At 63.7% G+C, this 56,121-nt stretch carries 45 protein-coding genes and 4 pseudogenes; 27 read left to right on the top strand and 22 right to left on the bottom strand.

The features are described 5' to 3' along the window. Positions 1-97: 97 nt before the first annotated feature. Together YU9_RS0128020 and YU9_RS0128015 are read right to left on the bottom strand one after the other, a co-directional pair. Positions 98-553 (bottom strand): cupin domain-containing protein, encoded by a 456-nt coding sequence (locus YU9_RS0128020; protein WP_027575776.1) that lies wholly within the window; start codon positions 551-553, stop codon positions 98-100. 27 nt (positions 554-580) lie between these two features. After that, complete coding sequence (locus YU9_RS0128015) at positions 581-1,756, bottom strand: ABC transporter substrate-binding protein (RefSeq protein ID WP_027575775.1); 1,176 nt, start codon at positions 1,754-1,756, stop codon at positions 581-583. 250 nt (positions 1,757-2,006) lie between these two features. Here YU9_RS0128015 and YU9_RS0128010 point away from each other — a divergent pair, with 250 nt between their 5' ends. From YU9_RS0128010 to YU9_RS0128000, 3 genes are all read left to right on the top strand, one after another. Next, complete coding sequence (locus YU9_RS0128010; protein ID WP_025037595.1) at positions 2,007-2,525, top strand: MarR family winged helix-turn-helix transcriptional regulator; 519 nt, start codon at positions 2,007-2,009, stop codon at positions 2,523-2,525. Between the two features lie 147 nt (positions 2,526-2,672). Further along, a complete protein-coding gene (locus YU9_RS0128005) occupies positions 2,673-4,364 on the top strand; it encodes a benzoate-CoA ligase family protein (RefSeq protein ID WP_027575774.1) in 1,692 nt (563 codons plus the stop codon). Positions 4,365-4,379: 15 nt separating this feature from the next. Next, entirely contained in the window at positions 4,380-4,844 is a 465-nt protein-coding gene (locus tag YU9_RS0128000) for a RidA family protein (RefSeq protein ID WP_027575773.1), read from the top strand. A gap of 45 nt (positions 4,845-4,889) precedes the next feature. On the opposite strand, the gene YU9_RS0127995 is transcribed toward YU9_RS0128000, so the two are convergent. Genes YU9_RS0127995 through YU9_RS0127985 form a run of 3 tightly spaced genes read right to left on the bottom strand, consistent with a single transcriptional unit; the run spans position 4,890 to position 8,418 of the window. Next, positions 4,890-5,861, bottom strand: a complete 972-nt coding sequence (locus tag YU9_RS0127995) for a CHAD domain-containing protein (protein WP_027575772.1) — start codon at positions 5,859-5,861, stop codon at positions 4,890-4,892. A gap of 11 nt (positions 5,862-5,872) precedes the next feature. Then, entirely contained in the window at positions 5,873-7,423 is a 1,551-nt protein-coding gene (locus YU9_RS0127990) for a bifunctional aminoglycoside phosphotransferase/ATP-binding protein (protein ID WP_245266551.1), read from the bottom strand. Between the two features lie 11 nt (positions 7,424-7,434). Further along, a complete protein-coding gene (locus YU9_RS0127985) occupies positions 7,435-8,418 on the bottom strand; it encodes a zinc-dependent alcohol dehydrogenase family protein (RefSeq protein ID WP_027575770.1) in 984 nt (327 codons plus the stop codon). A 229-nt stretch (positions 8,419-8,647) separates the two neighbouring features. Between YU9_RS0127985 and YU9_RS50230 the strand changes: the two are divergent. The 3 genes and pseudogenes from YU9_RS50230 to YU9_RS0127975 form a co-directional block, all read left to right on the top strand. Continuing rightward, positions 8,648-8,788, top strand: a pseudogene (locus YU9_RS50230) (universal stress protein); the annotation flags it as partial. 69 nt (positions 8,789-8,857) lie between these two features. After that, positions 8,858-11,551, top strand: coding sequence for a bifunctional acetate--CoA ligase family protein/GNAT family N-acetyltransferase (locus tag YU9_RS0127980; protein WP_027575769.1), 2,694 nt, complete (start codon positions 8,858-8,860; stop codon positions 11,549-11,551). A gap of 341 nt (positions 11,552-11,892) precedes the next feature. Next, a complete protein-coding gene (locus YU9_RS0127975) occupies positions 11,893-12,621 on the top strand; it encodes a Crp/Fnr family transcriptional regulator (RefSeq protein ID WP_027575768.1) in 729 nt (242 codons plus the stop codon). Between the two features lie 230 nt (positions 12,622-12,851). Here the strand turns inward: YU9_RS0127975 and YU9_RS0127970 are convergent, their stop codons facing one another. After that, positions 12,852-13,628, bottom strand: a complete 777-nt coding sequence (locus YU9_RS0127970) for a cyclase family protein (protein ID WP_027575767.1) — start codon at positions 13,626-13,628, stop codon at positions 12,852-12,854. A gap of 304 nt (positions 13,629-13,932) precedes the next feature. On the opposite strand from YU9_RS0127970, the gene YU9_RS0127965 reads away from it, so the two are divergent. The 4 genes from YU9_RS0127965 (at position 13,933) to YU9_RS0127950 (ending at position 17,634) form a co-directional block, all read left to right on the top strand. Then, positions 13,933-14,904, top strand: a complete 972-nt coding sequence (locus YU9_RS0127965; RefSeq protein ID WP_027575766.1) for a TRAP transporter substrate-binding protein — start codon at positions 13,933-13,935, stop codon at positions 14,902-14,904. Positions 14,905-14,970: 66 nt separating this feature from the next. Further along, a complete protein-coding gene (locus tag YU9_RS0127960) occupies positions 14,971-15,522 on the top strand; it encodes a TRAP transporter small permease (RefSeq protein ID WP_027575765.1) in 552 nt (183 codons plus the stop codon). Continuing rightward, positions 15,513-16,805 (top strand): TRAP transporter large permease, encoded by a 1,293-nt coding sequence (locus YU9_RS0127955; RefSeq protein WP_027575764.1) that lies wholly within the window; start codon positions 15,513-15,515, stop codon positions 16,803-16,805. Before YU9_RS0127960 ends, YU9_RS0127955 begins: the two co-directional genes overlap by 10 nt. Before the next feature lie 22 nt (positions 16,806-16,827). Next, complete coding sequence (locus YU9_RS0127950) at positions 16,828-17,634, top strand: SDR family NAD(P)-dependent oxidoreductase (RefSeq protein ID WP_027575763.1); 807 nt, start codon at positions 16,828-16,830, stop codon at positions 17,632-17,634. 253 nt (positions 17,635-17,887) lie between these two features. Here YU9_RS0127950 and YU9_RS0127945 read toward each other — a convergent pair whose 3' ends face one another. The 4 genes and pseudogenes from YU9_RS0127945 to YU9_RS42725 form a co-directional block, all read right to left on the bottom strand. Further along, positions 17,888-18,586 (bottom strand): substrate-binding domain-containing protein, encoded by a 699-nt coding sequence (locus YU9_RS0127945; protein WP_027575762.1) that lies wholly within the window; start codon positions 18,584-18,586, stop codon positions 17,888-17,890. After that, entirely contained in the window at positions 18,583-20,709 is a 2,127-nt protein-coding gene (locus YU9_RS0127940; protein WP_027575761.1) for a molybdopterin cofactor-binding domain-containing protein, read from the bottom strand. Before YU9_RS0127940 ends, YU9_RS0127945 begins: the two co-directional genes overlap by 4 nt. Next, entirely contained in the window at positions 20,706-21,176 is a 471-nt protein-coding gene (locus YU9_RS0127935; protein WP_027575760.1) for a (2Fe-2S)-binding protein, read from the bottom strand. The genes YU9_RS0127940 and YU9_RS0127935 overlap by 4 nt, the downstream gene beginning before the upstream one ends. A gap of 13 nt (positions 21,177-21,189) precedes the next feature. Next, positions 21,190-22,163: pseudogene (locus tag YU9_RS42725) on the bottom strand (tripartite tricarboxylate transporter substrate binding protein). A gap of 233 nt (positions 22,164-22,396) precedes the next feature. Here YU9_RS42725 and YU9_RS0127925 point away from each other — a divergent pair. Then, positions 22,397-24,481 (top strand): molybdopterin oxidoreductase family protein, encoded by a 2,085-nt coding sequence (locus YU9_RS0127925; RefSeq protein ID WP_027575759.1) that lies wholly within the window; start codon positions 22,397-22,399, stop codon positions 24,479-24,481. A gap of 130 nt (positions 24,482-24,611) precedes the next feature. Continuing rightward, positions 24,612-25,394, top strand: coding sequence for an enoyl-CoA hydratase/isomerase family protein (locus YU9_RS0127920; RefSeq protein ID WP_027575758.1), 783 nt, complete (start codon positions 24,612-24,614; stop codon positions 25,392-25,394). Positions 25,395-25,803: 409 nt separating this feature from the next. On the opposite strand, the gene YU9_RS46270 is transcribed toward YU9_RS0127920, so the two are convergent. Beyond that, complete coding sequence (locus YU9_RS46270) at positions 25,804-26,376, bottom strand: transposase domain-containing protein (RefSeq protein ID WP_084299090.1); 573 nt, start codon at positions 26,374-26,376, stop codon at positions 25,804-25,806. After that, positions 26,376-26,576 (bottom strand): annotated as a pseudogene (locus tag YU9_RS48205) (hypothetical protein); the annotation flags it as partial. The pseudogene YU9_RS48205 and the gene YU9_RS46270, both read right to left, overlap by 1 nt. A 403-nt stretch (positions 26,577-26,979) precedes the next feature. On the opposite strand from YU9_RS48205, the gene YU9_RS0127910 reads away from it, so the two are divergent. The 7 genes from YU9_RS0127910 (at position 26,980) to YU9_RS0127880 (ending at position 32,301) form a co-directional block, all read left to right on the top strand. After that, positions 26,980-27,630 (top strand): hypothetical protein, encoded by a 651-nt coding sequence (locus YU9_RS0127910; RefSeq protein WP_027575756.1) that lies wholly within the window; start codon positions 26,980-26,982, stop codon positions 27,628-27,630. Positions 27,631-27,715: 85 nt separating this feature from the next. Next, positions 27,716-28,150, top strand: coding sequence for a hypothetical protein (locus YU9_RS0127905; RefSeq protein ID WP_027575755.1), 435 nt, complete (start codon positions 27,716-27,718; stop codon positions 28,148-28,150). 176 nt (positions 28,151-28,326) lie between these two features. Continuing rightward, entirely contained in the window at positions 28,327-29,406 is a 1,080-nt protein-coding gene (locus tag YU9_RS0127900; protein ID WP_156952164.1) for a hypothetical protein, read from the top strand. A gap of 118 nt (positions 29,407-29,524) precedes the next feature. Next, entirely contained in the window at positions 29,525-30,337 is an 813-nt protein-coding gene (locus tag YU9_RS0127895; protein ID WP_027575753.1) for a hypothetical protein, read from the top strand. A 52-nt stretch (positions 30,338-30,389) separates the two neighbouring features. Further along, positions 30,390-30,596: a hypothetical protein gene (locus tag YU9_RS42720; RefSeq protein WP_036018325.1), complete on the top strand. Its 207-nt coding sequence runs from the start codon at positions 30,390-30,392 to the stop codon at positions 30,594-30,596. Between the two features lie 35 nt (positions 30,597-30,631). After that, positions 30,632-31,006: a hypothetical protein gene (locus YU9_RS0127885; RefSeq protein WP_210163514.1), complete on the top strand. Its 375-nt coding sequence runs from the start codon at positions 30,632-30,634 to the stop codon at positions 31,004-31,006. Next, a complete protein-coding gene (locus tag YU9_RS0127880) occupies positions 31,006-32,301 on the top strand; it encodes a relaxase/mobilization nuclease domain-containing protein (protein ID WP_027575751.1) in 1,296 nt (431 codons plus the stop codon). Before YU9_RS0127885 ends, YU9_RS0127880 begins: the two co-directional genes overlap by 1 nt. A 139-nt stretch (positions 32,302-32,440) precedes the next feature. Here YU9_RS0127880 and YU9_RS50225 read toward each other — a convergent pair whose 3' ends face one another. The 5 genes from YU9_RS50225 to YU9_RS0127855 form a co-directional block, all read right to left on the bottom strand. Beyond that, positions 32,441-33,997: an AAA family ATPase gene (locus YU9_RS50225; RefSeq protein WP_245266550.1), complete on the bottom strand. Its 1,557-nt coding sequence runs from the start codon at positions 33,995-33,997 to the stop codon at positions 32,441-32,443. Between the two features lie 172 nt (positions 33,998-34,169). Next, a complete protein-coding gene (locus YU9_RS0127870) occupies positions 34,170-35,132 on the bottom strand; it encodes a hypothetical protein (protein WP_027575749.1) in 963 nt (320 codons plus the stop codon). A gap of 801 nt (positions 35,133-35,933) precedes the next feature. Further along, positions 35,934-36,362 carry a heme-binding protein gene (locus YU9_RS0127865; protein ID WP_027575748.1) on the bottom strand — a complete coding sequence of 143 codons (429 nt, stop codon included), beginning with the start codon at positions 36,360-36,362 and terminating at the stop codon, positions 35,934-35,936. Then, complete coding sequence (locus YU9_RS0127860) at positions 36,355-39,330, bottom strand: FAD-binding and (Fe-S)-binding domain-containing protein (protein WP_027575747.1); 2,976 nt, start codon at positions 39,328-39,330, stop codon at positions 36,355-36,357. Before YU9_RS0127860 ends, YU9_RS0127865 begins: the two co-directional genes overlap by 8 nt. Positions 39,331-39,431: 101 nt before the next feature. Beyond that, the gene (locus tag YU9_RS0127855) at positions 39,432-40,169 is read right to left on the bottom strand and encodes a GntR family transcriptional regulator (protein ID WP_027575746.1); all 738 of its coding nucleotides are present in this window, start codon (positions 40,167-40,169) and stop codon (positions 39,432-39,434) included. A 130-nt stretch (positions 40,170-40,299) separates the two neighbouring features. Between YU9_RS0127855 and YU9_RS0127850 the strand changes: the two genes are divergently transcribed. The 3 genes from YU9_RS0127850 (at position 40,300) to YU9_RS0127840 (ending at position 43,694) form a co-directional block, all read left to right on the top strand. Next, entirely contained in the window at positions 40,300-41,502 is a 1,203-nt protein-coding gene (locus YU9_RS0127850) for an alanine--glyoxylate aminotransferase family protein (RefSeq protein WP_027575745.1), read from the top strand. Between the two features lie 146 nt (positions 41,503-41,648). Then, complete coding sequence (locus YU9_RS0127845) at positions 41,649-42,848, top strand: alanine--glyoxylate aminotransferase family protein (protein WP_027575744.1); 1,200 nt, start codon at positions 41,649-41,651, stop codon at positions 42,846-42,848. Positions 42,849-42,896: 48 nt separating this feature from the next. After that, positions 42,897-43,694, top strand: coding sequence for an enoyl-CoA hydratase/isomerase family protein (locus YU9_RS0127840; RefSeq protein WP_027575743.1), 798 nt, complete (start codon positions 42,897-42,899; stop codon positions 43,692-43,694). 412 nt (positions 43,695-44,106) lie between these two features. Here the strand turns inward: YU9_RS0127840 and YU9_RS48200 are convergent, their stop codons facing one another. Both YU9_RS48200 and YU9_RS0127830 read right to left on the bottom strand, forming a co-directional pair. After that, the gene (locus tag YU9_RS48200) at positions 44,107-44,520 is read right to left on the bottom strand and encodes a hypothetical protein (RefSeq protein WP_156952163.1); all 414 of its coding nucleotides are present in this window, start codon (positions 44,518-44,520) and stop codon (positions 44,107-44,109) included. A gap of 317 nt (positions 44,521-44,837) precedes the next feature. Beyond that, positions 44,838-45,191: a hypothetical protein gene (locus YU9_RS0127830; RefSeq protein WP_027575742.1), complete on the bottom strand. Its 354-nt coding sequence runs from the start codon at positions 45,189-45,191 to the stop codon at positions 44,838-44,840. Between the two features lie 287 nt (positions 45,192-45,478). On the opposite strand from YU9_RS0127830, the gene YU9_RS0127825 reads away from it, so the two are divergent. The 4 genes from YU9_RS0127825 (at position 45,479) to YU9_RS0127810 (ending at position 49,718) form a co-directional block, all read left to right on the top strand. After that, on the top strand, positions 45,479-46,453 hold the full coding sequence (locus YU9_RS0127825) for a tripartite tricarboxylate transporter substrate binding protein (protein WP_027575741.1): 975 nt from the start codon (positions 45,479-45,481) through the stop codon (positions 46,451-46,453). 165 nt (positions 46,454-46,618) lie between these two features. Then, positions 46,619-47,161: a tripartite tricarboxylate transporter TctB family protein gene (locus tag YU9_RS0127820; protein WP_027575740.1), complete on the top strand. Its 543-nt coding sequence runs from the start codon at positions 46,619-46,621 to the stop codon at positions 47,159-47,161. Positions 47,162-47,175: 14 nt separating this feature from the next. Beyond that, positions 47,176-48,693 (top strand): tripartite tricarboxylate transporter permease, encoded by a 1,518-nt coding sequence (locus YU9_RS0127815; RefSeq protein ID WP_027575739.1) that lies wholly within the window; start codon positions 47,176-47,178, stop codon positions 48,691-48,693. Between the two features lie 158 nt (positions 48,694-48,851). Beyond that, the gene (locus YU9_RS0127810) at positions 48,852-49,718 is read left to right on the top strand and encodes an outer membrane protein (RefSeq protein ID WP_027575738.1); all 867 of its coding nucleotides are present in this window, start codon (positions 48,852-48,854) and stop codon (positions 49,716-49,718) included. Positions 49,719-51,389: 1,671 nt separating this feature from the next. On the opposite strand, the gene YU9_RS0127800 is transcribed toward YU9_RS0127810, so the two are convergent. From YU9_RS0127800 to YU9_RS0127790, 3 genes are all read right to left on the bottom strand, one after another. Continuing rightward, a complete protein-coding gene (locus YU9_RS0127800; protein WP_027575737.1) occupies positions 51,390-51,833 on the bottom strand; it encodes a hypothetical protein in 444 nt (147 codons plus the stop codon). A gap of 980 nt (positions 51,834-52,813) precedes the next feature. Next, a complete protein-coding gene (locus tag YU9_RS0127795) occupies positions 52,814-54,007 on the bottom strand; it encodes a CaiB/BaiF CoA-transferase family protein (protein WP_027575736.1) in 1,194 nt (397 codons plus the stop codon). A gap of 171 nt (positions 54,008-54,178) precedes the next feature. Beyond that, positions 54,179-54,391: a hypothetical protein gene (locus tag YU9_RS0127790; RefSeq protein WP_371259207.1), complete on the bottom strand. Its 213-nt coding sequence runs from the start codon at positions 54,389-54,391 to the stop codon at positions 54,179-54,181. Between the two features lie 430 nt (positions 54,392-54,821). Here YU9_RS0127790 and YU9_RS0127785 point away from each other — a divergent pair. Then, positions 54,822-55,823, top strand: a pseudogene (locus tag YU9_RS0127785) (IS256 family transposase); the annotation flags it as partial. Between the last annotated feature and the right edge of the window lie 298 nt (positions 55,824-56,121).

Here is a 56,121-nt window from a genome sequence, read left to right as displayed (position 1 = left end):
CGGGTCATGCGATGCTGGCCTCCAATCCAGTCAGCATCTTGAATCACAATCCGCCAAAAACCGGAATCCCTCCGATTCAATCAAGCGAGGAAATGCTCTAGCCGGAGCCGGGCGGCGGCAGGAAGTGGACGTTGAACTCGGCGGCCATCGCCACCACGTCCTCGGGCTTCTGCTCCTTCATGTTGTGAAGGCCCCAGAACAGGTCGAACAGCTTGCGGCTCGGGGAGACCCAGAACAGCACCTTTGCGGTCTGCTCCGACTTGTTGAAGATGCCGTGCGGCACGCCCATACCGAGCCGGATCAGATCGCCTGCGGTTGCCTGCGCCTCCGAATTGCCGAGCACGAAATCGAGCTTGCCCTCCAGCATGTAGAGATATTCGTCCTGGTCGGGATGGATATGCGGCGGCACGAAGGTGCCCGGCGGCAGCGTCGCATGCCAGGAGAAGCTGTTCTCGGCGCAGCTCTTCGGCACATAGGTCTGGCCGAGGATGTTCCAGGAAATGCCCTGGATGCCCTCATTGGCCCGGGTGATGCCGGTGATTTCACTCTTCATTGCAGTCCTCCCGTAACACGCTTCGGCTCAGTTCGCCGCCTTGCAATCCTTGGCATAGCGGTCGCCGTAGTTCTCAAAGACCTTCTGCACGATCTCGGTCTGGAACTTGCCGTCCGGGCGCTTGGCGACCTTTGTCAGATAGAAATCCTGGATGGGGTAGCCGTTGATGTTGAACTTGAAAGTGCCGCGCACCGATGTGAAGTCCGCCTTCTTCAGCGCGGCCTTCACGGCGTCCTTGTTGGAGAGATCGCCCTTGACCGCCTTGACCGCGCTGTCGATCAGCATGGCGGCGTCATACGCTTGAGCGGCGTAGGTCCCCGGAACGCTGTTGTAGGCAGCCTCATAAGCTGCGACAAATTTCTTGCTCTGGGGATTGTCGAGATTGGGTGCCCAATTGGCACCACCGAACATGCCGACGGCCGCGTCCTGCTGCGCCGGCAGGGTCGATTCATCCACCGTGAAAGCCGAGAGCACCGGAATGGTATCGGCGAGCCCGGCCTGCCGGTACTGCTTGACGAGATTGACGCCGAGGCCGCCCGGCATGAACGTGAACAGTGCATCGGGCTTCTGCGACGCGATCTTGGACAGTTCCGGCTGGAAATCCAGCGTGTTCAGCGGCATGTAGGATTCTTCGACGATCTCGCCCTTGTAGTCCAGCTTGAAGCCCGCCACCGAATCCTTGCCGGCCTGATAGTTCGGCACCATCAGGTACATGCGCTTGTAGCCGCGATCCTGCGCGACCTTGCCGAGAATCTCGTGCACCTGATCGTTCTGATACGACGTCACAAAGAAGAACGGGTTGCAGTCCTTGCCGGCGAACGTCGATGGGCCGGCATTGGGGCTGATCAGGAAGGTCTTCGATTCCGTGATGGGCCGGTGGATCGCCTGGAGGATATTGGAGAAGATCGGGCCGACCACGAAGTCGACCTTCTCACGCTCAAGAAGGCCCTTGACCTTGGTCACTGCTGCATCCGGCTTGAGCTCATCGTCGACGACGACGACCTCGACGTCGCGGCCGCCGATCTTGCTGCCGAGATCCTTTACAGCGAGCGTGAATCCGTCGCGAACCTGTTGGCCAAGCGCGGCGGCAGGTCCCGACAGGGTCACGATCACACCCAGCTTGATTTTTTCCTGGGCGAGGACAGGCGTCACCACGGTGCCGAGCAGCACGGCGGCTGCGGCCAAGGTCATTTGCGTCTTCATGATCTGTCCCTCGTGACGATTGGCTCGCGCTGCAAGCCACGTACTCCAATTCAAGCTTATGCCGATGATGGCCGCCCCGGCAAGCCGAGCTCAAGGCACCACATCCCGCGGGCAGCTATGCATGCAAGCGGCGCGCCAATTATTTGAAGCCTAAAGAAATTGACGTGCGGTCGATTGTTGCAGCTTTGGACTTGCAGCCGGCTTCAATTTATTTGAAGCTCAAAACGTTGGGGAATCCGTGCCGGCGCCAATGCCGGCCGTGAGTGACTGCATCAACATGCTCGATTCCGAGACCAAGGCTGTCGAAACGCCGGAGGACCACGCCGAAGAGCTTCGGCTGTGGCTGCGGCTCTTGACCTGCACGACGCTGATCGAGGGCGAGGTGCGCGGCCGGCTGCGGCAGCGGTTCGATGTCACGCTGCCGCGTTTCGACCTGATGGCGCAGCTCGACAAGGCGCCTGATGGTATGACGCTGTCCGACGTCTCCAAGCGCATGATGGTCTCCAACGGGAATGTCACGGGTCTGGTCGAGCGCCTGGTGGAATCCGGTCATCTCGACCGGCGGACCTCGGAGACCGACCGCCGCGTCCAGGTGATCCGCCTCACGAAGCTCGGCCGGGCCGAGTTTCGCAGGATGGCCGCCGAGCATGAGACCTGGATCGCCGATCTCTTCGCCGACCTCTCTCCAAAGGACGTGCGCGAATTGATGCGCCTCCTCGCCAAGACCAAGGCCTCGGCGCAGAAATCGGCCGCGCGGCGCCGGCCCTAGCGCCACGGTCGGCCGGTCCGCCAATCCACTTTGCCGCAGCAAAATGCACGGGATGCCCAAAATCCGCTATTGCGCCGAATTGTTTTAAGCCTAAAATGTTTCCCAGATAGTGCTGCCGGGTGCTTTCCATGCGCAAAGGAGCGTGCGATGGCCAACGCCGCCAAGGTTCAAGCGTCGGGCTCGTATGACGGCAATGCCGCGACGGCCCATGTCGATACGTTCGCGCGGGACCATCTGCCGCCGCGCGAGCTCTGGCCCGAATTCATTTTCACGCGGCCGGAGCTACGCTATCCCCCGCGACTGAACTGCGTCAGCTATTTCCTCGATCGCTGGGTCGAGCAGGGCCGGGGCGATGCCCCCTGCGTCATCAGCCCCGCCGTCAGCTACACCTATCGCGAGCTGCAGGCGCTCGTGAACCGCATCGCCAACGTTCTGGTCGGCAAGCTTGGTCTCGTGCCCGGCGGCCGCGTGCTTTTGCGCTCTGCCAACAACCCCATGATGGTTGCGACCTATCTCGCGGTGATCAAGGCCGGCGGCATCGTCGTGGCGACGATGCCGCTGCTCCGCGCCAAGGAGCTGTCCTATCCGATTCAGAAAGCGGCGATCACGCTGGCACTGTGCGACGGAAAACTCTCCGAGGAAATGGAGAAGGCGAAGCTAGCTGCGCCCGGTCTCGAGCGCGTCGTTTATTGGGGCAACGGCGCCTCCGATTCGCTCGAAGCGTTGATCGCGGATGCGAGCCCGGAGTTCAGGGCTCTCGATACCGCCGCCGATGACATCTGCCTGATCGCTTTCACGTCGGGCACGACAGGCGATCCCAAGGGCACCATGCATTTCCATCGCGACATGCTCGCGGTCTGCGACGGTTATGCACGCAACATCTTGCAGGCCGAGCAGAAGGATCGCTTCATCGGCTCGGCCCCGCTCGCCTTCACCTTCGGCTTCGGCGGCGTGTTGTTTCCGATGCATATCGGCGCCTCCTTCGTGGTGCTGGAGAAGACGACGCCGGACGACATTCTGAATGCGATCGAGCAGTACAAGACCACGGTCTGCTTCACGGCGCCGACCGCATACCGGGCCATGCTCGGCAAGCTCGCAGGCCGCAACATCGCTTCGCTCCGCAAATGCGTCTCCGCCGGCGAGACGCTGCCCAAGCCGACATTCGAAGCCTGGCTGAAGGCCACCGGGATCAAGCTGATGGACGGCATCGGCTCGACCGAACTGCTGCATATCTTCATCAGTGCGACCGAGGCCGAGATCCGTCCCGGCGCCACCGGAAAGCCGGTGCCGGGCTATGAAGCCAAGATCGTCGACGACGACGGCCGTGACGTGCCGCCGGGCACGATGGGGAAGCTTGCCGTGCGCGGGCCGACCGGCTGCCGCTATCTGGCCGACGAGCGGCAGCGGAAATACGTCGAGAACGGCTGGAACATCACCGGCGACACCTATCTGATGGATAGCGACGGCTATTTCTGGTACCAGTCGCGCTCCGACGACATGATCGTGTCGGCCGGCTACAACATCGCAGGGACCGATGTCGAGGCAGCGCTGCTCACGCATCCGGCGGTCGCCGAATGCGGTGTGGTCGGCGCCCCGGACGAGGCGCGCGGCATGATCGTGAAGGCCTATGTCGTCCCCGCGCCCGGCGTGACGCCTGACGCTCAGCTCGTGGCCGAGTTGCAGGAGCATGTCAAACGCGAGATCGCGCCGTACAAATATCCGCGCGCCATCGAATTCGTGGCGCAATTGCCGAAGACCGAGACCGGCAAGTTGAAACGCTTTGCCCTGCGGCAGTTGGCGCAGGCCGCAGTGAAGTCCTCAGGCGTCGCTGCGGAATGAGAGAAGGATAGAGAATTGTCCGTAACGACGCCGAAAGGCCCGCAACTCGCGGTGCTGCCGACAGCAGCCGAGGACGGAACGCGCATCAGGGCGCAGATCCTCCAGCCATCGGGCTGGCCGGTGCCGAAGGGCTATGCCAACGGCATGGCTGCCGAGGGGCGCATCGTCGTCACCGGCGGGGTGATCGGCTGGGACGCCGAAGAGCGTCTCGCCGACGGCTTCGTCGCACAGGTGCGTCAGACCTTGAGCAACATCGCCGCGATCCTGGCCGAGGCCGGTGCCCGGCCCGAGCACCTCGTGCGTCTGACCTGGTACGTCGTCGATATGGACGAGTATCTGGCCAATCTGAAGGAGCTGGGCAGGGTCTACCGCGACGTCTTCGGAGCGCACTATCCTGCAATGGCGCTGGTTCAGGTGGTCCGCCTCGTGGAGAAGGCGGCGCGCGTCGAGATCGAAGCCACCGCCGTCATTCCTCGCTGAGCTCTGCCGCGATCAGCTCGTCTCGATCAGCTCGCCTTGGCGAGCTCATCGTCCCTCCGAGCTCGGCGCGAGATCCGAGGAGCGGAAGGGCTTGGCCTTGTCCAATTTCCGGTAGGCCACTGACGCCGTTCGCAACAGCTTCTTTTCCCGCTTGCGGTTGAGGAAGCGATGGCCTGCATCGAGGCTGGCGCCATTCAACGATGCTGCCAGCGCTTGTCCTCGTGCATCGTCGTTCAATTGTCCGAGCGACCGCTGCGCCTTGCGCAATTGCTTGAGGATGGACTTCTGCTTCGTCGCCGCTCCATCGGCGAACAGATCCGCAAGCGACTCGATCGAATAGGTCATCCGCTTGTTGAGGAGCCGCAGCTTGTGACGTTCCTCGACATCGAGCCTCTTCAGCTTCCGGGCCTTCTTGAGCAGCGTTGTCTCCCACTCCGTCAGCCGTTCCATCGCGTGATCGGCGAGCGTGCGGCGGCGCAATCGAATGGCTTCCTTGCCGCGCCGGGTCGACCAGGCGCCGCTATCGATCCACGTTGAGATCTGCTCGACCAGGCGGCGGTAGCGCGTGGATCGCAGCGCGCGCGCCAGCAGCCGGTGGCTCTCGGCCCGTTTCTCGTCCCAGTGCTGAAGCTCGGCGACTACGGCAAGCTCGTCACCACTCTCGGCGACGACCCGCTCGATTGCCACGTCGAGATCCCGCACCACGCCGAGCTGGCCGTTCAGCCATTTCAGTTCGGTCCAGACATTCGGCCGCAGGGCATCATCGACCATCGGCGAGAAGAAGCGGATGGCAGTTCGCAGATGCGTCAGTGCGATGCGGATCTGGTGCAGTGCGTCGGGATCGCCGCGGCAGGTGCCGTCGTGTTGAGCGAGCACGGCGTCGAGGTGACGGCGGGCGATGATCCGGAAAGCCGTATCGCAGGCCATGCCGGGGCTGAGGCGGGCGGGCAGGGTGTTGCGCCGCGTCGCCGGCCTGGCATGCGTGGTCGCCGTCGAGCTTGTGATGGGTCGCGACATCCTTGCTCGCATCAATCAGATTGCCCTATTTCCCCCACAGCGATCGCGTCCCGGCAGTTCTGGAGCGTCTGCTCCTGTGTCCCGGATGCATCGATGGTCGCCCAACCGACATGGCCGATATTATAGTGCTCTTGCAGCGCGGCAACCTCTTGCGTGGCATCCGATGCGTCTCCCCGGCGGCTTCCGATCCGCATCTGCCGGGTCGCGAGGTCTGCGACCAGGAACAGACCGTTCAGCGACACATTGCGCTCGCGCGCGAGCGCGGTGACCGCGTCGCGTTCGTCCTCGCGAGCGAATACACCGTCGATGATCGCCGAATGCCCCTGCGCCAGCACCCGCCGGGCGTGCTGAGCCAGCGTGTCGTAAACGCGGGCCGTGACCTCCGGCGTATAGGCGGATGGCGGCAGGCGGTGCGTGTCCTCGACCCCGAATATTTGCTTGCGGGCGAGATCGCTGCGCAGCACGACGGCCCCCGGCTGCGGCGCGATGAGCGGGGCGAGTGCGTGCGCCAAGACAGTCTTTCCGGTGCCGGACAATCCGCCGACCGCAATCAGACGCGGAGCAGGAGGGCGGATCAGCATCTGGGCGAGTTCAAAATAGCGCTGTGCCTGGTCAACAATACCGGGAGCATCGGAACGCGGCCGCTTTAGCCGTGCCAAGGCAACTTGGGCGCGGATCGCCGCCCGGATCGACATGAACAGCGGCAGGGCCGAGAGCGCGTCGAGATTGTCGGTCGGCGTCGTGGCGAGATAGCGGTTCAGGACCATGTTCGCCGCGCTTGGCTGGTGGTGTTGCAACAGGTCCATCAGCGTGAATGCGAGATCGTAGAGCACGTCGACCGTTGCCATCTGCGCATCGAACTCGATCGCATCGAACAGCACGGGCTGATTATCGATCAGAACGATATTTGCGAGATGCAGATCGCCATGACAGCGCCGCACGAAGCCCCGGTGGCCGCGCTCTGCGAGCAGGGGACCAATGCGCAGGAATGCCGCGTGCGAGGCCTCGCCGAGCTTTTCGATGTCTTCCGCGCTGAAATGTCCTCCGGCCCGCAGACCGTTGCTGTTGCCGACGATCAGGGCAGGGATGGAGGAGACCCATGCATTTCCGTTGGCGCGCATCGCCGCCGCGTGTGACGCCGCGATCGCGTCGGCAGCCGCCGAGGCGAGCTTCGTGTCCAGCGGGCCGGCCTTGGCCAGATGATCCAGCGTCCTGCTTTCGTCGAAGCGCGACATGTCGACCGCATACTCGATCGGTCGGCCGGCGCCGTCGACCTTCACCGATCCATCCGGCTCTTCCGTGATCGCCACGACGCGGTGATAGATCTGCGGCGCCAGCGGCCGGTTGATCCTGATCTCCTCCTCGCAGGCTGCCTTGCGCTTCTCAAGTGTCGAATAATCGAGGAACGGAAACCGGACGGCGCGCTTGATCTTCAGCGCGCGCTTTGCGTCCAGGAACACCGAGGCTGCATGCGTGTCGATCCGCGTCACGCCGGGATGGTCGGTCAGCATCCGGAAGATGCGCTCCTGGGTCGTCGTTTCATCTTTCAGCGAAGCGGGCATTGGAAGCACCATCAGGGCGTCAGCACGGCCGCGCCGAGGATCTGGCCGTTCCGCAGCATGCTCAGAGCCTCGTTGGCCTGATCGAGCGGAAACGCCGTCGTCTCGGTGCGCACGCCGGCTTGCCGAGCGATCTTTAGAAAATCGAGGCCATCCTGCCGGGTCAGATTGGCGACCGAGACCAGCTGCCGTTCCTGCCAGAGCAAGTCATACGGAAAACTTGGAATGTCGGTCATGTGGATGCCGGCGCATACGACGCGACCGCCTTTGCGGACGGCGCGCAACGCGGCCGGGACAAGCTCGCCGGCCGGTGCGTAAATGATGGCGGCATCGAGCGGCTCGTCCGGCATTTGGTCCGATGACCCGGCCCAGACCGCGCCGAGGCGACGCGCAAGGTCTTGTGCAGTTGCGTCGCCGCGTCGCGTGAATGCATGGACGGATCGTCCCTGCCAAACCGCGACTTGCGCGATGATGTGGCCGGCCGCGCCAAAGCCATAGAGGCCGAGCCTGTCGGCGTGGCCGGCCAGGACCAGCGAGCGCCAGCCGATCAGCCCTGCGCACAGCAGAGGCGCAATCTCCACGTCGCTGCCGGCCTCACCGAGCGGAAAGGCGTAGCGTGCGTCGGCGATTGTGTGGGTTGCGTAGCCGCCGTCGCGCGTGAAGCCGGTGAACAGCGGGGCGTCACACAGATTTTCCATGCCCTCCCGGCAGAAGCGACACTTTCCGCAGGTGAAGCCGAGCCAGGGAATGCCGACCCGGTCGCCAGACGCATGTGTTGCCACATTCGGGCCTACGAGATCGACCCGGCCGACGATCTCGTGGCCAGGCACGATCGGATAGCGAATATCGGGCAGTTCGGCATCGACGAGATGAAGATCGGTCCGGCATACGCCGCAGGCGCTGATCTTCACCCGGATCTGACCCTCGCCCGGCATCGGGTCAGGCCGCTCCTCCATCTGGAGCCGTGCTCGTGGGGCCGACAACACCATCGCACGCATGAGTCTCTCCGGGCGAACCGCTCCGATTGAGTTATTCATAGAATGACCCAGCGGCCAGTCCACGTCGGTCAATGCCTGTTCCCGGGCGACCGGACGGAGTTTCCTCTGCCTTGACGGGGATCAAGCGTCTCGACGTGAGCCGGCCTATTGTGGTGATTGAGGAGAATTCCGATGCCCATCAAGGACGTCTTTCTGCCCCTTGTCGGCCAGCCGCGCGGGCCAACCCTGGTTGCGATCGAGGGCGAATTCCCATGGCATCGATGCGATCGTGATGGGCGCCTATCATCATTCGCGCCTGAACGAGATCGTATGGGGCGGTGTGACAAAGACCGTCATTGGCCAGCCACCCTGCTGGGTTATGATCTCACATTGGGCTCCTTCTTCTTCCGGCCTGATCGTCAACCATCGGAACCGCCGCCGACCAAGCGCATTTGCTTCCATGTCAATCTATCGTCTGAACATCCTGCTGTCGCCGCGCTCAGTTGCGCTGGTCGGGGCGAGCGCCCGTCCGGCGTCGGTGGGACGTGCCGTCCTGGAGAACATTCGCAAGGCCGAATTCAAGGGGCAGTTTGGCCTCGTTAATCCGCGCCATGCCGAGATCGGCGGCGTTGCGGCGGTGAGGAGCCTGGACAGATTGGACTTCGTGCCCGAGCTCGTGGTCATCACCGCGCCCGCGAGCGAGGTTCCAGACATTGTCGACCAAGCCGGGCATCGCGGGTCTGCGGGCGCGCTGATCGTCTCGGCCGGGCTCGGTCAGGGACCGGGATCGCTGCATGAGGCTACAAGCGCGGCTGCCCGCAAACACGGCATGCGGCTGATCGGGCCGAACTGCCTCGGCATCATGATGCCAGGCGTCAGTCTGAACGCCAGTTTCGCCGCGCACATGCCGGGAGCGGGCAACCTCGCGCTGATCTCGCAATCCGGCGCGATTGCCGCCGGCATGGTGGACTGGGCCGCGCAGCGCGGCGTCGGCTTCTCCGGCATCGTCTCGATCGGTGACCAGATCGACGTCGACATTGCCGACCTGCTCGACCATTTCGCGATGGACCACAAGACCCGCGCGATCCTGCTCTACATCGAGGCCATCAAGGACGCGCGCAAGTTCATGTCGGCCGCGCGCGCTGCCGCGCGCGTGAAGCCTGTCGTCGTGGTGAAGTCCGGCCGCATGGCGCAGGGTGCGAAGGCCGCTGCCACGCATACCGGCGCGCTTGCCGGCGCCGACGCCGTGTACGATGCGGCGTTCCGCCGCGCGGGTGTGCTGCGGGTGTCCGATCTGCGTGAGCTGTTCGATTGTGCCGAGACACTGGGCCGTGTCGAATCGCCGACTGGAAAGCGTCTCGCCATCCTGACCAACGGTGGCGGCATCGGCGTCCTCGCCGTCGATCGATTGGTCGAGCTCGGCGGAGTTTCGGCGACCATCTCGGCCGAGGCGCGCAAGAAGCTCGATGCGGCGCTGCCGCCGACCTGGTCCGGTGCAAATCCCGTCGACATCGTCGGCGACGCCGACGCCTCGCGCTACGCGGCGGCACTGGAGGAACTGCTGGCCGATCGCGACAATGACGCTGTCCTCGTCCTCAACGTGCAAACGGCGATCGCCTCTGCCGCCGAGATCGCGACGACCGTGACGGAGCTCGTCGGCAAATACCGCGAGCAGCACCGCCGATGGGCGAAGCCCGTATTGGCGGCCTGGGTTGGGGCCGATCAGCACATCATTCAGGCACTCTCCGGCGCCGGTGTGCCGAACTATCCCACCGAGGACGATGCCGTGCGCGGCTTCATGCATCTGGTCCGGCACCGCGAAGTGGTGGAGGAGCTGAGCCAGGTGCCTCCCGCGATGCCCGATACGTTCGTTCCGGACGCCCAGGGGGCGAGAGAGATCGTCGCCGCCGCGATCGCGGACGGTCGTGAATGGCTCGAGCCTGTCGAGATCAAGCACCTGCTCGAAGCCTATGACATCGCGATGGTGCCGACCTATGCGGCAACCGATGTCGAGCAGGCGGTGGCCTATGCGAAGGATATCTTCGCACAGGGCGGCACCGTCGTGTTGAAGATCATGTCGCGCGACATCATCCACAAATCCGATGTCGGCGGCGTCATGCTCAACCTGACCACGCCTGAAGCCGTGCGAGAGGCCGCCACGGGCATTCTTGCGCGGGCGAAGAAGCTGCGTCCGGAAGCCCGCATCGGCGGCGTCATCGTCCAGGCGATGGTCGTCAAGGCAAAGGCCCGCGAGCTGATCCTGGGTCTCGCCGACGATCCGACCTTCGGCACGGTGGTCGTTTTCGGCCGGGGCGGAACGGCGGTGGAGATCATCAACGACAAGGCGCTTGCGCTGCCGCCGCTCGATCTGCAACTGGCCCGCGACCTGATCGACCGCACGCGCGTGTCGCGGCTGCTAAAGGCCTACCGTGATGTGCCGGCGGTCAAGCAAGACGCCGTCGCCATGGTGCTGGTCAAGCTCGCGCAGATGGCGGCCGACATTCCCGAGATCCACGAATTCGACATCAATCCGCTGCTGGCGGACGAAGCCGGCGTGACCGCGGTGGATGCCCGCGTCGCGGTCGGGCCGCCGCGGCGGAAGTTCGCCGGCTCCGGCCCGGCCAATTTCGCCGTTCGCGCCTATCCGTCGCAATGGGAGCGGCGCCTCAAGCTCAAGGACGACTGGCGCATCTTCGTGCGGCCCATGCGCCCCGAGGACGAGCCGACCATCCACGAATTCCTGCGTCACGTCACGCCGCACGACCTTCGCCTGCGCTTCTTCGCACCGATGAAGGAGTTCACCCACGAGTTCATCGCACGCCTGACCCAGCTCGACTATGCACGCGCGATGGCCTTCATCGCATTCGACGAGGCCACCGGCGAAATGGTCGGCGTCGTCCGGCTCCATTCGGACTCGATCTACGAGAGCGGCGAATACGCGATCCTGCTGCGGTCCGATCTCAAGGGCAGGGGGCTCGGCTGGACTCTCATGCAGCTGATCATCGACTACGCGCGGTCGGAAGGGTTGAAGACCATATCGGGCGACGTGCTCCAGGAGAACACGGTGATGCTCGACATGTGCCGGCAGCTCGGCTTCGAGGTCAAGCCGGACCCGGCCGAGCCTGATATTTGCGACGTCAGGCTAAAGCTCTAAGCGCGTCAGCTAGGAGCGCGCCTCGGCCGACGAGAAGGTTGCGACCTTTCTGCTCGGCTGGCGTGAGCGGATGGTCGCCCTCAACGAGCTGTCCGACGGCCGATGTTCGCCGAAGCGGGCGCTGGCGTTCGGCAGCGTCTCAACGCAATCTCGGCTTGCGCTGCCTGCAACTTTGCATCGACCGAGACGCATCGGCGCATCCTTCGGATGCAAACTTCCGACTTTACCGCGGCCTTTTCGTGGCATTTGCCTCAAATCGTGCGCGTGCTTTCCGGTTGAAAAGCCTGTTATCGTTGACTACGCAGGAACCCACTGCCTCGTAGTCTTAGGAGCCCCGCGGCGTGCCTCAGGACAAGACCGGCGACCCCCGACAGTCGGCGGGCAACAAACTATCGGTCCTGCGCAAGCACCCGATCTTCGCGGATCTGGAGCCGGAGGCGCTCGATCAACTCTGCCGCTACGCCAAGCACACCTCGGTCAAGCGCGGCGCAACGATCGCCGCCAAGGGCGATCCCGGCAACAGTCTGTTCGCGGTGATCGCGGGGACAGTAAAGATTTCCTCTTCGTCGCCCGATGGACGGAACGCCATCCTCAATCTGATTGGTCCGGGAGAAATTTTCGGCGAGATCGCGGTGCTCGACGGCGCCCCCAGGTCAGCGGATGCGACCGCCAACACCAATTGCGAGCTCTACGTCATCGATCGCCGGGACTTCCTGCCCTTCGTGAAGAGCCAGCCGGCGCTGGCGATGAAATTCATCGAGCTGCTGTGCGCGCGTCTGCGCTGGACCAGTCAGCAGGTCGAGCAGGTGATCCTCCAAAATCTGCCGGGCCGGCTTGCGAGTGCGCTGCTGGGTCTCACCGAAGAGCGCAAGCTCGATTCCGGCAGCGGCACGCTCGCCATCACGCAGCAGGAGATCAGCGAGATGGTCGGGATGACGCGCGAGAGCATCAACAAGCAATTGCGTGCCTGGGCCGGCCGTAACTGGGTCCGCCTCGAGCACGGCGCCATCGTCGTGCTGGATACCGACGCGCTGCGCGAGCTCGCCGAGAGCGGCCTCGACGGCGCGTGACGGCGTCTGCTTGAATCGATTGCCGCGGGCTCGGTGCAACCTCTCCCGCTTGCGGGAGAGGTCGCGCCCACCGGGTCGCGCCAGCAGCGCGCCCGATGACAGGCTCCGGCGCGGGTGAGGGCTTTCTCCTCAAGGGGGTTCTCCCATCGCGGCCCTCTCCCCAGCCCTCTCCCTCAAGCGGGAGAGGGAGTGCACCTCCGTTGTAGCGATCGAACTGATCTCATCACGCGCTAGCTATCGATGATGGCGACGGCGCGGGTCCAGCCAGCGGAGGCGCGCTCGATCTTCACCGGAAAGCACGAGATCGTGAATCCGGTCGCAGGCAGCTGGTCGAGATTGTGCAGCTTCTCGAGATGGCAATAGCCGATGTGCCGTCCCGCCTTATGGCCCTCCCAGATCAGGCCGGCATTTTTTGTTTCGGCATATTTCTTCGCGGTGTAGACGAACGGCGCATCCCAGCTCCAGCCGTCGGTGCCGGTCAGCCGCACGCCGCGTTCGAGCAGATACATGGTGGCCTCATAGCCCATGCCGCAGCCGGAATTGACGTAATCGGCCGTACCGAATTTTGCGCCGGCGCTGGTGTTGATGACGACGATCTCCAGCGGCGACAGCGTGTGTCCGATGCGCTTCAGCTCCTTCTCGACATCCTCGGCACTCGCCACGTAGCCATCGGGCAGATGCCGAAAGTCGAGCTTCACGCCGGGCTGAAAGCACCAATCCAGCGGCACCTCATCGATGGTCCATGATCGCTCGCCGCGATTCATGGTCGGGTGGAAGTGCCAGGGCGCATCGAGATGGGTGCCGTTGTGGGTGGATAGTGAGACCTGCTCGACGGCCCAGCCCTGGCCGTCCGGAAGGTCTTCCGCCTTGAGGCCGTCGAAGAACTGCAGCATGCGCGGCAGGCCCTGCTGGTGATCGATATACTGGATCGTCGGGTGATTGCCGGGCGGATCGGCGGTCACCTCGTTTGCGAGCGGCACCGAGATATCGATCAGCTTCCGCGGCATGGGCATTCCCTCGAAATGGCCTGCTGTCTCGAACATCTTGAGGGGCCGCCATTGGAGCCGTCAAGTCACGGGCTGGCGACGTCGAGCCGGCCCGCCATACCCACCATAATGCGAGTTGCGCTAAGAATTGATCGATGCAACTCTTGCATCGATCAATGCCGGATTTGGCTTGGACAGAAAATGCCGCCCGCCCTAGGGACGACATTGGCGCTTGACTTCGCACCTGAAGTGGAGCGACCCAAGGCGGCCTGCAGCCGGCCCGACAACGATATAATCAATCCAATCGACCAGGAGGAAAGCCCAGATGAAGACGCTCACCGGTATCATCACAGCCGTTGCACTGGCGGTCTCAGCGCCCCTGGCGACCGCACGCGATTTCCGCTCCGCCGACGTCCACCCCGCCGATTACCCGACCGTCGAGGCCGTCAAGTTCATGGGCAAGCAGCTCGCGGCGGCGAGCGGCGGCAAGCTCGGCGTGAAGGTGTTTCCGAACGGCGCCCTGGGCTCGGAAAAGGACACGATCGAGCAACTCAAGATCGGCGCGCTCGACATGATGCGGATCAACGCATCGCCACTGAACAATTTCGTGCCTGAGACCATCGCGTTGTGCCTGCCCTTCGTCTTCCGGGATACGCAGCATATGCGCACCGTCCTCGACGGGCCGATCGGCGATGAAATCCTGGCAGCCTTGGAGCCCGCAGGCCTGGTCGGCCTTGCCTATTACGACAGCGGCGCGCGCTCGATCTACACCGTCAAGGCACCGGTCAAGTCGCTCGCCGACCTCAAGGGCCTGAAGATCCGCGTCCAGCAGTCCGACCTGTGGGTCGGCATGATCCAGAGCCTCGGGGCCAACCCGACGCCGATGCCGTATGGCGAGGTCTACACCGCGCTCAAGACCGGCCTCGTCGACGCTGCCGAGAACAACTGGCCGTCCTACGAATCCTCGCGTCACTTCGAGGCCGCCAAGTTTTACAACATCACCGAACACTCCCTCGCTCCCGAAGTTCTCGTCATGTCGAAGAAGGTCTGGGACACGCTGAGCAAGGACGATCAGGCCATGATCCGCAAGGCAGCCAAGGAATCGGTGCCCGTCATGCGCAAGCTCTGGGACGAGCGCGAGCAGGCTGCCCGCAAGACCGTCGAGGCGGCCGGCGTTCAGGTCGTCACGATCGCCAACAAGGCGGAATTCGTCGACGCGATGAAGCCGGTGTACCAGAAGTTCGCCGGCGATGAGAAGCTGCAGAGCCTCGTCAAGCGTATCCAGGACACGAAGTAAGACACGGCGGGGACCGGGTCCGGCGTCGCCGCGAGGTGACACCGGGCCCTCGCGAGGAGGCGCGGGATGACAGACCCACACGTCGCAAGCCACGAGCAAGGCGCCGTAGCAGCACGCCCGTCCACCGGCTTGCTGTCGCGGATCAATGCCCCCGTCGCTCGCCTTGGCATGTACCTGTCCGTGACCGGCCTGCTCGTCATCGTCGCCATCGTTTTCTACCAGGTGTTCGGGCGTTACGTGCTCAACTCCAGCCCGACCTGGACGGAAAACCTGGCGCTGGTCCTCATCCTCTATGTCACGCTGATCGGCGCCGCCGTCGGCGTGCGCGATGCCGGGCACATCGGCATGGACAGTCTGCTGGTCATGCTTCCCGATCACGTGCGGGAGAAGATCGAGATCGCGATCCACGTTCTCGTCGCCTTGTTCGGCATTGCGATGGCCTATAACGGCTGGATCCTCGGGGCTTCGGTCGGCACCGTGAAAATCCCCAACCTCGGCCTTCCCGAGGTCATCCGCTATGTGCCGCTGATCGCCTCCGGCATCCTGATCGTCTCATTTTCCATCGAGCACATCATTGCTCTGCTGCGCGGCGAAGAGGTCGTCCCCTCATGGAACTGATCATCCTCGGCGCCACCTTCTTCGGCTTTCTGATCCTCGGCGTCCCCGTCGCCTTCGCGATCGGCCTGTCGGCGATCTGCACCATCCTCTACGAAGGGCTGCCGGTCGCCGTCATCTTCCAGCAGATGATGTCGGGGATGAACATCTTCTCCTTCCTCGCCATCCCGTTCTTCGTCTTCAGCGGTGAGCTGATGCTCCACGGCGGCGTCGCCGACAAGATCGTGCAGCTCGCCAAGAACCTCGTCGGACACATCCGCGGCGGGCTCGGCATGTCGAACGTGGTCGCCTGCACGCTCTTCGGCGGCGTCTCGGGCTCGCCTGTGGCCGACGTGTCGGCGATGGGCGCGGTGATGATCCCGATGATGAAAAAGGAGGGGTTCGACACCGACTACGCCGTCAACGTCACCACGCATGCCTCGCTGGTCGGAGCCTTGATGCCGACCAGCCACAACATGATCATCTATGCGCTGGCCGCCGGCGGCAAGGTCTCGATCGGTGCGCTGATCGCCGCTGGTCTCCTGCCGGCGCTCGTACTGATGGTCTGCATGCTGGTCGCTGCCTACGCGGTCGCGGTGAAGCGCGGTTATCCGGCCGGCAAGTTCCCGGGCTGGGCCGAGGTGTTCCGCTCGCTCGCGGCCGCGCTGCCGGGTCTTCTGATCGTCGGCATCATCCTGGCGGGCATCCTGTCTGGTGTCTTCACCGCAACCGAATCCGCCGCCGTCGCGGTCACCTACACAATCCTGCTGACCTTCTTCATCTACCGCACCATGACCTGGGAGAACTTCCTGCGGGCCGCTGCCAAGGCGGTGAAGACGACGGGCGTGGTGCTGCTGCTGATCGGCGTCTCCACCATGTTCCAGTACCTGATGGGGCTTTACGAAGTCGCCGATTTCGCCGGTGACCTGATGAGCAAGGTGTCGACGCAGCCCTGGATGATATTCCTGCTCATCAACATCATCCTCTTCGTGCTCGGCACGTTCATGGACATGGCCGCGACCATCTTGATCTGCACCCCGATCTTCCTTCCGATCGCGATGAAGGCGGGCATGGATCCGGTGCAGTTCGGCATGCTGATGCTGATCAACTGCGCCCTCGGGCTCAACACGCCGCCGGTCGGAACGACGCAGTTCGTGGGTTGTGCCATCGGCGGCATCTCGGTCGGTGCCGTGATGCGCACCATCCTGCCGTTCTATGCTGCGCTCATCGCAGCGCTGATGTTCGTGACCTACGTCCCTGCATTCTCGCTGTGGCTGCCGCGCCTCTTGATGGGCTACAAGGGATAGCTGCACCAGGGAGACAGTATAAGTGACGGACTATCGCAAGCTCTTCGATCTCACCGGCAAGACTGCAGTCGTGCTTGGCGCCGCTTCCGGCATCGGCAAGTCCTCGGCCGAGGCGCTTGCGGATCTCGGCGCCCGCGTCGTCTGCGCCGATCGCGCGTTTGATGCGGCTGAGGCGACCGCCGCCGGCATTCGCGACAAGGGCGGCTGGGCGGAACCAGCGAGCTGCGACGCCGCAAGCGCTGCGGACGTCGATGCGCTCGCCAAGACCGTGATGCAGAAGTTTCCGCGGCTCGACATCGCCGTAACGACGCCCGGGCTCAACATCCGCAAGACCATCCTCGACTACACCGAGGAGGATCTCGATCGCGTCCTCACCCTCAACGTCAAGGGCACGGTGTGGTTCTTCCAGGCCTTTGGCCGTATCATGGTCGCGCAGAAGGGCGGCAGCATCATCGCCTGCTCCTCGGTGCGCGCGGTGACCATCGAGCCGGGCCTCGGCATCTACGGCTCGACCAAGGCGGCAATCGGCCTTTTGGTGAAGGGTTTTGCCTCCGAGGTCGGCCATGCCGGCGTGCGCGTCAACGCGATCGCGCCGAGCATCGCCGAGACCGCGCTGACCGGCCCGTTCAAGCAGCGACCCGACATCTATAATCTCTACGCCGGCCACACCGTGTTCAATCGCTGGAGCAGCGCCGACGAGGTCGCGACCGCCGTCGCCTACCTCGCCTCGGACGCCGCGAGCTATGTCAGCGGCAGCACGTTGTTCGTCGATGGCGGCTGGACCGCAGTCGATGGCCCGCCGACCGGCCTTACCCAGTTGCACAAATAGGGCGGCGTCTCAATTGCCGCGGGCTCGTTCACCTCTCCCGCTTGCGGGAGAGGCGTAGGCCGCCTCCGGCGGCCGTCATCTCAAAAGACGCCGAGGCAAAGCCTCGGCTATGGCGAAGCGCCGGGTGAGGGCTCTCTCCTGTACGGGATTGTCCCGTTGCGGAAGCACCCTCTCCCCAACCCTCTCCCGCCTGCAGGCGGGAGAGGTAGCCTACCTCCGCCGTCGCAGCTATCGAGCCTCGTCTCATCCCGTTTTAGCCGGCAAAGCCCACGCGCTGGCGCAGTTCCTTCCGGTCTGCGCCGGTCAGTAGCGCGACCAGCGCAGCGGCCTCCTTTGGATACGCGGCGTGCGTAGTCACGCCCGCTGTGTACATCGTCACGAGCTCGCATCCCGGAGGTAATGATCCCGACAGCGCGATGCCGTGGGTGGCGATGATCTCGGTGGCCTGGGTGCATCCGATCGGCCTTTGCGCAGTGGAGGCCGCAAGCTCACGCATCGCCGTCGCGCCGTTCGGAAATATTTTCAGGCGCGAGGCGACCTCATAGGCGATGCCCAGCTGATCCAGCACTTTTGCGACGTGCTGGCCCGCGGTCGACGCCTTCGTGTCCGGGACGTAGATGGCGTCCGCGGACCGCAGCACATCGCGCAAATCGGCTTCGGTCTTCACCGCCACCATGGGATCGCGGCTGCGGACTGCCAGTGCGGTCTCGACCCGGCCGACATCCGCGATCGAGGAGGCAACGACGAGCTTCTCCTCGGCGAGCTTTGCAAGCAGCGCCTGCGTCAGGATCACGAGGTCGGCCGGTGCTCCCGCACGCAGCCTGTCGGCCATGATGCCGACCGCGCCGAATTCGCCGTCGATACTGAGGCCGGTCTGCGCCTTGAAGGCATCGGTGAGACCGCGCACCAAGCCTTGCGCCGCGCCGCCGCTCAGAATGGTCACTGTCGTCACGATGCGAGCTCCATGGCTGCAATGATCCTGTCGCGCGTGATCGGCAGGTCACGCACGCGCACGCCGAGGCAATCGAATACGGCGTTGGCGATCGCTGCCGTCACCGGGCCGTGCGCGGCCTCACCGGCGCCGACCGGCTCGATCTCCGGCCGCTGGATGATCTCGACGTCCACCGCCGGCACCTCGCCGAAGGTCAGGATCGGATAGTCCGTCCATGTGGCCGAGGTGATGCGGGTGCGGTCGAAGCGGACCCGTTCCTTCAGCACCCAGCTCGTTGCCTGGATCGCGCCGCCCTCGATCTGGTTGATGACGCCATCAGGATTGATGGCCTCGCCGACATCGATCGCGAGCGTCAACCGATTGACGCGGATGTCGTCGGCCCCCTCGATTTCGGCAATCGCGGCGCAATAGGCCCCCGTGTTCTTGTAGCGCGCAAAGCCGGCGCCGTGACCGATGCCGGCCTGCTTCTGCGGCTTCCACTGCGCGCGTCGCGCTGCGGCGCGGATCACATCCTTCGCCCGTTCATCGCGCAGATGGCGCAAGCGGAATGCGATCGGGTCCTCGCCCCGCAGGGAGGCGATCTCGTCGATCAAGGATTCGATGGCGAACACATTGCCTTGCGCGCCGAGAGTCCGCAGCGCTGAGGTGCGCACCGGCATCGTCAGCAGCCGGTGGCTCGTGATCGTCCAGGCTGGAAAATCATAGAGCGGCACAGAGTTGCGATCGCCGCCGCCGCCATTCGCGGCCGGTGGATTGGTCGAGATCATACGCGGATGAGGGTTCTCGATCTCAGTCGCGGCAAGCAGCGCCGGCTGTGCCGCGCGTCCCGGCCTGGCGGCGTGACCGTTGCTCCAGATCGCATGGCGCCAGCCGACAATCTCGTTGTCCGCATCGAGGTCGGCCTCGATCTCGATGGCCATCGCCGCGCCAAACGGCGCGTGGCTCATCTCGTCGTGGCGCGACCACTGCACCCGCACCGGACGGCCGCCGGCGGCTCTCGCCAGCAGCACCGCATCGAGCGCGACGTCGTCGGCGGCATTGTGCCCGTAGCAGCCGGCGCCCTCCATGTGCTCGACGACAATGTTTTCTGCCGGCAGCTTCAGCACGATGGCGAGGTCGGCGCGCAGCAGGTAGACGCCCTGGCTGTGCGTCCAGACATGGACATGATCGACGTCCCATTTGGCCATGGCGCAGGAGGGTGCGATCGAGGCATGGGCAATGTAGGGACGGGTGTATTGCCGGCGGAGGGTTTGAGCGGGCTCGCGTGCCGCCGTTGCCGGCCTGGCGTCGATGATGGTCGTTTCGACCGGCTGGCTTTTCAGGAAGCCTGCGATATCGTCTTCATCGGGCAGCGGCTCGCCGGCCGACCATGTCGCGCCCTCGCGCAAAGCCTTGAGCGCGGCGTCCGCCGCAGCCTCGCTGTCGGCAACGACGCCGGCAAAGCCGCCGTCGCGGACGATTGCGAGGAGGCCGGGGACCGCACGCGCCGCCGTTTCATCGAGGGCAATCAATTTGGCGCGCGAGACATCGGGCCGTAGCACGCGTCCGTGCAGCAGGCCGGGCGGCGCACAGTCGTGGATGAAGCGCGGCCGCGCGAACACCTTGTCGGGAATGTCGACCCGCGGGACCGAACGTCCGGCGAGGGCGCGCTTCATAGCGCTCTTCGGTGTCGCGGCCGCCGTGGCTTCGTGATCAAGAGAAACCTCGCCAGCCAGCTCCCAATAGCTGGTCCTGACATTGCCGGGACCCGAGATTGTGCCGTCATCGACATTCAGTGACGCCGCATCGATACCGAGACGCTCCGACGCAGCAGCGAGGAAACGTTGCCGCACCTCGGCACAGACGTGTCGGAGCGCGCGGCCGGATTGCTGGGTCGAAAGGCTGCCTGACGTGACGCCTTCGTTCGGGCTGGTCGCCGTCGAGGCACGGATCATCTCGATGCGCCCGATATCGACGTCGAGCTCGTCCGCGGCGATCTGCGCCAGCGCCGTGACGATGCCCTGGCCGATCTCGACCTTGCCGGGCGAGATCGCCAAGCGGCCTTCGCCCGTGAACCTCACCCAGGACGACAGCCTCGGATTGGCCGCGAGGCTGACCGGGAGTTTCTGGGCGGGGGAGGTCATGGCGCAGCCATCTCAGAGGCCGCCCGCAGCACCGCGCGGACCATGCGGTTATGCGATCCGCAGCGGCACAGATCGCGATCGAGCGCCGCTCTGACCTCGGCCTCCGTCGGCGACGGATTGCGTTTCAGCAGCGCCGCTGCACTGATGAGAATTCCGGCGACGCAATAGCCGCATTGCATCGCCTGTTCGGAGATGAAGGCACGTTGCAGCGGATGCGGCCGTTCTGCCGTGCCGAGGCCCTCCAGCGTGACGACATCCTTGTTCTCGACCGACCACATCGGCATGTCGCAGGAGGCCATCGCGCGGTCATCGACCATGACATGACAGGCGCCGCACTCACCGGCGCCGCAGCCGAAATGCGGACCGGTGATGCCGAGCCGGCCGCGCAGCACATCGAGCAGCATCTGGTCCGGATCAGCGTCCAAGGCGATCGCTGCGCCGTTGAGGCGGAATTGAAGGGAGGGCATGAGCAGTATGGCCTCAGGACTTGTCGAACTTCTTGACGACATCTGCCCATTTCTCGATGTCCCCGCGCAGGAATTTGTCGAATTCCTCCGGTGTCATCGACATGGGCACGGCACCTTGCTCGGTCCAGAGCTTGACGATGTCGGGTCGCTTCACCATTGCGTTCACGGCGGCATTGAGCTTGTCGATGACAGGTTTTGGCGTGCCCGCGGGCGCCATCAGGCCGAGCCAGATCGTCGCCTCATAGCCGGGGACGCCGGCTTCGATCGCGGTCGGCACGTTCGGCAGCACAGCCGAGCGCTGCTTGCCCGTGGTCGCGAGTGCGCGGACCTGGTTCTCGGCGACATTCGGGGCATCGCCGGCACCGCGTCGATCATCATCTGCACCTGCCCGCCGATCACGCCGCTGCGGGCTTCGCCGCTGTTGCGGTAGGGCACGTGGACGATGTTGACGCCGGCCATGGCTTTGAACAGCTCGCCGGCCATGTGGTAGGGCGTGCCCTGGCCGGACGAGGCGTAGTTCAGCTTGTCCGGCTGCGATCTGGCGAGCGCGATGAACTCCGGCAGCGTCTTCGCCGGAACAGCCGGGTTCACCACGATGACGAGGTCGGAAGAGTTCACCGGCGCGATCGGCGCGAGGTCGCGCATCAGCTCGTATTTGCGCTTGTCCGGCGTCAGCAGCGATTCATTTGCGGTCTGGGTGTTGGACATCATCAGCAGCGTGTAGCCGTCGGCCGGCGATTTCGCAGCTTCCACGGTGCCGATAACGCCGCCGGCGCCGGTGCGGTTCTCGATCACGAAGGGCTGGCCAAAGCTCTCCTGGAGCACGTTGCCGGTCAGCCGGGCCGCGACGTCCGCCGGCCCACCGGCGCCAAAGGGCACCACGATCCGAACCGCGCGGTTGGGATAATCCTGTGCGAAAGAGGGGGGTGCGGAGAATGCAGCGAGCAGGCCGGCGGTGAGTGCCAGCATGAAGCTTCGGGCTGTCATGCCCACCTCCCTGATGTCGTTCTTGTTGGCCGGCACTGTAGCGGCAGGGAATGGGGACTGTCGACGCCTCACAACAGCGATTGCGCCGGGAATGCCGGGTGGCTCTCGGTGTGGCGGTCCGCATTTCGCGGTCGCAGCAGGAACCTGCGGCGCGTGTGCTTTGAGCAAATCGCATGGGCATTGCCGGATAAATGCGCTCGGCTGGCTGGTATTTTGATGTTACGAACTGGGCCATGAACCAGCACGCCATCGAAATCCGCCATTCGACCTGTCCGCATGATTGCCCCTCGGCCTGCGCCCTCGACGTCGAGGTCGTGGAGGGCCGCAGCATTGGCCGTGTCCGCGGTTCGAAAAAGCAGACCTATACGGCCGGCGTCGTCTGCGCCAAGGTCGCCCGCTATGCCGAGCGCATCCATCACCCCGAGCGGGTGACATTTCCGATGCGCCGCATTGGGCCGAAAGGCTCTGGCCAGTTCGCGCGCATCTCGTGGGACGAGGCGCTCGACGAGATCGCGGAGCGGTTTAATCAGGCGGAGCGGGAGTTCGGTGCGGAATCGATCTGGCCCTATTACTACGCCGGCACGATGGGCCTCGTGATGCGCGACGGCCTTAACCGCCTCACCCATGTGAAAAAGTATTCGCGGTTCTATCAGACCATCTGCGCCAATGTCGCGCGCATCGGCTTTGCGATCGGCACCGGCAAGATCGCCGGCGTCGATCCGCGCGAGATGGCGCTGTCCGATCTCGTCGTGATCTGGGGCACCAATCCCGTCAACACCCAGGTCAACGTGATGACGCACGCCTCCCGCGCCCGCAAGGAGCGCGGCGCGAAGATCGCGGCGATCGACATCTACGACAACGAGACCATGAAGCAGGCCGACATCAAGATCATCCTGCGTCCGGGCACCGACGGCGCCTTCGCCTGCGGCGTCATGCATGTCCTGTTCCGCGACGGCTATGCCGACCGCGCTTACATGGACAAATACACCGACTGCCCGGCCGAGCTCGAGGCGCATCTGAAGACGCGCACCCCGGAATGGGCGTCGGCCATCTGCGGCGTCCCGGTGTCGGAGATCGAGGCCTTCGCCAAGGCCGTCGGCGAGACCAAGCGGACCTTCCTCCGTCTCGGTTACGGCTTCACCCGCTCGCGCAACGGCGCGACACAGATGCATGCGGCGCTGTGCATTCCCGCGGTGACCGGCGCCTGGCAGTATGAAGGCGGCGGAGCCTTCTTCAATAATTACGCGCTGTGGCATTTTAATGAATCCATCATCGAGGGCCACGATGCCATCGACAAGTCGACGCGCGCGCTCGACCAGTCGCAGATCGGACGCATCCTCACTGGCGATGCCGAAGCTCTGCAGGGCAAGGGCCCGGTCAAGGCGATGCTGATCCAGAACACCAACCCGATGACGGTCGCGCCGGAGCAGGCGCTGGTGCGGCAGGGCTTTGCGCGCGAGGACCTGTTCGTCGCGGTGCACGAGCAGTTCATGACCGAGACGGCCGAGATGGCCGACATCGTGCTGCCGGCGACCATGTTCATGGAGCACGACGATCTCTATTACGGCGGCGGCCACCAGCACATCTCGGTCGGCCCGAAGCTGATCGATCCGCCCGGCGAATGCCGCTCCAACCACGAGCTGCTGCAGGCGCTGGCGCCGCGGCTCGGTGCCAAGCATCCGGGCTTCGAGATGACGCCGCGCGAATTGATCGACGCGACCTTGAGGCTCAGCAATCACGGCGATATCGCCGGCCTCGAGGCCGATATCTGGCGCGACCTGCAACCGGATTTCCGCACCTCGCACTATCTCGATGGCTTCGCCCATGCCGACGGGAAATTCCATTTTAGGGCGGACTGGGCACATCCGCCGTTCGGCCAGACGATGGGCGATTTCGACAAGATGCCCTCGCTGCCGGACCATTGGGCGGTGATCGAGCATACCGATCAGGTCCATCCATTCCGGCTCGCGACCAGCCCCTCGCGCAGCTTCCTCAACACCACCTTCAACGAGACGCCGTCCTCGCAGGCGCGCGAGGGCCGGGCCAGCGTGATGATCCATCCTCTCGACGCGGCCGCGCTCGGCATCGCCGATGGCGATGCGGTGACGCTCGGCAACGGTCGCGGCGAGACCACGCTGGTCGCGACGCTGTTCGAGGGCGTGCGGCGCGGCGTGCTGATCGCCGAATCCGTTCACCCGAACAAGGGCCATATCGGCGGTCGCGGCATCAACATGCTGACGGGCGCGGACACGATCGCTCCGATCGGCGGGGCCGCGTTCCACGACAACAAGGTCTGGATCAGGAAAGCGGTCGCCTGAGCGTGCATGGCGACCGGCGCGCAATTTGTGTCGAGGCGCTAAAGCGGCGCCGGCCCCGCAGTTTGCGCTTGCACCTCTGGCTCAAGCTGCCGCAAATGGCGGCAAACGAAGCCACGAAAGCGAGCGTGCCATGACCGACACTACAGCCGTCATCACCGAAAAGCGCGGGCAGGCGCTCTGGATCACTATCAACCGGACGGAGAAGCGTAACGCGCTGAACGGCGACGTCATTGCCGGCATCACACGCGGCTATCGCGACGCGCATGACGACAAGGACGTCCGCGTCATCGTGCTGACGGGCGCGGGCGACAAGGCGTTCTGCGCGGGTGCGGACCTGCAGAATTCCGGCGCGGCGTTCGCGATGGATTATTCCAAGCCGAACGTCGACTATGCGGACCTGCTGCGTCTGTCACAGAACGCCATCAAGCCGGCGATTGCGCGCCTCAGTGGCGTCTGCATGGCCGGCGGCATGGGCCTCTTGTGCATGACCGACATGGCGATTGCGGCCGACCACGTCATCTTTGGCCTGCCCGAGGTGAAGGTCGGCGTGTTTCCGATGCAGGTGCTGAGCCTGCTGCAGAGGATCGCGCCGCCTCGTCTCGTCAACGAATGGGCGCTCACCGGCGAGCCGTTCGATGCGAAGGCCGCGCAAGCTGCGGGCCTTCTCAATTACGTCGTGCCCGCCGCCGAGCTGGATGCTAAAGTCGACTGGCTGATCGGCCGTATCGTCGACAAATCCCCGACCGCGATCCGGCGCGGCAAATACGCCATGCGCGCCATCGCCTCGATGTCGTTCGACGAGAGCATCGCCTACACCGAAAGCCAGATCGCGCTGCTCGCAATGACCGAGGATGCCAAGGAGGGGCTGAAGGCGTTCGGCGAAAAGCGGAAGCCGGTCTGGACGGGAAGGTGAGAGCGCCCCGTGTCGTAGGCACTTTGTTAGGTTGACTGCGATCGTGCTTCCCTCGACTGAGTTGGCTACCTAGAGCATGAGCCTCGCTTTCAGGCGCGATTGGACGGGAATCTCTATGTTTCGAGTTTTCGCTGTCAAAGCAGAGGACTTTTCGCGAAGCTGAAGTTCGCGCTGTCTTCCAATGTTCCGTTTTTAGTTGTGTTCTGGCTTCTAGATTCTCCTCTCATACGGATGATCGCCACCAACAGAGTCACGAATGCCGGGCGATATTGGTATAGGACCACGCTCTTGAACGCGGCATTGACAGGCCCATTGAAGCCGAGTCAGCGAACTCTACGCGATTGCTTGGAGCGCTTGGCCTTGAGTCCGTGACCGGCTGAAGCCTCAGCATGTTTGGGGATGAGTTGCTTCAGGTCGGCTTGGCTATCTCGTGCTCAGCGTAGGCGTCTCGGGCGCGAACATAGGTGGCCGCAAGTTTCGCCCACCGATTGGAGGCCGACATATCGACTGGCTTGACTGCATCCAGTCGTGGGCGCGATGTCTTGATGTTGAAAAGAGTGGGCGGATGGCCGCTCTGGGTGAGAGTCATTCTCCAGGCCACAGCTTTGAAGGCTTCAGTTCGGTAGGCCTGGGATAGTAACTGGTCGATGTCGCGGTTTGGATGCCCGTTGACGATCCTTGTCAGGACGTCCGTGAGATAGGCGAGCGGATCGACGTCGTTATATTGCAGGTCTCGACCAAGGGTGCGACGGCGGCCCAATGTTAGGCACCCCATCGATTCAGCAAACGGGCCTTCTTGCGACTGAGTTAAATGCCACGGCTTGATCGTTCGATTGCACTCTTGTCGAGTGTCGAGACCGATGTGCCGGTCATGGAAGAAGCCGTTACCTTGCCAGCGCGAGAGGGTGTTGCATGTGGGATGCCCTTGAATCCGGCAAGATGGCTTAACAGCCGCTCGGCGTGAGATCGGTGCATAAAACATGGGCGATGTCGGGCGGATCGAGGCCGGCCCAAGCCTGTCGTGGCGGTATAGAGAGACAGAGCTGGCTGGTCTTGGCGCCTTCGACCCGGCACCGTCGTCGTCTCGTCGGCGAACAGCTTAGACCTTACCCGAAGCATCGTAAGAAGACGCTTGTGCAGCGGGCGCAGATGGAAGGCAGCATGGCCAACCCAGTCCGTCACCGTGAACCGATCGAGAGCGATGCTCGGACCGCTTCGCGCCCAGCTGCGGCTTGCGTTGGGACGCGCTTTCGAAGCGCCACCGGCTTGCGCTATTCAGGCTTTGCAGTCGGTTAGTTCGTGTTTCAAGCATAATCTAGATACGAGCGATTGCCTATAATTTAGGCAAATTTCCTTAGATCGAAGATATGAATTGCTCTCCTTCTCCGACGCGGCAGTAGCCGAGTGTCGTTGGTGGGACACGCTCCGTTCGACAGGACGATGTTGTTGGGGGCATCCAAAAGCGAAAACTTTTCGCATTTGGTTTGCCTCCAAGACCGTGCCAAGTTGCCATCATTCTGAAAAGATTGACGTTTTTCTCCTTTGGTGTATCTTGGTCTAGAATACATTCGAAAACGAGAGAGCGTTGGAGCGCGCGACCATGACGGGCGGCGAGCAGTTCAACTATGGTCAGTTTTCACCGGAGGTCCGGGACAGGCTGGAGGAGCTCGCGGGTGTCATCCTGGAGGGCGAGAAGCGGCTGATTTGCAGCGGGGTGGTGATCGGCGCAGCACTGATAGAGGCCAAGCAATATTTCGCGCACGGCATGTTCTTGCGGTGGTGTCGTCTGGTCGCAGGATTCGAGCCGCGGAAGGCGCAACTCTATATGAATGTCGCGCATCTGTTCCAGTGCCACGGCGAGGACGTGTGCCGGCTCCCGCTGACCGCGGCGCAGGATCTGGGGGCTTCGTCGGTGAGCGAGGATACGGTGCACGAAGTGCTCGCGCGTGTGCGGCGCGGCGAGCGGGTGACGATCGAGTGGGTCAAGCAGACGATCCGCCGCGACAAGGGGGGCTCCTTCAAAATGGAGACCGACCAGGCTCAGTCGATCGAGATCGCGGCGATGATCACGGAGATGTTGGACGTCCGCCATTGCCGGCTTTTGCAGGCCTTCCTCGAGGAGCGGCCATCGGCTCGCCAGTTCATGGCCGATCTTGCCGAGCGTGCGGCCGCGAAGATTCGCAGGAGCCGCGCCGCACGGGTGACGCCGGTGATCCTCAGTCTGCCTGCGTCCTGATCGGGCATCCAACGTCGTGACGTCCGGTGTCGAAGGGGGCCGGACGGCATGTTTCTCGTTCGTCATCTAAGCGCGGGGGTCGGCGATGATCATAGACGAGTTGCTACAACCGATTGTTGATGCGCTGGCCACGACCGAGCTGGGCGCTCCAAAGACGCAAGCGGTCATTGACCGACATATCGAGGCGCTCGAGGCGATGTTGGCGCTTGGCTTGACCTACAAGCAGATTGCCGCGGGTCTGAACGACCGAGGGGCACGGGGTCGCACAGGGGCGGAATTCACCGAGCAATCGCTCTACAACCTTATCAGCCGAGCCAGGGGAAGGAAGGATCGCCCGCCCGTAGCGGCAACGAGGCGGCCGTCCGTTCGACCAGCCGATTTCGGCCGGCCATCGCCGCCGAGCGGGGCGCAGAACTCGCCGATCTCGCCTGAACTTGATCGGTTCAGGCAACGCATCGACCAGGCTCGGACCCACGCCGCAATGGACGACTTTCTGTTCCGTCGTGGAAAGTCACGGTAGCGGGCATGCTTCTGGATGAGGATCGTGTCGAGCTCGAGCGGCTTATGCGCCGGGTCCGCCGTCCTGCGATTGATGTCGCCGTTCAGCTCGAAGCTCTCGATCAGGCTGCGTCGTCATTTCGAAGCCGGAGCGCGCGGCGCAGAGCTTCGGCTCGTATCGGGGAGGTAATCTCGCAATTGTCCGCGCTCGTAGACGCGGCACATCAGGCGGCTCGCACCGGAGCGGGCTCCATTCCGTCCGAGATATTGCCCGAGACGTTCGAGGCGCTGGTCGGGCGCTATCCATTCTCGAACGTCGACATGGCGCCGGTTACGGCCGAAACGTTGCGGAATACGCGCGGTTACGCAGGTTCTCACCGGACGGCCGTTATAGATGCGCCCGTCGAGCCTCATGTCGTAAACGCGGCGCTGCGCCAGTTCTCGGGCAAACCGCATCTGGTGGCGGTCAGATCAACAGCCTTCCCATTTGACGCGGCGATGGCTTACTTCTTCGAAGGTCTGGCCGAGCCGATTGCGGACGATCTGAGAAGGCGGCTCGAAGATTTCATCGTTCGGATGACGGATGTCGCGCCCGGCTTTCTTGAACATGTACGCGATCGTGTGTGTCTTGCGACACGGGATCCGGAGCGGCAAAACCGGGGACGGCGAACGCTCTACGATTGGGCCGAGCCGTCGCCCGAAGCCCGTCTGGTATGGGACGTGCTCGAGGCGGTCCTGCAGCCGGCGACGGAGCGGCCGAAGACGCCGGTTCAGGACGTCATCGTTCGGATCTTCGATCTGCTGGCGGGGTCGATTGCTGCAGACGGCATCCGTCCCGACATCATTTCGGCGATGTTGACGATCTGGGTCGCGAGCTGCCAGCACCACATCGTGGCAAGGCGTCTGTCGGGAATGCTGGACGGAGCGCCGGGGCAGGCGGAGACGCCGGGCCGCCGGCATCGACGCGGCTTCTGGATCGCCTGCCATGGCGCCGTGTGCGACTCGGCCGCCGAACTCTGGCGCCGCGCGTGCATGGGCGACCATCACCATGTCGCGCAGCTTGGCGGCGATCCCAAGTCCTTCGATGCAATGTCAGCCTCGCCCGCCGGCGGCGTCAGCAGCACGCCCAAAGGTCGCGCGACGGGATTGCCGGTGCCGACCCTCGATCTTGCCGCCGCGGCGACCGCCGAGACGACCCTGCGATTCCTCCGCAGCCTTGCAAAGGCCTGCGCCCCCAGGCTCCGCCCGCAAGCCGAGCCCGACGTCCTCAGACGATAGATGCCGTTTCTCCGACGGATGACGACAATCTACAACAATTCCCGCGCAGGGTTCGTGGGAGCGTTGTTCGTCAAGCCGTGCCTTATTCAGCTGCTCACCGAAGGAGGAGAAGCACCTGATGCAGGGATGGTACTTCATCGTCGTTCTGTCCGCCATCGGCGGCCAGGGAAAGACCCTGTTTTCCGAGCTCGTGGCGCTGATCTTGCGCTCGCTCGGATGCAACGTTCAGATCTTTTCCGCGGACGTTCAGCAGCGGTTAGCTGCCAAGCTCGGCAGCGTCACCACGATCGACACCGATCTGCTCGACGCACCCGATGATCCCCTTGCCCTGTTGCGGGCATTTTCGCCCCTGTCTCACGCCATCGACCAGGCGGCGGAGAGCGGCGGCAGCATCGTGCTGGACACGGCGGCCACGTGGGACGTGCCGGTCGTGCGTTTCCTGCGCGACATGGGCCTCGACAAGGTGGTAGCCGACGGCGGCGGGCAGATGATCGTCGCGCTTGTGACGACCTCGAATCGTGACGCCATGCGCGCGTTGGCGACGACCACCGACTTGGTGCGCGCTGCGCTGCCACTCGCCCGGCCGGTGTGGGTGCTCAACGAACGGGTCGGTATCGTGTTCCCGGCCGATTTCGACCCCGGCCTCCTCGACTTGGAGCCGGAGCACTTCGCCAAGATGCGTGCGGGCGTGTCGGAGATCGTGCTGCCGCGAATGGATGACCGTCTGTGGCAGCCTGTGGACCGTACGGGACTGAACCTCGTCAATTTCGTGACCGCCGATCCGACGAAACTCGTCGCGTTGTGGCTTGATGCCGCGGGCCGGCCGCTCGATCGGCTGTCGGCGGCGGCGGTTCAGCGGCGCATCGCGAGCTGGATCGCAAAGATGATGGAGGAGGCCTCGCGCGGCCTCAGGTTTCCCCAGGCCGATTAGGCTCGCCCCGAACTTCGCACGAGCCGAGCAGCGCGGGGACGAGGCGGCTCGTATGCTGATCGGGCGCCTCGCCCGATGGACAAACCATCTCACCTTGATCCGCGACCTTCCATGGGAGTTTCAGTTGTTGACACGGGCCGAACGCGAGCAAGTCCTCAGACTGCGGGCCCATATCCGTCGGACCCGGATCGGCCCGTGCGAGCACATGCTGCGCCGGATCGGCCGCTGGATGGATGCCGTCTGGAGGAAAATCAAGTGAGTGGGGACAGCTCCAAGCAGGGCCCGAAAGAGCCATTGGAGAAGTATCCAGAGATTGCCTGTAATACGCCAAACGCGACCAAAGCCTCCATTTCCGTGCGCTTGCCGAAAGCCCTCAAGGACGCCGCCACCGCGCGAGCGGCCTCGATGGAGATCGATCTGGGTCAATACATCAGAGATCTGATCGAAACCGATCTGTCTGGAACGCGTCCGCGCAGGAGGCGCGCCAAATACGACGGAATAAGACAAAAGCTCGCTGAAATCCACGCAGCCATCATTGGCTGCGCTAACGAGGTCAAGCAGAGCAGCGCTCGGGTCGCGGATGCAGAACACCACGGGCAGATGATCACCTTGCTGCGGGATGCAGTGTCCGCCTTGCTGCTGCTTGCCCGCTCGATCGGGCCGCGGTGATGATCACGCGCGCCTTTCCATATCGGGGTTCGCTGACGGACGCCCGTCGTCTCGATGCGCACCTCTGGAAGGAAAAGGATCAGCGTCCGGAACTGGTGGAGATGCGCAATCTCTGCGTCCGTCAGACCATCGACGGCATGCAAGTCATGGCGGCCCTGACGGCGGCGTCCCGTGCCGAGATTGCCTTCTGGCATGTCTATGTTTCGCCCCGGAAGACTCTGACGGCGGACGAAGCGGCGAAGGTGGTCGACCTTGTAGTCACGGAATTGAAGGCGCATGACCACCCGTTGATTGTGTTCGCGCACAACGACAAGCCGCGTGCGGGCGGGGGTGCAAATCATCTGCACCTGCTGATTGGTCACGTCTCGCCGATAACTTTTCGCGCGCTGGACATGCGCCACCATGCGCCGAGGCTTCACAAAGTCATGGCGCTCGCTGCCTACCTGATCGAGGGTCAGGCCGTCCCTAGCCGTTGGCAAAAGTCGATTGTTCGGGCGCTTCGTGCCGATGGCTATGATCATGTTGCCGACTGGCTAATCGATGAACTCGGGGTTGCACCGGTCATCAATGCGCCGCGCATGACCGATTCCATGCGTCGATCGGCTCAGGCGGCCGGTTTCCCGCTGACTGGATTTCAGTCGGAGCTCGAACGTCTATGGAAGAGCCCAGCGACGGAATCGGAAATCGCCTGGTTCTTGGTTCGGAATGGCGTCGCGCTGAGACGCGGGAATGCGGCGAGCGGTATCGCGCTCTACCATGAAAAGCTTTTCGTCGGATCGTTGCATCGTATTCTCAGGCAGGACGCCTCGACCGTCCATCAAGAGGCTCAGCGCCGGATCCCCCGGCTGCTCGACGCCGATGAAAGCATCGCACCCAATGCTGCTCCATCACGCGCTTCGCCAGAGCACCTGAAGCCGTCGGATGCCGAGCGGCGCGCCCGTCTCGATCTGCAGAAGAGGATCGATGCCGTCGAGGGGGAGTTGGCCAGTTTGAAGACGGAACGGCTATCCCTGATCTACCAACCGGGCCACGCAGGTTCGCGCGAGCGGAAGTCTAGGGACGAGATCGCCACCCGCATCCGCCGTCTTGCTCGGGCTGAGTCCATTCTGGAAAGGGCGATTTCGCTGCTGTGGCAGGATGCCGGGTGGATGGCCAGATCGGAGCTCGAACTGATGCAGGCCGCCGAGAAGATTGTCACCTCAGCGGCGGAGGACATCCCGCCTAACCGCTCGGAAGTTGAGATCACTCAGCGCGGGGAAGCCGAACAGGCGCGTGCTCCGGGCTGGAGCCCCTAGTGGCGGAGCTTCGTTCCAGTCTAGAGCCTTCGAAAGCGTCGTCGTCAAGGCGCAGGGCTATGATGCCGCATGGGGACGTTCGATGAGGATGCCTGAGGCCTCTGCCCGCTGGTCAGGCCGGGCGATCGAGCGAGATCGTTCAATGGCGGCTTGCTTGGCCGTCGCGCTGGCGCAACACGATCTCAACGAGGCGGCGGAGCCGTCGCACCGATCCGCCGCACCAATGGTGCGCGATGGCGGCCGTTTCGCTCGGGCTCAGGCCATCGATCCAGCGCTGGTCCATCCCCTGGTCGCGCAGGATGTCGGTGACTACCGCGGGGAGCAGGGCTTGAAGGTCCTCCTCTGCCGGCTTGGGGAAGACGATCTGGCGGAAGCGATCGAGCAAAGGAGAGGGCAGATTGTCGATGAAATTCGCCGTCGCAACGTAACAAACGTGTCGCAAGTCCACGGTGGTCTGCAGCGCGGGGTCAGGATATTGCCGCGCCGAGTCGATTTCGAGGAACCCAAGAAGGCAGTCAAACAGGCGGCCGTGATCTCTCCCGATCGCGGCCTTGTCGAGCTCATCGAGCAGGACCAGTACGTTGGCATGCCCGGCGCGGGCGATCGCCAGAAGCGGATGGCATGGCTGCGCGGTCGCCCATCTGCGGTCGGTCCCGGAGAAGGCCGCGGCATCGGCACCGCTGGAATCGGTCCGCCACATGCCGATGCCGAGAAGTTGCTGCAGCCGTTGAGCGAACCGCGTCTTGCCGCCCCCGGGCGGCCCCACCATCAGCAGCGGGCGGAAGGCGATGGTGGGACGGCCGACCAGATCGGACAGCACGAAATCGACGACATTGGCGGCATAGCCGAATTCCGCCATCAACTGGCGGCGCACCTCCGCAAGCGGCGGCGTTTTGATCAGAGGCAAGGGCACATCGATCAGGCTTTTCAGCGGCGAGATGATCTCCTTGAATTTGTTGCCGGCCATGGTGACCGGATCCGTTCGCACCACGACGACATGGCCATCGGGAACGGCCGGAACCGGCCTCGGCGTATCGACGTCGCCGCCCGCGGCCTGCCGCTCGTCGGCTTTGCGCAGACGCTCCCGCGAGCGAGCGAAGGCTCTCTCCTCGGCCTCATCGATCCTGCGCCGGGCCATGCGCGCGCCGAGCATCGCCGCTGCCCGGATTGCCGGCGTCTGGAAGGCGCCCACCACCTCGTGCGCGCAGACGGGCAGCGCCGCCCAGCCATAAACCACGGCCTCGACCTCGGCGGCGAGCGCGAAGGGGATGGACTGCGGAAGCTTGCGAAGGGCGGCGACAAGCGCCCCTGCGACACGGCGGTGCTCCTCACCGAGCGCTCTGTCGCGAGGTAGCGCGAGCGAGATCAGCCGGACGCAATCGGCAAGGCTCCGGCACTCCGACTTGTCCTCGCAGACCGCCCGGTGGTCGAGCTCGACGGCAAGCGCGCATCCGCTTGCGGCATCGAGCGTGTCGATCCAGGTCGCCGTCAGGGCGATACCGGGGCAGACCGTCTCGATCTCGGCGGCGAGGCGCTGGTAGACGGAATGGTCGGCGCGAGAGGCCAGGACCGCGAAGCGCAGCACGCGCGGCAAGTCGGCGGTGGCTTGCTCGCCGGACGCGGAATCTTGGGCCGCGCCTTGGATGAGATCCTCATCGAAGTTGCTCAGCGGTAGGTCATCCAGATCATCGATCATGAGGTTGCTCGGCTCGCCTCGACGCCGGAAAGCGCGGCGACGACCTCTCCTAGGCATTGTGAAAATTTCGGATCGCTTTTGCCGTCGCGGACGATGGCAAGGCCCGCCGAATGCGATCGACGAACATGGACGCCGCAGGAAGCCTCCTGCGGCGTCTCAGTCGCGGTCGGATCTAGAGCTGCATCACCGGGCGCTGCGTCGGATCGACGGGCCGCCACTTCGAGCTATCGACATGCGCTCCGCACACCGATTTGGCGGCGGTCGCCATCGAGGGGAAGGCGATGTCGACCGTGATACGCATGCGATCGACGGCGCCCGGGATCGGCGTCAGCACGCCGGCCTCGAACAGGGCGGCGCGACGAGCCCGGGTCACCGGGCTCGCGCTCGGGTTCGTGGCGATGCGGAAATCCGAGCCGGCCGCCACGACGAAACGGTCGTTGGCGGGATAGCCGCGCGCCCAGATCGTCTCATCATAGCGCAACTCGAACTCCGCGCCGCCCGGGGGCAGGTGCACGTCGATCTCCATCGGGCCGCTCTCGGCGTCATCGGCCGTCTCCGGCGACAGCGACGGCGCGTCCACCTGCGGCATGCCGGCCGGCGCCGGTTCAAAGGCGGTCACCCCGGCATCGAACAGCAAGCGCTGGGCGTCTTCGAGCATGCGCTCGTGCAGCGGCATCTCCAGCGGATCGATCTCGGGCATCCGCGGCGGGCAGCCGGCGACCACCTTCATGACGCCGCAGCGGTCGGCCGCATGCGTCAGCCAGAATTGCAGGTAGGCCGCGGTCTCCTTCGTGAAGCGCACCTCCTTCGAGGTTCCGCGCACCACGAACATCAGGCGGGCCCACGCCTTCTGCGGATCAGCTAGGTGTTCGCCGAGCCGCCGGCTGAAGCAGTTCGTCTCGCCGAGATAGATCGGAACGCTGCCGTCCGCGGCGTCGCCGGTCATGGCGTAGAACGCGGGGCAGGCGAGCTCGCTCGCGACGAGCCTGGAGGCGAGGCTCATCGGAAACACCAGCACCTTGACGTGGGCGGCGCGGTCGATGATCTCGCGAACGTCGGCAACGCCCCCGTAGGGTCGGTGCACATGACTCGTGGTGCGCGTGCTGATGAGCGGCTTGTCCTTGAAGTACGACATGTTGAAGATCTCCTGATCGATCGATTGTCCGTTGACATCCGAACGACAGGCCGTCGCCGCATCTGCGTGCCGAGAGGCTGTGCCGTTCGGAAAGCTCAATGGAGCTGGGGGTCTAGGGGATCGCGATCGGCGACAGCGAATCGTCGCCGGCCGCCCGCGTCAGCGCGCCCGACGAGCGCATGAGCTGCGGGCGCGCGGGGCGAGACCGGACAGCCCCTTGAGAGGGGACAGGACGATCAAAAGCGGGAAACGCCGACGAATCGGCAATATACTGGCTGATAGCCATTGGTAGACTCCTCGTTAGTCTGCTGTGGTTAGGTCGCCGTCCGATCTGATCCATCGGCGGCGGCCGCCCTTGCAGTCATCGCTCAGGCGAGCACAAACATAGAACAAATTATGGCCGCACGCTACCGCACAGTGGAAATATCGTTAATTTTCACCGGAATTCCATCGTGGCGATTTGCGCCTCCTGAAATTTGTGCAGCCAAGCCCTTGCCAATGCGACAACTTCAGCGTTCGCGCCGCGCGACGTTACCAGTCAGCCTTAGGAATGGTGGATGCTGTACTGCGAGACGTCTTTGCACGCAGTTGCGCGGCGATGAATTCGAACGATAGTTTGATCGGCCGCCGCGTCGCCATCTCAATAGGCGGCCGGTGCGACGACCCAGATCAATCGACCGCCTGGTCGCCCACGCAGCAGGAGTGATAAAGTCTCTTCCCCCGAGCGGTCGGGTGTTGGAGTTGTCCCCGCGTCCCATCTGTGACATTTTAGGAGCGCAGCGCTCAAGTAGAATGACATGGCTACCCAGCGTTGGCTTTCAACCCTGCGGCCTGGACGCCCGCGACCGCGCACGCTTCGTCATTGTCGGATGTGTCGCCGGAAACTCCGATAGCACCCAGCAGCGTCGAGCCGTCCATGATCAGCACGCCGCCGGGGACCGGCACCAGCGCGCCCTTGACGATCGTATTCACGGCATCGATGAAATAGGCCTGCTCCTGCGCGCGCTGGAATAGGGCGCGCGAGCCCATGCCCATGGCGAGCGCACCATAGGCCTTGCCGTGCGCGATCTCGGCGCGCATCAGGCTGGTGCCGTCCTGCGCGGCGGCGAGCTTGAGCACGCCGCGGGCATCCAGGATGGTGACGACCAGCGGCTTCAGCTTGAGCTCGCCGGCCTTGGCGAAGGCGGCATCGAGGATCTTGCGGGCGGTGTCGAGCGTGAGGTCAACCATGGCTGGTTTCCTTTGCAGCTTGAGAAGTGGAATGGGTCTTGGCGCGATCGAGGCTCATCGCCAGCACGCGCGCGACGTGAAGCGCCTCGCGTTGCGCGCCGTCGTGGATCTGGTGCCGGCATGAGGTGCCGTCGGCGACGACAAGTGTACTTGGATCCGCGCGCCGCACGGCCGGCAGCAGTGACAGCTCGGCCATCTCGAACGAGGCATCATAAGTGTCCGCACCATAACCGAACGCGCCGGCCATGCCGCAGCAACTGGACTCGATGGTCTCGACCTTGAGGCCCGGGACGAGGCGCAGCACCTGCTCGACCGGCTTGAAGGCGCCGAAGGATTTTTGGTGGCAATGGCCATGCACAATGGCTTTGTCGGCGACCGTCCCGAGCGGCAACTGCAGCCGGCCGGCTTCCGCCTCGCGCACCAGAAACTCCTCGAAGGTCAGCGCGTAGGCACCGACCGCTTTGGCGTCATTGTCCTTGCGCAGCGACGAAAGTTCGTCGCGAAGCGTCAACAGGCAGCTCGGCTCAAGGCCGACGATCGGCACGCCGCGCGCGGCGAAGGGCGCGAAGGCGGTGACGAGTCGGTCGAGCTCGAACCGCGCTTCGTCAACGAGACCGGCGGACAGGAAGGTACGGCCGCAGCAGAGCGGGCGGTTGCCGCCCGCAGGCTTCGGCAGATGCACGCGATAGCCGCCCGCCGCGAGCACGCGCAGCGCGGCCTCGAGATTCTCGCGCTCATAGATGCGATTGAAGGTGTCCGTGAACAGCACGAGTTCGCGGCCGGTCTCCGGTCCCACGCTTTCAGCCGGCGGCACGAACACGTCGCTGCGGAAGGCGGGGAGGGCCCGGCGCGCGCTGATGCCAGCAAAGCGCTCGAATAGCTTTCGTAACAGCGGGCTGCGGTTGCGCAAATTTGCCAGCGGAGCGAAGCGCGAAGCGAAGCCGGCATAGCGCGGCAGATAGCCGACAAACCGGTCGCGCAGTGTCAGGCCATGAGAGGCGACGCGCGCCGCCAGCACCTCGATCTTCATCTTGGCCATGTCGACGCCAACAGGGCATTCGTGGCGGCAGGCCTTGCAGGAGACGCAGAGTTTCAGCGTCTCCATCATCTCATCCGACGACAAAGCGTCGGGGCCGAGCTGGCCGGAGATCGCCAGCCGCAAGGTATTGGCACGGCCGCGCGTGACGTCCTTTTCGTTGCGCGTCGTGCGGTAGGACGGACACATCACGCCGCCTTCGAGCTTGCGGCAGGCTCCGTTGTTGTTGCACATCTCGACCGCGCCCTGGAAGCCGCCGCCGGCGCCGGGATAGGCAGACCAGTCGAGCCTGGTCTTCAGCTCGCCGACCCGATAGTCCGGCTTGAAGCGGAACAGCGAGCGGTCATCCATCTTGGGTGCATCGACGATCTTGCCGGGATTGAGGACGCCCTCGGGATCGAAGCGCTGCTTCACCTCCCTGAAGTCGGCGACGAGACGCTCGCCGAACATGGTCTGGTGAAATTCCGAGCGCACCAGGCCGTCGCCATGCTCGCCGGAATGCGAGCCCTTGTACTCGCGCACCAGCGCAAACGCCTCCTCGGCGATGGCTCGCATCGCCTTGGCGTCCTTTTCCAGCTTCAAATTCAGCACAGGCCGCACATGCAAGCAGCCCTCCGAGGCATGCGCGTACATCGTGCCGCTGGTGCCGTGCCTGGCGAACACCTCGTTCAGCCGCGCGGTGTAATCGGCAAGGTGTGGCAGCGGGACGGCGCAGTCCTCGACGAACGAGACCGGCTTGCCCTCCTGCTTCATCGACATCATGACGTTGAGGCCGGCGGCGCGGAAATCGGCGATGCCGCTCTGCAGCGCCGGCTCGATGATCTCCACCACGCCGCCCCATTTGCGCGTCTCGTTATTCCAGCCGAAGCCGAGATCGCCCATCAGTTCGGAGAGCTGCTTGAGACGCGCCAGATTGTCCGCCTGGTCCTCCTCGGCGAACTCGACCACCAGCACGGCATCCGGATCGCCCTTGATCGCGGCGGAGATGATCGGCCTGAACATCGCGATATCGCGGCCGAGCGCGATCATGGTGCGGTCGACCAGCTCGACCGCGATCGGCTTAAGCTTGACCAGATGCTGGGCCGCATCCATCGCCTCGTAGAAGCTGCCGAAATGGCAGACGCCGAGTGCCTTGTTGCGGATCACCGGCCAGAGCTTCAGCTCGAGCTTGGTGGTGAAGGCGAGGGTGCCCTCCGAGCCGACCAGGAGATGCGCCATGTTGTTCGGCGCGTTGCGCGGCACCAGGGCATCGAGATTGTAGCCGCCGACGCGGCGCTGCACTTTCGGGAAGCACGCGGCGATCTCCTCGGCCTCGCGCGTGCCGAGATCGAGCATGTCGCGGAACAGGGCGCGGGTGCTGTCGGGTGCCTCGAGGTCGGAGAGATCGCGCGAGACCTCGCCAAACCGGCTGAGCGTGCCGTCGGCGAGCGATGCCTCCATCGACAGCGTGTTGTCGCGCATGGTGCCGTAGCGCAGGCTGCGGCCGCCGCAGGAATTGTTGCCGGCCATGCCACCGATGGTGGCGCGGGAGGCCGTGGAGACGTCGACCGGAAACCACAGGCCGTGCTTTCTAAGCTGCCGGTTGAGGTCGTCCAGCACGATGCCCGGCTCGACCACGCAGGTGCGGCCTTCGACATCGCGCGAGAGGATCCGGTTCAGATGCTTGGAGAGATCGACCACGAGGCCGTCATTGACGGTCTGGCCGCATTGCGAGGTGCCACCGCCGCGCGGGGTGACCTTCACCCCCTCGTCGCGGGCGATGGCGAGCGACAGCAAGGCTTCGTCCATGGTCCGCGGCACCACCACGCCCGTCGGCATGATCTGGTAGAACGAGGCGTCGGTGGCGTAGCGGCCGCGGCTGAAGCCGTCGAACAGGACGTCGCCTGTTATTTCCGCGCGCAGGCGCCGTTCGAGCGAGGAGGCGTTTGTCATCCCTGATCCCGGACTGCCCCAGCGAGGCTCAGCCTTGCTGAGTTATTCATTATGGTTCCAGACCGATTATATTATGAGTTCAAAATGAGCAAGCCGGGCCCTTAAGGCGAGGCTGGCGCGCCCTCTTGGGGCTCGGTCAGGTGCTCGATCGCGGCCGTCCGCTTGTTGCGCAGGTGCTGGAACAGGATGTCGCTGAGCTCGCTCGCGGCCCGGCGGCGCAGCGCATCGAGAATGGCTTCATGCTCGCGCATAGCCTCCGCCCAGCGCTGCCGCTTGCGGGCGAAATTGGCGGAGTAGCGGATGCGCCGGATCCGGCCGGCGAAGTTGGCGTAGACCGTCTTCAGCGTCTCGTTGCGCGCAGCCGCGACGATGCTCTCGTGGATGCGCTGGTTGGCCTGGAAGTAGCCGTGCATGTCGCGATGCAGATAGCGGCCGTACATCTCGTAATGCAGCTGCTCGATCGCGGTGATTTCCGCGTCGGTAATGGCTTCGCAGGCGAGGCGACCGGCGAGGCTCTCCAGTCCCGCCATCACGTCGAACAGCTCCTCGAGATCGCGCTGGCTGAGCTGGCGCACCCGCGCGCCGCGGTTCGGTAAAAGTTCGATCAGCCCCTCGGCAGCGAGCACCTTCAAGGCTTCGCGCAGGGGGGTGCGGGAGATGCCGAGCATCTCGCAGAGCTGCCGCTCGGGAACGCGCCCGCCTTCCGGAATGTTGCCCTCAACCACGTAGTCGCGCAGCCGCAGCAGGATCTCGCCATGAAGCGAGGCCTCCTGGCGATCGCCGCCATTGCCGGCGGGCGGGGTGATCGGGACCCCGGTATCGGGAATCGCGGATTTCATTTGCAGACAGTAGTTTGCCCGTTTGATCACGTCGACGGCCGCAATCGAATACCAGATTTCGATTGAAGAGACAAAAAATGAATGCAAAATAGCTAGCTGAGCGGCCAGAACCCGCCGACAGGGAGGTTTCATGCATCAGGGACGCCATTTCCTTCAGATTCCGGGCCCGAGCCCAGTCCCCGAGCGCGTCCTGCGCGCCATGGACATGCCTGTCATCGACCATCGCAGCGCGGAATTCGCCGAGCTCGGCCGCACCGTGCTCGAAGGCTGCCAGAAGATCTTCCAGACGAAGGGCCCCGTGGTGATCTTCCCCTCGTCCGGGACCGGCGCCTGGGAGGCCGCGATCGTCAACACGCTGTCGCCGGGCGATAAAGTGCTGATGGTCGAGACCGGCCATTTCGCCACCATGTGGCGGCAGATGGCCGGCCGCTTCGGCATCGATGTCGACTTCGTCCCGGGCGACTGGCGCCGCGGCGCCGATCCGGCGGTGATCGAGGCGAAGCTCGCTGAGGATACCGCGCGCGCGATCAAGGCCGTCATGGTCGTGCACAACGAGACCTCGACCGGCGCGACAAGCCGCATCGCCGAGATCCGCGCCGCGATCGACCGCGCGTCGCACCCGGCGCTCTTGATGGTCGACACCATCTCCTCGCTAGGGTCGGTCGACTACCGCCACGGCGAGTGGAAAGTCGACGTCAGCGTCAGCTGCTCGCAGAAGGGTTTCATGCTGCCGCCAGGCCTCGGCTTCAACGCGATCTCGGAGAAGGCGCTGGCAGCGTCCAAGACCAACAAGATGCCGCGCTCCTATTTCGACTGGGAGGAGATGCTCAAGCCGAACGCAAAAGGCTTCTTCCCCTACACGCCCGCCACCAATCTGCTCTACGGCCTGCGCGAGGCGATCGCGATGCTGCTCGAGGAGGGACTCGACAACGTGTTCGCTCGCCACCAGCGGCTGGCGGCCGCAACGCGCGCCGCCGTGAATCATTGGGGCCTCGAGATCCTCTGCCAGGAGCCGGCCGAGTACTCACCGGTGCTCACCGCGGTGCTGATGCCGCCGGGGCATGATGCCGATCAGTTCCGGAAAGTCGTGCTCGACAATTACAACATGTCGCTCGGCTCGGGCCTATCGAAGGTCGCCGGCAAGGTCTTCCGCATCGGCCATCTCGGCGAATGCAACGCGCTGACGCTGCTCGGCGCGCTCACCGGCGTCGAGATGGGCCTGTCGGTCGCCGGCGTGCCGCATCGCTCCGGCGGTGTCGATGTCGCGATGAAGCTCCTGGAGCAGCGCCCGCAGGGCAATGCCTCGCCGCATCTGAAGGTGGTCGGCACGTGAGGTGGTCGCGGCGGGAGGGCAGTCGGAGGGGATGATAGGCAGGCTGGCCCGTATGCACGGACGGCCCCTCTTGGAGGACGGGACAAGCCGGTCAATTGGTGCTATTCGGCGCCCACCAAACCAAGGCTAGACCGGGAAGGACGCCGATGACCGTGCATACTGGAAGGCATTTCTTACAGATTCCAGGACCGACCAACGTGCCCGACCGGGTGCTGCGGGCGATGGACATGCCGACTCTGGACCATCGCGGTCCGGAGTTCGCCGAGCTCGGTTTTGCCGTCCTCGCCGCAATGCAGCGCGTGTTCCGCACCAAGCAGCCCGTGATCATCTTTCCCTCGTCCGGCACCGGCGCGTGGGAAGCGGCGATGGTCAACGTGTTCGCGCCCGGCGACAAGGTCTTGATGTGCGAGACCGGCCAGTTCGCCGTGCTGTGGCGCGGCATCGCCGACAAGTTCAAGCTCGAGGTCGACTTCATCCCGAGCGACTGGCGCCATGGCGCCGATCTCGCCGAGATCGAGAAGCGCCTTGCCGCCGACAAGCAGCACGCGATCAAGGCGGTCTGCGTCGTCCACAACGAGACCTCGACCGGCTGCGTGACGCCGCCCGCGCAAGTGCGCAAGATCCTCGATCGCACAAAGCATCCGGCGCTGCTGATGGTCGACACCATCTCCGGCCTCGGCTCGATGGAATATGAGCACGACGCCTGGGGCATCGACGTTTCGGTCGCCGGCTCGCAGAAGGGCCTGATGCTGCCGCCGGGTCTCGGCTTCAATGCCATCTCCGAGAAGGCGCTCGCGGTCGCCAAGGCCAATCCGGGCATGCGCTCCTACTGGGACTGGCAGGAGGTTATCAGCTTCAACAAGCTCGGCACGTTCCCCTATACGCCCGCGACCAACCTGCTCTACGGCCTGCGCGAAGCGGTCAAGATGCTGGAGGAGGAGGGGCTGGAGAACGTCTGGTCCCGTCACAAGCGCCACAGCGCGGCGACGCGTGCCGCGGTCAAGGTCTGGGGCCTGGAGACGCAGTGCGCAGATCCCGCCGCGCATTCGCCGGCGCTGACCGGCGTGCGCGTGCCCGAGGGCTTTGATGCCGACGCCTTCCGCAAGGTCGTGCTGGAAAATTTCGACATGTCGCTGGGCACCGGCCTGAACAAGGTCAAGGGCAAGGTGATCCGCATCGGCCATATCGGCCACTTCAACGATCTGATGCTGATGGGCACGCTCGCCGGCGTCGAGATGGGCCTCGATCTTGCAAAGATCCCGCACCGGAGCGGCGGCGTGCTCGCGGCCATGGACGTCCTCAAGGGACGCGACGTGGTGCCGATGGCCAAGGCCCAGGTAGCTTAGGCTTAGCGGTTCAGGTGGCCTGAACCAGCGTAAAAGAAGAGACGCGCGATGAACCTACCTGTGACTACCAACGAAGACCTGCTCTACTCCGTCCAGGACGGCATCGCGCGGATCACCTTCAATCGCCCGCAAGCACGCAACGCCATGACCTTTGCCATGTATGACCGCATGGCGGAGATCTGCCAGGAGATCAACGCCGACCGCTCGATCAAGGCGCTGATCCTGACCGGCGCCGGCGACAAGGCGTTCGCCTCCGGCACCGACATCTCGCAATTCCGCGCCTTCAAGACCGCGCAGGATGCGCTCGACTACGAGGCGCGGATCGATCGCGTGCTCGGCACGCTCGAGCAGTGCCGCGTGCCCGTGATCGCGGCCATTGCCGGCGCCTGCACCGGCGGCGGTGCCGGCATCGCGGCTTGCTGCGATCTTCGCATCGGCACCGAGACGACGCGGATGGGCTTTCCGATCGCGCGCACGCTTGGCAACTGCCTGTCGATGTCCAACATCAGCCGCGTCGTTGCGCTGGTCGGTCCCGCCCGCACCAAGGATCTGATCTTTAGGGCGCGCCTCGTCGAGGCACAGGAGGCGCTGGCACTCGGCCTGCTCAACGAGGTCGTGCCTGATGTGGAGATGCTGCAGCGCCGCGCCGACGAGACCGCAAAGCTCGTCGCCAGCCACGCGCCGCTGACGCTGGAAGCGACCAAGGAAGCGGTGCGCCGCATCCGCCGCACGCTGTCGCGCGAGGAAGGCGAGGACCTGATCCTCAAAGCCTATATGAGCGAAGATTTCCGCGAAGGCATGGACGCCTTCCTCAACAAGCGGGCGCCCGTCTGGAAGGGCAAGTAGCGCGCTCCTTCAATACCCGCTGCAGCGCCTCCCCATCCAGTCCCACCCAAAGCGCCCCCGACAGCCGCCGGCAAACGCGATCTCGACAATGCCCGTGTTTGCACGTTGCGCAGGCTCTTAGGGGGGCGGGCTATCTTGCCGTCCCAACAAAATATCCGTCTGCGTCACCGTCCCTAGTGAATCTTGGACAGACGCAAAAGCCTCCCGGTGAGCTGCGAGTTGGACACATGACCTCTGGTGTTCCCGGCGGCAGTTCGGAGGCATTCACAAGGCATTGCGATCTAGGTTTTGGATCCTGCGGCACGCCCTTGGCGAACACGGTTGTACCAATGCCGGCTAGTAGAAACACCAGGACACCTTGAAGGAAGCACATGCGTACGTCTCCTCGCGTCCGACAACCATCCCGGCCCGTCTACGTCTCGCGAGTTTCGCGGTAACCCGTAGCTTCATCTATGAGGCGCATAGTGCATGAGCGTTGGAGCTGTTCGGCGATGATTCCGGCACGGTGAGCCATGTTGCGCTGGACGGCCTTTAAAACTCCGGCTCGTTGGGCGCGCGCAAAGACATCGCAGACCTCCGGCAGGAAGTTCGCCGCGTACCCGAACGCCTTGAAGCCCTGCTTGGTCCGGAATTCGATCTGGTTAGCTGCCGCAACAAGATCGTCGTCGATATAGGGCTTTAGATTCTGCACTGTCAAAAATCCCGGCAGGTTGGCGCCGGCCCGGTAATACTGGCGACCCTTGGGCGGCCGAATGCGACCTAAGCCTACCATGAATCCGCTCTGCGTCACCAAGCGCTGCCCGTTGTCGAGGACGGCAACCTCCATCTCGATGTCGCCAAACCGGATGACGCCTTCATGCGTTGCGCGCGGTAACTGTCTCGCCCAACGGGCCTTGGCGGCCTTCCGCGCAATTTCCCGTCGCTCGTCACCCGATAGCGCGGCTGCTCTAGCCGTGCCGCCAGCGGCTCGCGCAGGAACTCCCCAATTCACTTTCCACCGCGTTCTCTTCCGCTCATGGTCGTGGTTCAAACTCAGTTTTCTACTGGTACTCATATTTTCAGGAATATAGTTGGAAAACAAAATTGCAAGCACAGGCGAAGCAGAAATGCCCTGTCAGGAGCCGTGCCTTGCAGCTAATAATGTTACCCTTCGAGCAAAACCGGGTCATTCAGAACGTCCTTAACGCGTGCGGGTGAAGAGCTGTGCCAGACCGCTGTGCAGAATGCCTTGAGGATCACGTCTCTGCACTGAATTTGTGGAACCGGCCGAAACGTCGCGGCGAGAGCTTGAGCAACGCTAAGTGCTCGGTAGACGTCCCGTTCCTGATAGAGCTTCGGACCGAACAGGCTTCCCAGCAATCCACCCCAGAAGCTGTGCTTGTGGGAACGTACTAAGACGCCCTTGTTGCCGACGGAGATCCAACAGGCCTCTCCGTTGTCCAGGATGATCGTCGCGTCACGGCCAAATCTCTCGTTGATGTAGAGGACGCGCGGCATCACTTCACCACTCTGAATTTCTTGCCAATTCTGCAAAGTCGAAGCGTCTGAGGCACCGCGGATCTCGGACGTCCGATGAAGGCCATCGATCTTTTCCGCCCCTGCTGCAAAGGAGTTACGGCTCGCTTGTAACTCAATCGCGCGGGACTGTCTTATTCCAAAGTCATAACGGGGATGACGTGGGATGGCTTGAACTCGGCTGGATTCGCCAGCACAATGGGAGCTGAATTCGTCTCTGAATTTCCAATCCAAACAAGAATATAGGGAAGACGCACGTGGGACATGGAATGAAGGCCGCAATTGCGCTTGCGACCGCGCTCTGCGGTACGCCAGCTTTTGCGGGCTGGGAGCCGTCGAAACCCGTCGAGATCGTGGTGGCGGCGGGCGCGGGTGGCGCCTCCGATCAGATGGCGCGGATGATGCAGGCCGCGATCCAGAAGAACAATCTGATGAAGCAGCCGATGGTCGTCTCGCTCAAGGGCGGCGCCTCGGGTGCGGAAGCGCTGATGTACATGAAATCCAGTGAGGGCGACCCGAACAAGGTGCTGATCGCCTATTCGCTGATCTACATGCTGCCGCTGTCGGCGAAGATCCCGTTCAACTGGCGTGAGCTGACGCCGGTCTCTGTGGTCGCGCTCGACCAGTTCGTGCTCTGGGACAACAGCGCAGGTCCCAAGACGGTGAAGGAATTCGTCGCGGCCGCGAAGGCCGCAAGCTCCCCGTTCAAGATGGGTGGCACCGGCTCCAAGCGCGAGGACCACGTGCTCACGGTGTTCCTCGAGCAGAAGACCGGCGCGAAATTCTCCTATCTGCCCTACAAGTCCGGCGGCGAGGCCGCGACCCAGCTGGTCGGCAACCACACCGAAGCCAACGTCAACAACCCATCCGAAAATCTCGAAGTCTGGCGCGCCGGCCAGGTGCGCCCGCTCTGCGTGTTCGACAAGGAGCGCATCTCCTACACCAGCAAGGTGACGGACACCCAGTCCTGGGCCGACATCCCGACCTGCAAGGAGGAGGGCGTCGACGTGCAGTATCTGATGCTGCGCGCGATGTTCCTGCCCGGCAAGGTCACGGCCGAGCAGCAGGCGTTCTACGTCGATCTGTTCCACAAGGTGACGCAGACCGCCGAGTACAAGGACTACATGGAAAAGCAAGCGCTGAAGCCGATCTTCCTCACCGGCAAGGACATGGTGCAGTTCCTCGAGGCGGACGATGCGCTGAACAAGTCGCTGATGACGGAAGCCGGTTTCGTCGCGAAGTAACTTCTCTTTTCTCCCTCCCCCCGTTCTTACGGGGAGAGGGTCGGAGTGAGGGGCTCTCTCCGCGAGTTGAGTTCGCGGAGAAAGCCCCTCACCCGGCGCTTTGCGCCGACCTCTCCCGTAAGAACGGGGAGAGGTGAACAATTCCCCAGCCTCGCATCTGAGCTCATGTCCCAAACCGATATCGAAATCGTCGTCGACGATCCGACCGCCCCTGAAGACGATTCCCCCTCCGTCATCGCCTCCGGCACGATCGAGATCATCGTCTGTCTCCTGCTGCTCGCGCTCGCCATCACGCTCGGCTACGACAATTGGCGCACCGGCGCGTCCTGGGATGCGACCGGCCCCGAACCTGGCTATTTCCCGTTCTATCTGTCGGTCATCCTTGGCGGCGGCAGCCTCTACGGCCTGATCGCGGCGCTCGTCTCGCACCGCGCGGCGCGCGAGACCTTCGTCACGCGCGCGCAGGCCCGCCGGGTGATGGCGGTGTTCGCGCCGACGCTGCTGTTCTGCCTGGTGACGCAGGTCCTCGGCCTCTATGTCGCGAGCTTCCTCCTGATCGCGGGCTTCATGCGCCTCGTCGGCAAGATCGCGCTGTGGAAGTCGCTGCTCACCGCTGTCGTGTTCACGGCGATCATGTTCGTCACCTTTGACATCGCCTTCGACGTCATCATGCCAAAAGGGCCGCTCGAAGCGGCCCTCGGCCGTTAGACGGGCCCTACGCGATGGAAGCTTTCGGTCTCCTGCTCCACGGCTTTGCCGTCCTGCTGACGTGGAAGACGCTCGTCCTGATGATGGTCGGGCTGGTGCTCGGCATCTTCGTCGGCGTGCTGCCCGGGCTCGGCGGCCCCAATGGCGTCGCGATCCTGTTGCCGCTGACCTTCACGATGGACCCGACCTCGGCGATCGTGATGCTGTCCTGCATCTATTGGGGCGCGCTGTTCGGCGGCGCCATCACCTCGATCCTGTTCAACATCCCGGGCGAAGCCTGGTCGGTCGCGACCACCTTCGACGGCTATCCGATGGCGCAGCAGGGCAGGGCGGCGGAGGCGTTAACCGCGGCGTTCACCTCCTCCTTCATCGGCTCGCTGGTCGCGGTGCTGCTGATCACGTTCCTTGCGCCGATGATCTCGTCCTTCGCGCTGAAGTTTGGCCCGCCGGAGTTCTTCGCCGTCTATCTCTTGACCTTCTGCTCCTTCGTCGGCCTCGGGCGCGAAGCCAAGCACAAGACCGTCATCTCGATGTCGCTGGGCCTGCTGCTCGCCGGCATCGGCATGGATACGGTGTCGGGCAATCTGCGCATGACCTTCGGCTCGCCGGAGCTGCTCCGCGGCATCAACTTCCTGGTCGCCGTCATCGGCCTGTTCGGCATCAGCGAGATCCTGCTGACGATGGAGGAGCGGCTGGCGCTACGCGGACACGCGGCGGGCATCTCGCTGCGCGTCGTGCTCGGCGTCTGGAAGGACCTGCCGAAATATTGGGTGACGCTGCTGCGCTCCTCCTTCATCGGCTGTTGGCTCGGCATCACCCCTGGCGGCGCGATCGCGGCATCCTTCATGGGCTACAATCTGGCAAAACGATTCGCCAAGGAGCCCGAAAATTTCGGCAAGGGCCGCATCGAGGGCGTGTTCGCGCCGGAGACGGCCGCGCACGCCTCCGGCACCTCGGCGCTGCTGCCGATGCTGGCGCTCGGCATTCCCGGCTCGGGCACCGCCGCGATCCTGCTCGGTGGCCTGATGGTGTGGGGGCTCAATCCGGGGCCGATGCTGTTCGTCGAGCACAAGGACTTCGTCTGGGGCCTGATCGCCTCGATGTATCTCGGCAACGTCGTCGGCCTCGTGCTGGTGCTGACGACGGTGCCGATCTTCGCTTCGATCCTGCGCGTGCCGTTTGCCGCGGTGGCGCCAATGATCGTGGTGTCCTGCGCGATCGGCGCCTATGCGATCCAGAACGCGATGTTCGATATCTGGCTGATGCTCGGCTTCGGCATCGTCGGCTACGTCTTCAAGAAGATCGGCATTCCGCTGGCGCCGTTCACCCTCGCGCTCGTGCTCGGCAACCGCGCCGAGGATGCCTTTCGCCTGTCGATGATCGGTTCGGGCGGGACTTTGAAGGTGTTCTGGTCGAACGGCCTCGTGAGTTCGATCACAACCCTGGCGCTTCTGCTGCTGTTCTGGCCGGTCATCGACAATCTGCTCGGTCGCGTCGGATGGACGCAGCGGGCCCGGGCGCCGTCGCAATGAGCTAAATCGCCTTCATATTCAAAGGCATATCCCGGAAATGTCGTTGTAGTCCGGGCGCCACACGCCTCGATTGTTTCTGGATGTTGCAGGCGTGGCACAGCTCTTTGGCGTTCCTCGACGTATATTCATCACGAAATCGTGCAAAGGGGGAATTCTCCATGAAGCGGATAGTGATTGGAATGGCGGCGGCGATGTCGCTGTTTGCGACGGGTGCGCTGGCTGCCGATCTCGCGGCAAGGCCCTATGTCAAGGCGCCTATCGTCGACCCGGTCTGGAGCTGGACCGGCTTCTACATCGGCGCCAATGGCGGATACAGCTGGGGCCGCTCGCGCACGGACGTTTCCTACTTCAACTCGGCCACGGGTGCAGCGATCGCGCCCCCGGCGGGCTCCATCACCAGCGGCTCGTTCGACATGAACGGCGCTGTCGCTGGTGGCCAAGCCGGTTACAACTGGCAGAGCGCGAATTGGGTTTACGGCATCGAGGGCGACCTGAATTGGTCTGACGAGAAGGGCCGCGCGACCTTCAATTGCGGCGGCGTCGCGCCTGCCGGCGGGCCCTGCCTTCCCGGCCTGACGTTCCTCCCACCGGGCGGTCTGGCCGGCACCACTCTGACGGTCGATCAGCATCTCCAATGGTTCGGCACGGTCCGCGGCCGCATCGGTGTCCTGGCAACCCCGAAGGTCCTGTTCTACGGCACCGGCGGTCTGGCCTTCGGCGAGCTCAAGACCACGGGCACCATGACCGGCTTCACCCCCGCCGGTGCGCCGATCGCCTCGATCGGCACGAGCTCGACGACGCGCGCCGGCTGGACTGTCGGTGTGGGTGTCGAAGGCAAGATCACCCAGAACTGGAGCGCCAAGCTCGAATATCTCTATATGGATCTCGGGCGTTTCTCGTCCGGTCCGTTCACGCTGGCACCAGCCTCCACGATCAGCGCCAACGTCTCGTCGCGCTTCACCGATCACATCCTGCGCGCCGGCATCAACTATCAGTTCGGTGGCCCGGTAGTCGCCAAGTACTGAGCACGTACTGAGCGCGTACCGAGATCAACAAAGGCGTCAACAACAAGCAAAGCCCGGCTCGCGCCGGGCTTTGTCGTTGTGTGCCGAGCATGATCGGCAGCTTGGAGGTGGAAGTCCTCGATCCAGCCTGATGACGGCGAAGGATTAGCGAAGCGCAAGGGCGTCATCGCGAGATGGGGTCTGAAGGAAGCGTGGAGCAAAGCCGCGGCCCGATGGACAAAGACCGGATAACGAGGCCTACCCGGCCGGACGAGCGAGCAACAGATCGCGAAGTCCAAGGTCATCAAGGGTCGGGGTGGTAAATCCGGCGGGCGTGCGGNGAAGGCGGTCGGTCTTACCTCGGGAGATCTCCGTCGTGTCCGGGACACCGGACTGAGCGGGCCGCAAGGCTCGTGACCGCGGCGGAGAAGTCAGCAGACGGCGTAGTAGGCGGAACGAGTTTCGCTGAAGGCCTGAACGCTGGAAAAGACGCTGGAGGTGGAAATCTCAAGCTGGCCAAGCGGCAGAAAATCCAGGTCACTGGCCTTCGGAGCGGCGGGAAAAAGGGTGAAGCCCAGATAGCGCTGCTCGAAGGGCCGAAGCCAGCCCGTCGATGTCTGCTATCTGAGCCCTCTGGCACGGGCGCAAAACAAACCGTGCGTGCTCAATCTAGCGAACCGCCCTATACGCGACCCGTACGTACGGTGGTGTGGGAGGGAGGAGTCGCGAGACTCCCCCTATCCCGATTTCCGGCTCGACCTGCCAGAGATCGCGCGCGCACGCGGCCGAATCCTCCGATCGACTTGATCTTCGAACGCGGGACGCGGTCCGAGTAATTCTTGCCGATGATCGCCGCACTGAATCTGCTGCGCAGGTGAGCAGGCAAGATCATTTCCGAGGGAAGAAGCGATGAGATGAACTTTGCTGGTCATAGCGGCGATCACCATGCTGCTCGTAGCGCGGCCTTTTTGTGGTGCCGCATTTCCATAAAGAGCAGCCGATGGTGGCGGTTTCGGGCTAGAGTTGGAGTCTCTTCTACGCCGGCTGCTAGGTTCTTGGCTCTGGGCACCAAAGTCGACTCATCGACAGCACGGATCGGCGCGCCGCCGAGTTCCTGCCGCGGTCCGTTTAATCTCAGCGCGGTTACCTAGGGGCGGCGAAATCGGGCCGGCTCTTTGGCAGTCCTCGGCCACTTTCAGTAATCCGACACGCTCGGACTCCATCGGCGCGCGTGCTGCGAATTCAAGGCAGATTCAAGTCGCAGGAAGCCCTATATTCCTTTCATTTGGCCTTTTGCGAATCATCGGCCATCATTACTGGTCTTGGTTTTGTGATCCGCTTGAGTTTTTAGAACCTGAGAGGGTGAATCATTGGCCGCAGGAGCTGCCTTCTAGACTCGGGCCAACTTCACTTGAAAGCTTCGTGCACGCTAAGCCCTATGATGAGGAGAGCGACAGCGCCTACTGAGACACTCTTCACCCGATTCCGGCGAAGCAGAAGTGCTGAGTGCCTCGCTCACGCGGGTCCGAGCCGCGCTCGATCAGAGCGTAACCTTGATGCGCAGCGACGAACGCGTTCTCGGGGATCCAGCGTTTAGTATACTTCACCAATTTATCGCTTCCCGCGGCCATCTCGCCTGGCCCATTGTGACTGAGGAACGATGTCTGAGTCTCCTCCCTGGCCGATCCATTGCTAATGGGTACACGACCAAACCATTTTGGTGGGTCGCGCAGCGCACAAAGGCTCCACAGTACCAATCGCATCGTCGACATATTGGATCGCGCCATTCGAATGCATTAGATCGATGCTTCCGAGCCAGTCGGCGGCATGTTCGATATCGCTGAAAAACATTAAGCGGTTCGTTGCCAGCTTACTTGCACGACGAACCATTGCTGGCGTCTCAACAACTGCCCAGCGAATATCGGGGGACGTTTGTCGCGCAACCTTGTAGTGGATTCCAGCCCCGCCGCCGAAATCGAGCACCGATCCTACGTTCGCAACGAGCGGCCAGTTCTCTTCTGCTTGGAAGGCGACCGTCTTGCGAAAGATTGTCTCGACAAGCTCTTCGTTTTCGTAGCCCTCGATAATTCCTTGGGGCGGGAAGAGCCTCAGACGCAGCCTGCGCATCAAATTCATCGTAGTTCCAGTGTCTCTGCTAATCTTTTCCAGATACGACCAGAAACTCCAAGAAATGTACATCCGCTAGGTGCACACCAAAAGCACATCAACTTATGCGGCGCTGTGACGCGTATCTTTGGTGTATAAGGTGCCGATCCGGGCGAGTTGAACTTTATGGCTCAAGCCTTTGTGCGGCAGGCGTTCCTTACATCCTCCAAAGAGAATTTCTGTCGCTTTTTGAGGCCGACGTTCACCCTTGCGTCGGCCACAATCTGATACCAGCCTGCCGCCCCTGGGGCACAAAGCACGGGCCTTACCGGCTGTTCGGGGCGCTCGAACCACCTCGGCCTCGTTAGACTTGGAGATATCGCCCATGCTGAATCCGAAATCGACCAGCACCTGATCGGCCTGCTCGCCGAATTCGGGCGGGGGGGAGCCAAGATCCTGCTTGCTCGTGCGCGACAGCACAGGCGCCGCGATAAATTGGTCTAGTCACCTGACACATGCTGATCAATTGACACGCTTTCCAAACAGCTCCCGGAAACGCCAATCTCGACGCCCTCGGAACCTTCTGCTAGTTTAGCGTCGTTGACTCCGCACGGTGCGCTGTGATGCAGGAAGCTGCATTTCGATTGAGCTGTTCGCTGCTGGCTTACAGAACGAGGGTTGTGGGGATTGCCGCTGTTGTCGCGGGCAGTTTCCTCACTTCATCCTGTGTGAGCTCGAACGATATATCCTCGAAATCAAGAGTTGCGACTGGTGCTCCTTGGGCGCGAGATCTAAACGAACCGCCGCCGAGCCGACCGCCCGCACGTAAACCTGACTAGGTCCTACAAGGCAACCATCCAAACTTCCGGCATCGGTGCAATTGTCCCTAGGTTGATTGCTTCAGGGTGAGACCCCATCACTTGGAGCAGTGCCGATAGACTCCCGTTTGCCCTTCGAAATGCGCATGAGAATTCGCGTTCAGATTCGCTTTCTAGCTCACATGAGCACCCTTAGATGACGCGGGCTTCTCTCAGCCTCGCGATCTCGTCAGCGGCCAAGCCGAACTCCATCAGAACCTCTTCCGTCTGCTCGCCGAATTCTGGCGGCCGCGCCACCATCCTGCTCGGCGTGCGCGACAGCGTCACGGGCTGACCGATCAGGCAGATGTGGCGGCCTTCGTCGTTCGGCACGTCCTGCGCAATGCCGAGATGCTTGACCTGCGCGTCCTCGAACATCTGGTCGATCGCATAGATCGGCCCGCAGGGCACGCCGGCCTCGTTGAGTTCGCGGACCCAGGTCTCGGTCGACTTCGTCACGGTGCGTCTCTCGATCTCGGCGTTGAGCGCATCGCGGTTCTTGGAGCGGGCAGGGGCGGTTGCATACTCGGAATTGCTGACCAGCTCCGGCGCGCCGATCGCCTGGGCGCAGCGCTCCCAGATCCGTCCGCCCGTGGTGGCGATATTGATGTACCCGTCCGAGGTCTTGAACACGCCGGTCGGAATGCTGGTCGGATGGTTGTTGCCGGCCTGCTTGGCGACCTCCTTCTCCATCAGCCAGCGCGCGGCCTGGAAGTCGAGCATGAAGATCTGGGCTTGCAGCAGCGAGGTCTGCACCCACTGGCCCTTGCCCGAAACCTCGCGTTCGAGCAGTGCGGTGAGGATGCCCATGGCGCAGAACAGGCCTGCCGTGAGGTCGGCGACGGGAATGCCAACCCGCATCGGTCCTTCGCCCGGTGCCCCGGTGATCGACATCAGCCCGCCCATGCCTTGCGCGATCTGATCGAAGCCTGGCCGCTTGTAGTAGGGGCCGTCCTGGCCGAAGCCGGAGATGCTGCCGTAGACGATGCGCGGGTTGATCGCGGTGAGGCTGTCATAATCGATCCGGAGCTTCTTCTTCACGTCGGGCCGGAAATTCTCGACGACGACATCAGCCTTGGCGGCGAGGCGCTTGAACACGGCGAGCCCGCGCTCGTCCTTCAGGTTCAGCGTCATCGCCCGCTTGTTGCGGTGCAAGTTCTGGAAGTCGGAACCGCGCCGCGGCCCGCCCGGCTGCTCGCCGCCGGCGTCCTCGGTCAGCGCGTCGATCTTGACGACGTTGGCGCCCCAGTCCGCGAGTTGCCGCACGCATGTCGGCCCGGAGCGGACGCGGGTCAGATCGAGCACGGTGAAGCGCGACAAGGCTTCGGAGGCAGGCGGAAAGGGCATCGTGAAAGGCTCCGGGACAGATTACGAGCCTACCATAATGCCGAAAGGTCATGCGGCAAGCGCCGACTGCAGCAGCCAGCCATGCGCCGTGGCCGAAAAATCCGACGGCGTGAGTCGTCGAGAACCTGGCGGCAGATAACGTCGCGTTGATCGTTGCACGAGCGATGCTGCTTATTGCGACAGACGCCTAAGATCGTTACGCGCCTTCGCGGCGAGCGGGTCGTCACCATGGCGCGCGATAAAAAGCTCATAGGCTTCCAACGTGTCCTTGCGGCGGGCGGCCTCGTACTCCTCTGCCACTGCGGCGGAGGGATCCCGAGCGCGTGGAACCGTTGGCGAGCGCGCCTCACTGGCACTTTTGGCCGCTTTGGCTTTCGAATCCATAACAGGCACTCCTCCGGAGGAGGCGAGGGCGAACAACGCGCCGAGAGTCCAGGCTGACAGCCAAAGTATCTTCATGGCTTCCTTCGGCGCCTCGAATTGGTACGATATCTTGCCACGGCCGCAGCTATGCCGATGGAGCTTTGCCAGAGCGACTGTGTGAAAGTATACACTTGCGCAGAAGCTCCCTCGATTTCAAGAGCCGCGAGTGCGGGCCACTACTGATTTCCTGAACCACGTGCGACGGTGTTCAGGAAGGGGCAATGCCCCGACTGTGGGTCGTGTCCCGAGTGATGGTGTAGCTCGGTAGAGCAAAGCCGCCCGGACGCGCGCCTCAAATAGCGCCGTAGCGGGCGGGCGGCTTTGCGGTGGTCACCGGCAGTTCTCCGGTAGGATCGGGTTGCGACACGCCAACGCAACCGAGGAACCACCGATGACCGATGACATGATGAACCTGCGCACGCTCGTGGAGAAGACCCCTGATGCCGATCTGTTGCGCGAGATGATCGGCTTTGCGGCCCAGCGCCTGATGGAGCTGGAAGTCGAAAACCAAACCGGGGCCGCCTATGGCGAGAAGACCCCCGAGCGTCTGGCCCAGCGCAATGGCTATCGCGACCGGATCTGGGAGACCCGCGCCGGCGCAGTCGAACTACGCATCCCCAAGCTGCGCAAGGGCTCCTACTTCCCGGGCTTCCTGGAGCCGCGCCGGATGGCCGAGAAGGCGCTTACCGCCGTGGTGCAGGAAGCCTATGTGCAGGGCGTCTCGACCCGTTCGGTGGACGACCTGGTGCAAGCGATGGGCATGACAGGCATCTCGAAGAGCCAAGTCAGCCGGCTCTGCGGCGAGATCGACGACAAGGTGAAGGCCTTCCTCGCCCGTCCGATCGAGGGTGACTGGCCGTATTTGTGGATCGACGCCACCTACGTGAAGGTGCGCCAGAACGGCCGCATCGTATCTGTCGCGGTGATTGTCGCGGTCGGCGTTAATAGCGACGGCAGGCGCGAGGTTCTCGGCATGGACATTGGGCCGTCCGAGGCCGAGACGTTCTGGACCGCGTTCCTGCGCAAGCTCGCTCGCCGCGGCCTGCGCGGCGTCAAGCTCGTCGTCTCCGATGCTCATGAGGGCATCAAGGCCACCGTGGCCAAGGTGCTCAATGCCAGTTGGCAGCGGTGCCGCGTCCACTTCATGCGCAACGCACTGGCCCATGCAGGCAAGAGCGGCCGGCGCGTCGTCTCCGCCTTCATCGCCACCGCGTTCGCCCAGGACGATGCCGAGGCCGCTCGCACGCAGTGGCGCAAGGTCGCCGACCAGCTCCGTCCCAAGCTGCCCAAGCTTGCCGGCTTCCTGGACGAGGCCGAGACCGATGTGCTGGCCTACATGACGTTCCCACCGCAGCACCGGACCAAGCTGCACTCGACGGATGAGATGGACAAGCGATTTTTAATGACCGCGCCGCGATGACGATTGCGGAAATCGCGTCCATTCTTTTGTTCGGCCGCGCCGCGGGCCATTCTTCCGTCCCGGCCACCGATCTCGCAGCTGCCGCGCGCAGGGTCGGTCAAGGCTGGCCGCGTTTGCGGCCACCGCACGGCTTGGCCTTGACCGGCCCGAGCACGGCGGCATGCTGGCGTGGAACGGGACTGCATTCCTGGCTGGCACTTGCCGTCAGCGGCGGTTATGGTTGTCGGGCGCGGGCGACCTCGTGGCGAAGCGTGACGCGTCGGCTGCAAGC

Source organism: Bradyrhizobium sp. WSM1743 (assembly GCF_000473065.1).
In the GTDB taxonomy this organism is placed as follows: Bacteria; Pseudomonadota; Alphaproteobacteria; order Rhizobiales; family Xanthobacteraceae; genus Bradyrhizobium.
The sequence above is the reverse complement of the archived record's forward strand: the minus strand, read 5'-3'. Positions and strand labels throughout refer to the sequence as shown.

Coding starts and splice junctions, on each gene's coding strand:
- YU9_RS0127855 (WP_027575746.1), bottom strand. CDS start 40,169: ATGAAATCCGCGATTCCCGATACCGGGGTCCCGATCACCCCGCCCGCC.
- YU9_RS0127965 (WP_027575766.1), top strand. CDS start 13,933: ATGAAGACGCTCACCGGTATCATCACAGCCGTTGCACTGGCGGTCTCA.
- YU9_RS48200 (WP_156952163.1), bottom strand. CDS start 44,520: ATGGAGGTTGCCGTCCTCGACAACGGGCAGCGCTTGGTGACGCAGAGC.
- YU9_RS0127800 (WP_027575737.1), bottom strand. CDS start 51,833: ATGAATTTGATGCGCAGGCTGCGTCTGAGGCTCTTCCCGCCCCAAGGA.
- YU9_RS0127840 (WP_027575743.1), top strand. CDS start 42,897: ATGAACCTACCTGTGACTACCAACGAAGACCTGCTCTACTCCGTCCAG.
- YU9_RS0127870 (WP_027575749.1), bottom strand. CDS start 35,132: ATGTCGTACTTCAAGGACAAGCCGCTCATCAGCACGCGCACCACGAGT.
- YU9_RS0127825 (WP_027575741.1), top strand. CDS start 45,479: ATGAAGGCCGCAATTGCGCTTGCGACCGCGCTCTGCGGTACGCCAGCT.
- YU9_RS0127925 (WP_027575759.1), top strand. CDS start 22,397: ATGAACCAGCACGCCATCGAAATCCGCCATTCGACCTGTCCGCATGAT.
- YU9_RS0127955 (WP_027575764.1), top strand. CDS start 15,513: ATGGAACTGATCATCCTCGGCGCCACCTTCTTCGGCTTTCTGATCCTC.
- YU9_RS0127850 (WP_027575745.1), top strand. CDS start 40,300: ATGCATCAGGGACGCCATTTCCTTCAGATTCCGGGCCCGAGCCCAGTC.
- YU9_RS42720 (WP_036018325.1), top strand. CDS start 30,390: ATGCTGATCGGGCGCCTCGCCCGATGGACAAACCATCTCACCTTGATC.
- YU9_RS0127920 (WP_027575758.1), top strand. CDS start 24,612: ATGACCGACACTACAGCCGTCATCACCGAAAAGCGCGGGCAGGCGCTC.
- YU9_RS0127880 (WP_027575751.1), top strand. CDS start 31,006: ATGATCACGCGCGCCTTTCCATATCGGGGTTCGCTGACGGACGCCCGT.
- YU9_RS46270 (WP_084299090.1), bottom strand. CDS start 26,376: ATGTTTTATGCACCGATCTCACGCCGAGCGGCTGTTAAGCCATCTTGC.
- YU9_RS0127845 (WP_027575744.1), top strand. CDS start 41,649: ATGACCGTGCATACTGGAAGGCATTTCTTACAGATTCCAGGACCGACC.
- YU9_RS0127860 (WP_027575747.1), bottom strand. CDS start 39,330: ATGACAAACGCCTCCTCGCTCGAACGGCGCCTGCGCGCGGAAATAACA.
- YU9_RS0128010 (WP_025037595.1), top strand. CDS start 2,007: ATGCCGGCCGTGAGTGACTGCATCAACATGCTCGATTCCGAGACCAAG.
- YU9_RS0128020 (WP_027575776.1), bottom strand. CDS start 553: ATGAAGAGTGAAATCACCGGCATCACCCGGGCCAATGAGGGCATCCAG.
- YU9_RS50225 (WP_245266550.1), bottom strand. CDS start 33,997: ATGATCGATGATCTGGATGACCTACCGCTGAGCAACTTCGATGAGGAT.
- YU9_RS0128005 (WP_027575774.1), top strand. CDS start 2,673: ATGGCCAACGCCGCCAAGGTTCAAGCGTCGGGCTCGTATGACGGCAAT.
- YU9_RS0127895 (WP_027575753.1), top strand. CDS start 29,525: ATGCAGGGATGGTACTTCATCGTCGTTCTGTCCGCCATCGGCGGCCAG.
- YU9_RS0127960 (WP_027575765.1), top strand. CDS start 14,971: ATGACAGACCCACACGTCGCAAGCCACGAGCAAGGCGCCGTAGCAGCA.
- YU9_RS0127795 (WP_027575736.1), bottom strand. CDS start 54,007: ATGCCCTTTCCGCCTGCCTCCGAAGCCTTGTCGCGCTTCACCGTGCTC.
- YU9_RS0127865 (WP_027575748.1), bottom strand. CDS start 36,362: ATGGTTGACCTCACGCTCGACACCGCCCGCAAGATCCTCGATGCCGCC.
- YU9_RS0128015 (WP_027575775.1), bottom strand. CDS start 1,756: ATGAAGACGCAAATGACCTTGGCCGCAGCCGCCGTGCTGCTCGGCACC.
- YU9_RS0127970 (WP_027575767.1), bottom strand. CDS start 13,628: ATGCCGCGGAAGCTGATCGATATCTCGGTGCCGCTCGCAAACGAGGTG.
- YU9_RS0127790 (WP_371259207.1), bottom strand. CDS start 54,391: ATGGATTCGAAAGCCAAAGCGGCCAAAAGTGCCAGTGAGGCGCGCTCG.
- YU9_RS0127985 (WP_027575770.1), bottom strand. CDS start 8,418: ATGCGTGCGATGGTGTTGTCGGCCCCACGAGCACGGCTCCAGATGGAG.
- YU9_RS0127815 (WP_027575739.1), top strand. CDS start 47,176: ATGGAAGCTTTCGGTCTCCTGCTCCACGGCTTTGCCGTCCTGCTGACG.
- YU9_RS0127905 (WP_027575755.1), top strand. CDS start 27,716: ATGATCATAGACGAGTTGCTACAACCGATTGTTGATGCGCTGGCCACG.
- YU9_RS0127810 (WP_027575738.1), top strand. CDS start 48,852: ATGAAGCGGATAGTGATTGGAATGGCGGCGGCGATGTCGCTGTTTGCG.
- YU9_RS0127935 (WP_027575760.1), bottom strand. CDS start 21,176: ATGCCCTCCCTTCAATTCCGCCTCAACGGCGCAGCGATCGCCTTGGAC.
- YU9_RS0127940 (WP_027575761.1), bottom strand. CDS start 20,709: ATGACCTCCCCCGCCCAGAAACTCCCGGTCAGCCTCGCGGCCAATCCG.
- YU9_RS0127830 (WP_027575742.1), bottom strand. CDS start 45,191: ATGCCGCGCGTCCTCTACATCAACGAGAGATTTGGCCGTGACGCGACG.
- YU9_RS0127995 (WP_027575772.1), bottom strand. CDS start 5,861: ATGTCGCGACCCATCACAAGCTCGACGGCGACCACGCATGCCAGGCCG.
- YU9_RS0127980 (WP_027575769.1), top strand. CDS start 8,858: ATGTCAATCTATCGTCTGAACATCCTGCTGTCGCCGCGCTCAGTTGCG.
- YU9_RS0127990 (WP_245266551.1), bottom strand. CDS start 7,423: ATGCCCGCTTCGCTGAAAGATGAAACGACGACCCAGGAGCGCATCTTC.
- YU9_RS0127820 (WP_027575740.1), top strand. CDS start 46,619: ATGTCCCAAACCGATATCGAAATCGTCGTCGACGATCCGACCGCCCCT.